General features: G+C 72.0%; 56 protein-coding genes, 1 tRNA gene, 1 pseudogene and 1 riboswitch (1 of these 59 cut by a window edge). Of the genes and pseudogenes, 16 read left to right on the plus strand and 42 right to left on the minus strand.

The genetic code is table 11. From position 1 onward, the window contains the following. Window positions 1–285: 285 nt before the first annotated feature. The gene (locus tag OVA32_RS10250) at window positions 286–507 is read right to left on the minus strand and encodes a hypothetical protein (protein ID WP_267714330.1); all 222 of its coding nucleotides are present in this window, start codon (window positions 505–507) and stop codon (window positions 286–288) included. A gap of 181 nt (window positions 508–688) precedes the next feature. Here OVA32_RS10250 and OVA32_RS10255 point away from each other — a divergent pair, with 181 nt between their 5' ends. The 4 genes from OVA32_RS10255 to OVA32_RS10270 all read left to right on the plus strand — a co-directional run bounded on the left by OVA32_RS10255 (window position 689) and on the right by OVA32_RS10270 (window position 5,170). Beyond that, entirely contained in the window at window positions 689–2,032 is a 1,344-nt protein-coding gene (locus OVA32_RS10255; RefSeq protein ID WP_042752856.1) for an IS256-like element ISMlu11 family transposase, read from the plus strand. 768 nt (window positions 2,033–2,800) lie between these two features. Next, window positions 2,801–3,142: a hypothetical protein gene (locus tag OVA32_RS10260; protein WP_248087099.1), complete on the plus strand. Its 342-nt coding sequence runs from the start codon at window positions 2,801–2,803 to the stop codon at window positions 3,140–3,142. A gap of 92 nt (window positions 3,143–3,234) precedes the next feature. After that, window positions 3,235–4,578 carry a helix-turn-helix domain-containing protein gene (locus OVA32_RS10265; RefSeq protein WP_248087098.1) on the plus strand — a complete coding sequence of 448 codons (1,344 nt, stop codon included), beginning with the start codon at window positions 3,235–3,237 and terminating at the stop codon, window positions 4,576–4,578. A gap of 442 nt (window positions 4,579–5,020) precedes the next feature. Then, on the plus strand, window positions 5,021–5,170 hold the full coding sequence (locus OVA32_RS10270; protein WP_248087095.1) for a hypothetical protein: 150 nt from the start codon (window positions 5,021–5,023) through the stop codon (window positions 5,168–5,170). Window positions 5,171–5,371: 201 nt separating this feature from the next. On the opposite strand, the gene OVA32_RS10275 is transcribed toward OVA32_RS10270, so the two are convergent. The 16 genes from OVA32_RS10275 to OVA32_RS10355 form a co-directional block, all read right to left on the minus strand. Further along, on the minus strand, window positions 5,372–5,968 hold the full coding sequence (locus OVA32_RS10275; RefSeq protein WP_267714333.1) for a hypothetical protein: 597 nt from the start codon (window positions 5,966–5,968) through the stop codon (window positions 5,372–5,374). 133 nt (window positions 5,969–6,101) lie between these two features. After that, window positions 6,102–6,899 carry a hypothetical protein gene (locus OVA32_RS10280; RefSeq protein ID WP_248087090.1) on the minus strand — a complete coding sequence of 266 codons (798 nt, stop codon included), beginning with the start codon at window positions 6,897–6,899 and terminating at the stop codon, window positions 6,102–6,104. A gap of 268 nt (window positions 6,900–7,167) precedes the next feature. Then, complete coding sequence (locus OVA32_RS10285; protein WP_248087087.1) at window positions 7,168–7,548, minus strand: hypothetical protein; 381 nt, start codon at window positions 7,546–7,548, stop codon at window positions 7,168–7,170. A gap of 4 nt (window positions 7,549–7,552) precedes the next feature. Then, the gene (locus OVA32_RS10290) at window positions 7,553–9,457 is read right to left on the minus strand and encodes a TraM recognition domain-containing protein (protein ID WP_248087084.1); all 1,905 of its coding nucleotides are present in this window, start codon (window positions 9,455–9,457) and stop codon (window positions 7,553–7,555) included. Then, window positions 9,457–10,959, minus strand: coding sequence for a conjugal transfer protein TraC (locus OVA32_RS10295; RefSeq protein ID WP_248087082.1), 1,503 nt, complete (start codon window positions 10,957–10,959; stop codon window positions 9,457–9,459). The genes OVA32_RS10290 and OVA32_RS10295 overlap by 1 nt, the downstream gene beginning before the upstream one ends. After that, complete coding sequence (locus OVA32_RS10300; RefSeq protein WP_324287920.1) at window positions 10,959–11,588, minus strand: SCO6880 family protein; 630 nt, start codon at window positions 11,586–11,588, stop codon at window positions 10,959–10,961. The genes OVA32_RS10295 and OVA32_RS10300 overlap by 1 nt, the downstream gene beginning before the upstream one ends. Beyond that, entirely contained in the window at window positions 11,525–12,547 is a 1,023-nt protein-coding gene (locus tag OVA32_RS10305) for a hypothetical protein (protein ID WP_267714340.1), read from the minus strand. Before OVA32_RS10305 ends, OVA32_RS10300 begins: the two co-directional genes overlap by 64 nt. Continuing rightward, entirely contained in the window at window positions 12,547–13,587 is a 1,041-nt protein-coding gene (locus tag OVA32_RS10310) for a hypothetical protein (protein WP_248087075.1), read from the minus strand. The genes OVA32_RS10305 and OVA32_RS10310 overlap by 1 nt, the downstream gene beginning before the upstream one ends. 32 nt (window positions 13,588–13,619) lie before the next feature. After that, window positions 13,620–13,925, minus strand: coding sequence for a hypothetical protein (locus tag OVA32_RS10315; protein WP_248087059.1), 306 nt, complete (start codon window positions 13,923–13,925; stop codon window positions 13,620–13,622). 183 nt (window positions 13,926–14,108) lie between these two features. After that, window positions 14,109–14,771 (minus strand): hypothetical protein, encoded by a 663-nt coding sequence (locus OVA32_RS10320; RefSeq protein WP_230297539.1) that lies wholly within the window; start codon window positions 14,769–14,771, stop codon window positions 14,109–14,111. A gap of 86 nt (window positions 14,772–14,857) precedes the next feature. Beyond that, window positions 14,858–15,157, minus strand: coding sequence for a hypothetical protein (locus tag OVA32_RS10325; RefSeq protein ID WP_248087056.1), 300 nt, complete (start codon window positions 15,155–15,157; stop codon window positions 14,858–14,860). Beyond that, window positions 15,154–15,999 carry an RNA polymerase sigma factor gene (locus OVA32_RS10330; RefSeq protein WP_248087053.1) on the minus strand — a complete coding sequence of 282 codons (846 nt, stop codon included), beginning with the start codon at window positions 15,997–15,999 and terminating at the stop codon, window positions 15,154–15,156. The genes OVA32_RS10325 and OVA32_RS10330 overlap by 4 nt, the downstream gene beginning before the upstream one ends. Further along, window positions 15,999–17,021, minus strand: coding sequence for a helix-turn-helix domain-containing protein (locus OVA32_RS10335; protein ID WP_248087039.1), 1,023 nt, complete (start codon window positions 17,019–17,021; stop codon window positions 15,999–16,001). The genes OVA32_RS10330 and OVA32_RS10335 overlap by 1 nt, the downstream gene beginning before the upstream one ends. Beyond that, on the minus strand, window positions 17,018–18,151 hold the full coding sequence (locus OVA32_RS10340; RefSeq protein ID WP_248087036.1) for a DUF2637 domain-containing protein: 1,134 nt from the start codon (window positions 18,149–18,151) through the stop codon (window positions 17,018–17,020). Before OVA32_RS10340 ends, OVA32_RS10335 begins: the two co-directional genes overlap by 4 nt. Further along, entirely contained in the window at window positions 18,148–18,516 is a 369-nt protein-coding gene (locus tag OVA32_RS10345) for a hypothetical protein (RefSeq protein WP_267715897.1), read from the minus strand. Before OVA32_RS10345 ends, OVA32_RS10340 begins: the two co-directional genes overlap by 4 nt. A 464-nt stretch (window positions 18,517–18,980) precedes the next feature. Further along, a complete protein-coding gene (locus OVA32_RS10355) occupies window positions 18,981–19,223 on the minus strand; it encodes a helix-turn-helix domain-containing protein (protein WP_078025801.1) in 243 nt (80 codons plus the stop codon). 154 nt (window positions 19,224–19,377) lie between these two features. Between OVA32_RS10355 and OVA32_RS11710 the strand changes: the two genes are divergently transcribed. Next, window positions 19,378–19,668, plus strand: a complete 291-nt coding sequence (locus tag OVA32_RS11710; RefSeq protein ID WP_369441070.1) for a helix-turn-helix domain-containing protein — start codon at window positions 19,378–19,380, stop codon at window positions 19,666–19,668. Here the strand turns inward: OVA32_RS11710 and OVA32_RS10360 are convergent. Further along, a tRNA-Asn gene (locus OVA32_RS10360) sits at window positions 19,630–19,701 on the minus strand. The two genes, OVA32_RS11710 and OVA32_RS10360, sit on opposite strands and share 39 nt — an antisense overlap. A gap of 204 nt (window positions 19,702–19,905) precedes the next feature. Here OVA32_RS10360 and OVA32_RS10365 point away from each other — a divergent pair. Next, window positions 19,906–20,571, plus strand: a complete 666-nt coding sequence (locus OVA32_RS10365) for a PepSY domain-containing protein (RefSeq protein ID WP_267714345.1) — start codon at window positions 19,906–19,908, stop codon at window positions 20,569–20,571. 81 nt (window positions 20,572–20,652) lie between these two features. On the opposite strand, the gene dnaG is transcribed toward OVA32_RS10365, so the two are convergent. The 3 genes and pseudogenes from dnaG to OVA32_RS10380 form a co-directional block, all read right to left on the minus strand. Then, window positions 20,653–22,563, minus strand: coding sequence for a DNA primase (dnaG, locus tag OVA32_RS10370; RefSeq protein ID WP_036318091.1), 1,911 nt, complete (start codon window positions 22,561–22,563; stop codon window positions 20,653–20,655). A 30-nt stretch (window positions 22,564–22,593) separates the two neighbouring features. Continuing rightward, complete coding sequence (locus OVA32_RS10375; protein WP_036318097.1) at window positions 22,594–22,839, minus strand: hypothetical protein; 246 nt, start codon at window positions 22,837–22,839, stop codon at window positions 22,594–22,596. 62 nt (window positions 22,840–22,901) lie between these two features. Continuing rightward, a pseudogene (locus OVA32_RS10380) lies at window positions 22,902–23,619 on the minus strand (arsenic resistance protein); the annotation flags it as partial. An 89-nt stretch (window positions 23,620–23,708) separates the two neighbouring features. Between OVA32_RS10380 and OVA32_RS10385 the strand changes: the two are divergent. Beyond that, a complete protein-coding gene (locus OVA32_RS10385; RefSeq protein WP_210079212.1) occupies window positions 23,709–25,292 on the plus strand; it encodes an anthranilate synthase component I family protein in 1,584 nt (527 codons plus the stop codon). A gap of 112 nt (window positions 25,293–25,404) precedes the next feature. Then, window positions 25,405–26,307, plus strand: a complete 903-nt coding sequence (locus OVA32_RS10390) for an SIR2 family NAD-dependent protein deacylase (RefSeq protein ID WP_210079211.1) — start codon at window positions 25,405–25,407, stop codon at window positions 26,305–26,307. Here OVA32_RS10390 and OVA32_RS10395 read toward each other — a convergent pair. From OVA32_RS10395 to OVA32_RS10405, 3 genes are all read right to left on the minus strand, one after another. Continuing rightward, window positions 26,234–27,640, minus strand: a complete 1,407-nt coding sequence (locus OVA32_RS10395) for a deoxyguanosinetriphosphate triphosphohydrolase (protein ID WP_420709530.1) — start codon at window positions 27,638–27,640, stop codon at window positions 26,234–26,236. The genes OVA32_RS10390 and OVA32_RS10395 overlap by 74 nt on opposite strands. Beyond that, entirely contained in the window at window positions 27,633–28,946 is a 1,314-nt protein-coding gene (gene dusB, locus OVA32_RS10400) for a tRNA dihydrouridine synthase DusB (protein WP_230594468.1), read from the minus strand. The genes OVA32_RS10395 and dusB overlap by 8 nt, the downstream gene beginning before the upstream one ends. A gap of 119 nt (window positions 28,947–29,065) precedes the next feature. Further along, window positions 29,066–29,482 (minus strand): ankyrin repeat domain-containing protein, encoded by a 417-nt coding sequence (locus OVA32_RS10405; RefSeq protein WP_002856236.1) that lies wholly within the window; start codon window positions 29,480–29,482, stop codon window positions 29,066–29,068. 139 nt (window positions 29,483–29,621) lie between these two features. Between OVA32_RS10405 and OVA32_RS10410 the strand changes: the two genes are divergently transcribed. From OVA32_RS10410 to OVA32_RS10420, 3 genes are read left to right on the plus strand one after another with little or no spacing between them, the layout of a single operon-like run. Next, window positions 29,622–30,644, plus strand: coding sequence for an LLM class flavin-dependent oxidoreductase (locus OVA32_RS10410; RefSeq protein WP_020628395.1), 1,023 nt, complete (start codon window positions 29,622–29,624; stop codon window positions 30,642–30,644). Next, window positions 30,641–31,105, plus strand: coding sequence for a hypothetical protein (locus tag OVA32_RS10415; RefSeq protein ID WP_230594470.1), 465 nt, complete (start codon window positions 30,641–30,643; stop codon window positions 31,103–31,105). Before OVA32_RS10410 ends, OVA32_RS10415 begins: the two co-directional genes overlap by 4 nt. A gap of 18 nt (window positions 31,106–31,123) precedes the next feature. Beyond that, complete coding sequence (locus OVA32_RS10420) at window positions 31,124–31,954, plus strand: MFS transporter (RefSeq protein WP_267714354.1); 831 nt, start codon at window positions 31,124–31,126, stop codon at window positions 31,952–31,954. A 7-nt stretch (window positions 31,955–31,961) separates the two neighbouring features. On the opposite strand, the gene OVA32_RS10425 is transcribed toward OVA32_RS10420, so the two are convergent. The 3 genes from OVA32_RS10425 to OVA32_RS10435 are packed head-to-tail and all read right to left on the minus strand — an operon-like array spanning window position 31,962 to window position 35,109. Continuing rightward, the gene (locus OVA32_RS10425; protein WP_041103529.1) at window positions 31,962–32,597 is read right to left on the minus strand and encodes a cation transporter; all 636 of its coding nucleotides are present in this window, start codon (window positions 32,595–32,597) and stop codon (window positions 31,962–31,964) included. After that, window positions 32,594–33,730: a GNAT family N-acetyltransferase gene (locus OVA32_RS10430; RefSeq protein WP_041103530.1), complete on the minus strand. Its 1,137-nt coding sequence runs from the start codon at window positions 33,728–33,730 to the stop codon at window positions 32,594–32,596. The genes OVA32_RS10425 and OVA32_RS10430 overlap by 4 nt, the downstream gene beginning before the upstream one ends. Beyond that, window positions 33,727–35,109, minus strand: coding sequence for a glycine--tRNA ligase (locus tag OVA32_RS10435; RefSeq protein WP_041103531.1), 1,383 nt, complete (start codon window positions 35,107–35,109; stop codon window positions 33,727–33,729). Before OVA32_RS10435 ends, OVA32_RS10430 begins: the two co-directional genes overlap by 4 nt. 141 nt (window positions 35,110–35,250) lie before the next feature. On the opposite strand from OVA32_RS10435, the gene OVA32_RS10440 reads away from it, so the two are divergent. Then, window positions 35,251–35,493 (plus strand): RNA-binding S4 domain-containing protein, encoded by a 243-nt coding sequence (locus OVA32_RS10440; RefSeq protein ID WP_041103532.1) that lies wholly within the window; start codon window positions 35,251–35,253, stop codon window positions 35,491–35,493. Window positions 35,494–35,545: 52 nt separating this feature from the next. On the opposite strand, the gene OVA32_RS10445 is transcribed toward OVA32_RS10440, so the two are convergent. Further along, window positions 35,546–36,238, minus strand: coding sequence for an alpha/beta hydrolase (locus OVA32_RS10445; RefSeq protein ID WP_036340883.1), 693 nt, complete (start codon window positions 36,236–36,238; stop codon window positions 35,546–35,548). Window positions 36,239–36,318: 80 nt separating this feature from the next. Between OVA32_RS10445 and OVA32_RS10450 the strand changes: the two genes are divergently transcribed. Next, a complete protein-coding gene (locus tag OVA32_RS10450; RefSeq protein ID WP_041103533.1) occupies window positions 36,319–37,212 on the plus strand; it encodes an SGNH/GDSL hydrolase family protein in 894 nt (297 codons plus the stop codon). A 75-nt stretch (window positions 37,213–37,287) separates the two neighbouring features. Here the strand turns inward: OVA32_RS10450 and metX are convergent, their stop codons facing one another. Together metX and OVA32_RS10460 are read right to left on the minus strand one after the other, a co-directional pair. Further along, the gene (metX, locus tag OVA32_RS10455) at window positions 37,288–38,418 is read right to left on the minus strand and encodes a homoserine O-acetyltransferase MetX (RefSeq protein WP_041103534.1); all 1,131 of its coding nucleotides are present in this window, start codon (window positions 38,416–38,418) and stop codon (window positions 37,288–37,290) included. Beyond that, complete coding sequence (locus OVA32_RS10460) at window positions 38,415–39,782, minus strand: bifunctional o-acetylhomoserine/o-acetylserine sulfhydrylase (RefSeq protein WP_087114695.1); 1,368 nt, start codon at window positions 39,780–39,782, stop codon at window positions 38,415–38,417. Before OVA32_RS10460 ends, metX begins: the two co-directional genes overlap by 4 nt. A gap of 130 nt (window positions 39,783–39,912) precedes the next feature. Beyond that, a riboswitch (SAM riboswitch) is annotated at window positions 39,913–40,028 on the minus strand. Window positions 40,029–40,205: 177 nt separating this feature from the next. Here OVA32_RS10460 and OVA32_RS10465 point away from each other — a divergent pair. Continuing rightward, on the plus strand, window positions 40,206–40,841 hold the full coding sequence (locus tag OVA32_RS10465) for a VOC family protein (protein WP_080772560.1): 636 nt from the start codon (window positions 40,206–40,208) through the stop codon (window positions 40,839–40,841). 18 nt (window positions 40,842–40,859) lie between these two features. Here OVA32_RS10465 and OVA32_RS10470 read toward each other — a convergent pair whose 3' ends face one another. Continuing rightward, window positions 40,860–41,747 (minus strand): type II CAAX prenyl endopeptidase Rce1 family protein, encoded by an 888-nt coding sequence (locus OVA32_RS10470; RefSeq protein ID WP_267714359.1) that lies wholly within the window; start codon window positions 41,745–41,747, stop codon window positions 40,860–40,862. 143 nt (window positions 41,748–41,890) lie between these two features. On the opposite strand from OVA32_RS10470, the gene OVA32_RS10475 reads away from it, so the two are divergent. Further along, the gene (locus OVA32_RS10475; protein ID WP_041103537.1) at window positions 41,891–42,967 is read left to right on the plus strand and encodes a phosphotransferase family protein; all 1,077 of its coding nucleotides are present in this window, start codon (window positions 41,891–41,893) and stop codon (window positions 42,965–42,967) included. Window positions 42,968–42,982: 15 nt separating this feature from the next. Here the strand turns inward: OVA32_RS10475 and gatB are convergent, their stop codons facing one another. The 11 genes from gatB to OVA32_RS10530 form a co-directional block, all read right to left on the minus strand. Continuing rightward, on the minus strand, window positions 42,983–44,488 hold the full coding sequence (gene gatB, locus OVA32_RS10480; protein WP_041103538.1) for an Asp-tRNA(Asn)/Glu-tRNA(Gln) amidotransferase subunit GatB: 1,506 nt from the start codon (window positions 44,486–44,488) through the stop codon (window positions 42,983–42,985). Continuing rightward, a complete protein-coding gene (gene gatA / locus OVA32_RS10485; protein WP_267714364.1) occupies window positions 44,485–46,101 on the minus strand; it encodes an Asp-tRNA(Asn)/Glu-tRNA(Gln) amidotransferase subunit GatA in 1,617 nt (538 codons plus the stop codon). Before gatA ends, gatB begins: the two co-directional genes overlap by 4 nt. 8 nt (window positions 46,102–46,109) lie before the next feature. After that, window positions 46,110–46,406 carry an Asp-tRNA(Asn)/Glu-tRNA(Gln) amidotransferase subunit GatC gene (gatC, locus tag OVA32_RS10490; RefSeq protein ID WP_041103540.1) on the minus strand — a complete coding sequence of 99 codons (297 nt, stop codon included), beginning with the start codon at window positions 46,404–46,406 and terminating at the stop codon, window positions 46,110–46,112. 204 nt (window positions 46,407–46,610) lie between these two features. Further along, a complete protein-coding gene (locus OVA32_RS10495; protein WP_020625518.1) occupies window positions 46,611–47,135 on the minus strand; it encodes a GNAT family N-acetyltransferase in 525 nt (174 codons plus the stop codon). After that, window positions 47,132–47,614 carry a hypothetical protein gene (locus tag OVA32_RS10500; RefSeq protein WP_020625517.1) on the minus strand — a complete coding sequence of 161 codons (483 nt, stop codon included), beginning with the start codon at window positions 47,612–47,614 and terminating at the stop codon, window positions 47,132–47,134. Before OVA32_RS10500 ends, OVA32_RS10495 begins: the two co-directional genes overlap by 4 nt. Next, window positions 47,611–48,528, minus strand: coding sequence for an inositol monophosphatase family protein (locus tag OVA32_RS10505; protein ID WP_078025706.1), 918 nt, complete (start codon window positions 48,526–48,528; stop codon window positions 47,611–47,613). The genes OVA32_RS10500 and OVA32_RS10505 overlap by 4 nt, the downstream gene beginning before the upstream one ends. Then, window positions 48,525–50,918, minus strand: coding sequence for an NAD-dependent DNA ligase LigA (gene ligA / locus OVA32_RS10510; RefSeq protein ID WP_267714369.1), 2,394 nt, complete (start codon window positions 50,916–50,918; stop codon window positions 48,525–48,527). The genes OVA32_RS10505 and ligA overlap by 4 nt, the downstream gene beginning before the upstream one ends. A 40-nt stretch (window positions 50,919–50,958) precedes the next feature. After that, a complete protein-coding gene (locus tag OVA32_RS10515; RefSeq protein WP_020625514.1) occupies window positions 50,959–51,717 on the minus strand; it encodes a PP2C family protein-serine/threonine phosphatase in 759 nt (252 codons plus the stop codon). A gap of 11 nt (window positions 51,718–51,728) precedes the next feature. Next, the gene (locus OVA32_RS10520; RefSeq protein ID WP_170747777.1) at window positions 51,729–52,868 is read right to left on the minus strand and encodes an adenylate/guanylate cyclase domain-containing protein; all 1,140 of its coding nucleotides are present in this window, start codon (window positions 52,866–52,868) and stop codon (window positions 51,729–51,731) included. Beyond that, the gene (locus OVA32_RS10525) at window positions 52,865–53,392 is read right to left on the minus strand and encodes a PH domain-containing protein (protein ID WP_230277913.1); all 528 of its coding nucleotides are present in this window, start codon (window positions 53,390–53,392) and stop codon (window positions 52,865–52,867) included. The genes OVA32_RS10520 and OVA32_RS10525 overlap by 4 nt, the downstream gene beginning before the upstream one ends. 30 nt (window positions 53,393–53,422) lie before the next feature. After that, a complete protein-coding gene (locus tag OVA32_RS10530; protein WP_230277912.1) occupies window positions 53,423–54,259 on the minus strand; it encodes a biotin--[acetyl-CoA-carboxylase] ligase in 837 nt (278 codons plus the stop codon). Window positions 54,260–54,448: 189 nt separating this feature from the next. On the opposite strand from OVA32_RS10530, the gene OVA32_RS10535 reads away from it, so the two are divergent. After that, window positions 54,449–55,496, plus strand: partial view of an acyl-CoA carboxylase subunit beta gene (locus OVA32_RS10535; protein WP_020625510.1) — the 5' portion only. 536 nt of this gene lie beyond the right edge of the window; only the first 1,048 of its 1,584 coding nucleotides appear in the window; the start codon lies at window positions 54,449–54,451; the stop codon falls past the right edge of the window.

Here is a 55,496-nt window from a genome sequence, read left to right on the forward strand (position 1 = left end):
AACGTCCCTCCCCGTTCATCGCAGGCGCTGGTGGTCCAGCCCCGTCCGGCCTCGATCCTAGAGCCGTCCTGGGAGACGGGACTGGTTCCTCAAGGCTCCCTCGAAGCTGAAGTGCTCACGCGGGCGCAGTGGGCCATGTGCGGCCCCCGAGCAACTCCGCATTGTGGACGGCGGTCCGAGGGCTCCGAAAATGGCTGTCTGAAAACGGTCCCGATCCGGTTGTGGCCGCCTCAAGACCGTAGATCGGCTCGTGCCATCGAGCAGGATTGGTCCATGCCAGATCTATCAGTCTTCGCGCTTGGGGTCGCTCTGGTGTCTGCCGTATTCACGGGGATCGCCGCGATCGGAACCGCGCGTCAAGCGAAGTACGTTCGAGACCAGACGAGAATCCAGGCTGACCAGGTTGCCTCTGCCCACGAGCAGACGCGCCTGCAGCGTGAGCAGGCCCGAGCCCTGGCGCAGCCCTACGTCTGGGCCGATATCCAACCCGATCCCCAGGTCGTCCATCGATTACAGCTGGTCGTCAGTAATTCGGGCCCGACGGTTGCCACGAATGTACGTGTGACGTTCGATCCACCGCTGCCTTCGGGCCCGTTTCACGCCGACAGGGTCCTGGTACTGCAGGAGGTGCGGGCGTGTCAGATGGTCTGTGTAAGCCGTACCGAGAGGAACGGTAAGAATCATGACCATGATCGACGAGAAGAACCCAGGCGAGCCCTCGGGCCAGGACCTGGTCGAGCAGCTGAAAGCCTCAGGGCAGCTTGATTCCCTATTCGCGCAGATCGACGCGGGCGGCGTCGAGCTCACCGGTGACGGCGGGTTCGTGCCCGCGCTGGTCAAGGCCGCGCTCGAGCGGGGCCTGCAGGCCGAGCTGACCAGCCATCTGGGCTACGAGAAGGGCTCGAGCGAGGCGCCGAAGCACGCCAACTCCCGCAACGGGACCACCCCGAAGACCGTGGAGTCCGAGGTCGGGCCGATCGAGCTGGACGTCCCGCGAGACCGGGGCGGGTCGTTCACCCCGCGCCTGGTGCCCAAGGGCCAGCGGCGCCTCGGGGGCCTGGATGACATGATCATCAGCCTCTATGCCGGCGGAATGACGATCCGGGACATCCAGCACCACCTGGCCTCCACGATCGGCACGGACCTGTCGCACGAGACGATCTCCAACATCACCGACGCCGTGAGCGAAGAGGTCCTGGCGTGGCAGTCGCGGCCGCTGGAGGAGTTCTATCCGGTGATCTATCTCGACGCAATCCGGATCAAGATCCGAGAGAACAGCCAGGTCCTCAACCGTGCCGCCTACATCGCCGTCGGCGTGGACCTCGAGGGCATCAAGCACGTGCTGGGGATCTGGGTCCAGGACACCGAGGGCTCGGCGTTCTGGGCCCACGTCTGCGCCGATCTCGCCAACCGGGGCGTGCAGGACGTGCTGATCGTGTGCTGCGACGGGCTCAAGGGCCTGCCGGAGGCGATCGAGGCGACGTGGCCGGACTCGATGGTCCAGACCTGCGTGGTTCACCTGATCCGGGCCGCGATGCGGTTCGTGGCCTACCAGGACCGCAAGAAGGTCGCCGCCGCGCTGAAGCCGATCTACACCGCCCCCAACGAAGAGACCGCGAGGAAGGCGCTGGCCGAGTTCGAGGCCTCCGAGCTCGGCACGAAGTACCCGTCTGCAGCCGCGACCTGGGCGAACTCCTGGGAGCGGTTCATCCCGTTCCTGCAGTTCCCACCCATGCTCCGCAAGGTCATCTACACGACCAACAGCATCGAGTCGCTGAACTTCCAGCTACGGAAGGTGACCAAGAACCGCGGCCACTTCCCCTCGACCGAGGCGGCGGTGAAGCTGCTCTGGCTGGCGATCTGCAACATCGAAGACAAACGCGCCGCCGAACGCGCTCGGGACCGGGGCAAACCCGCCGGCCAGCGCAAAGCCCAGGGCCGGCTCGTCGAAGGTCAGGCCGTCACGAACTGGAAGCAGGCCCTCGCCCAGCTCGCCGCGGCCTACCCCGACCGGATCAACCCCTACCTGTGACCACCCCGCTTACACAGACAAGTTGACACGCCCGGAGGTGCTGGAGGCGGGACTCAGCTCGATCGCCCCTCACAGATCGTTCCGGTGGACACTGGGGGTCAGCCACGAGGTCTTCGGCGATGACCCTCTGCCGCCTCTCCTCATCAGGGTGGAGGCCGACGGCCCATTCGGGCCCTTGCCGCCTCTTGAGATCCCGGTGAATTTCAATGATTGGGCGACGGCGCAAAATGCCCCGGATAGCTCTCTCCATCTCGTGCGTCAGGCGATCAAGGAGCTCACGAAAGCAGTCCAGAAGTCCTCTGGATGAGCATGTGGAGGTGGCATTCGAACCCGGGAGAGCTGCGCCCTTGGTACACGCCGAGTTCGGCGCGTATCGGGCGCGATGCACCTCCGCCTGTCGCCGCGGGAAGAGTCCCGGAAGTACCTTCTACCTGTGCTTCGAGCCGTTCTCATCCAGCCGCCTGCCCATGATGACGGTCCCCTCCCTGAGGCCAGGGCCGAGGATCTCCCAGCCCGTACGGCGGTAGAGGGAAGGGGCCGGTGTTCGAAAGGGCACCGTGATCATGGGCACGACCTTGGCAACCGGAGACGGCGGGACGGCAGGCAGATAGGTAGGGCGTGGTAGCCCGAGGCTGATTTAGCGCGTAGACGTAATCGGTCGTTTGTGGTGGCCGGAGCCTCGCCACAACCCTCGCCAACAGGGGGGCGCGCCCGAACGCCTATACCTGACTGGACGCAAGAAGTAGACCCGGATGGCACCATGGCCGCATGGGAACCTTCGACATTCACTCCGACATCCTCGAGCTGCCCGAGCTGGAGGGGCCTGACGGCCTGGCGGCCCACGGATTGTGGTACCGGTGCGGCATGTGGACCGCCACCAACGGGCAAACCGGAGTCATACCCCAAAGCATCGCCCACGAGCTCTTCGGCGGTGACGACGCCACAATTGAGCGTCTGATCCGTGCAGGCCTTTGGGAGGCCACAAATGATGGCTATCGCATGCTCCGCGGACCTTCTTCGGATCCTGATCAGCCCCTGCCGCTGTGGCGCTACAGCGACGACGACCTAGGCGGACGCCCCTTCGCCCGCGATGACACTCCAAATACCTAAACGACCCTCTGCGCGTAGGGCCCCCGCCGAGAGGCTTGCCCGCCCCGGACTGTTCGAGCCGATCCCCAAAGGCCCTCGCTTACGCTGACCCCATGTGGACACGCCTTCATGCCCGCCTCGGGCTGACCGACCCGGAGCTCACGCCTGAGCACCTCGAGATCGCTGTGCGCGAGAACCTCGAGGAGGACGAGCAGCTGGACTGGAAGGTCCAGCTGCCTTTCGCGGGCGAACCGAAAGGTCCAGAGTTGGAGGCCAAGGCCCGGGAGCTGGCCAAGGATGTGGCCGCGATGGCCAACGGGGACGGCGGCGTGATCATCTACGGCGTGCAAGAGCTGCGCTCGGACACGCCGATGGCCATCGTCAGCGTCGGCGAGGTCTCCGAAACCCAGGAGCAACAGATCCGGCGTGCCGTTCTCTCCCACACCTACCCGCCCGTCTCGGGCGTGCAGTTCGAGCACATCCGATGGGATGACGGACGCCAGGTGATGGCCTTGCACGTTCCGGCCAGCCCGGAAGCGCCCCACCTGATCCGTCCCCCCAGAGACAAGTCGGATCAGGGGTGGTTTCAAGCACCGTGGCGCAGTGGCTCCCACACGGCCGCCATGACCGAGCGTCAGATCGAGGAGGCGTACCGCCTCCGCGAGCAGCGTCGACGTGAGCAGCGGGCCAGTGTGAACGAACGATTCAACGACTTCCTGGTGGCCGTCAGAGCCGACGGACTGGATCGGATGACACACACTTTGGCTGTAACGACCACCATCGCGCTGCCGCCCATCTGGATGGTGGCCCTGGCCGTCCCGCTGCAACCACGCCTAGACACTCGACGGTTGAGCCCTATCGGGGCCACCCGATTCCTCGACGCGGCGCAGGCTCACCGGCCCCCACAGAAAACTGAGGGCATCAGCGCGCTCAGATCCGCAGACTACTCACCCCTGCGACGAGGACTGGGCCTGTATCACCGCACCTACCTCCCACTCCCACATCTTTCCCAAGGCGCACGCATCGAAGTACATGGAGACGGCGGGGTGGGACTGGGTGTGACTCGGGACGGGGACTTCGGCCCCAGCAATCTCACCCCGGAGTTCGTCGCCGCCGAAGACGCGGAGACCCTCGCCTGGGACCTGGCCACCGTGCTGATCCGGACCGTCGAGGCAGGAAACGTGAGTGGCGACTTCCTGGTCATGTTCGGACCTTCCCGGAGCGGAGAAGGCATCCGTCAACCCAACAAGTGGGGAAACTCCTACGGACACGTCAGTGACGAAGACCGCGTGCGGGGGCTTCGTACCATCTCCGGCACGGTGGTTACCACGCAAGGCCGGCGCGAACTGGCGCGCAGCGTGTGGCAGCTGCTGGAGGACTTTCTATCCCAGCGTGGGGCTGTACCCAGTTCGACAGCTGATCAGTTCCTCACCGCTCTCACCCTTCACGAAAGCTGACACAGCTCGTCAGGGCGACGGGTCGGTTGGTCCCGTGACCGGATGGACCCGATCCCGGGCCGCCGGAGGGGACTGCTACACGGATAGGTGTCATCTGATCCGGCTTGCCCGCAGGGCGGCCTGGAAGGATGTTGCTGTGCCCGCCCCGTACCCCCAAGAGTTCCGCGACGACGTCGTCCACGTCGCCCGCACCCGTGGAGACGGTGTGACCCTGGCCCGAATCGCCAAGGACTTCGGTATCCACGAGATGACCTTGTCAACGTGGATGCGCCAAGCCGACACCGACAACGGTGAGAAGCCGGCCTCTCGACAACCGAGGCCACAGAGAACCGAGAGCTGAGGAAAAGAATCCGTCTGCTCGAATAGGAGAACGAGGTCCTGCCCCCGGGCGGCGGCCTACCTTTTCTCAGGCGAACCTGTCGGAAAAAGGCTCTACTCGCTCGTGAAAGAGATCGCCGCCGATGGGATTCCCGTCGCGGTGACGTGCCGGGTCTTGAAGCTCTCCCGCCAGCCCTACTACCGCTGGCTGGCCAGCCCTGTCACCACCGGTGAGCTGGCGCAGGCGTACCGGGCGGATGCCCGGTTTCAATAATGATCCGCGCCCTTACGCCGCCCTGCCGCCAGCCCAAGCTGAGTCGATTGACCCCCGATGGAGCCCTAGTTGATAGAGCCCACGCGACGACCGGCGGGGCGTGTGCGAGAAGGCTGCCTGATTCGAGTCTTGCCCAGGACGCCTGGTCTCTCGCTCGACACCCACTTTGAATCAGGGCACCGACCGCAGTGCAGTCGGTCGTTATATCCGATGCTCGCAAACTAGGACGTCGGGCGAGCTCGTAAGGTCGACGGCAGTGATCCTCAATAGCGCCCCTCTGTCGAACACGAACTCCCCGGCCTTCGCTGTGCTCGCCATGCCTTCGATCGGGCGGATGCCAAACGGGTCAGGCTCCGACCCGCTCGGGCAGTAGAGCGGATACCGACCCACGGTGATCTCTAGGAGGACAGAAACCGGTTTGGCCCCGCCATCTTCGGCATATACCCCCTTCTCTGTCCGCTGATCCTCGTGCAGATGGAAAAGCGCGAGGTCGCGACACGGGGTGGCGAAGCCATATCCGAGGTCCACTATCAGCCGCTCACGCAGGAACTGGGACAGCACGTCCTCCGTGACTGTGATCCCTCGGTACGCTGTACTCCCAGCCTTCGCGCCCAGCGCTCCAGAGCGCCATGCCTCGAAGAAGAGGCGGCTGACTGCCTCAACGAACTCCCCCTGGCTACGCCATCCCTCCCAGTCGAGGAATGCCCCGCAGGTACCCGTCAGGGGGTGACCCTTTCGCAACGCCCGATTGATCGCGTAGAAGTCGAACGGCCTTAGCCCATTAACGACCGGGGCCATCACCCCCAGCCCTTTCCCAAGCTGCCCCGACACCCCCGCTGATCGCTCGCCACCACTCATTCTGGATCCCCTCTCGTGCTAGTTCCCTAGGTTGGGATCAGCGTAAGGGTGTCCATAGCGCGAGCCGCGACGCTCACTCCCAGCCTTGCGCATTCACCGATGTTTGCCACTGCACCTCAACTCCTGGATCCGCGCCAGACACCACCACGCGCACGGTGGGGCTCGCCGGCGTGGACGATGTCGTCTCCACTTCCGCCGCCACCTCCGACGGTGCCCGGCGGGCCACCAGACCGATGGGGTTTGAGACCGCCACCTCCTCCCCGTCTGCGTTGACGACACGCGCCCGCAGATACTGCACGCCTTCCTCGGGGCGCTCGAGCACGTCCTCCTCACGGGTGGTCCCCGCCCAAGCCGTGAAGTCGTCCTCGTCGTAGTCCAGCGTGAACGCCGGCCGGTCCCCGTACGCCTCGGGTTCCTTGTGCATCCCGATCTTCGCGCAGCCGGCCTCGTCCACCATGCGACGCAGACGCGCGGTGAGCATCTCCACGTGGGGGTGCCACATCATCATCGGCCCCAGCCCTGGAGCCTGTTCCTCCCAGACCTTGTACTCCATGCACATGGCCGCGTATAGCTCGGCGGTGAGGTCCGAGTGCTTGTACCAGCAGGGCGGAACTACCGAGGTTACCAGCCGGTACTCGGCCACGAACCAGTCCACCCAGCGGCGAAGCGTGTTCCACGCCTCCCACTGGTGCTCGGCCTCGATCTCCCGCCACCGGGTGCCCATCCACACCGGTGGACCCTCGCCCGCGAGTTCCGCGGCGACCTCCGGGTCGACGTAGGGCAGCGGAGTCCCCGTCTGTCCGTCGTCATCGGCGGCTGCCGGCCCCTCCCATTCCGTGGGCTCGTCGTCTTCAATCCAGGGCGATGCCATCAGTTCCGTCCTTCCCTCGTGTACCGGCGTGCTGGCCCGCCCAACAGCCTCTCGAGCCGGGCGAACAGCTCCTCAACGGCCTCGCGCCCGCCTGCCCCGGTCGAGCGCATGTAGCGATGCGCGGCGTCCTCGCATGTACCGCACAACCACACCCCGATTCCGCAGGCGGCACGGCACTCGGCGCGGTCCAGGTGCCGTCCATCGGTGCAGTGCCACCTCGTGGAGACGGTCCGTTGGCAGACATGGCACCGTGCACCCCCGTCGTCGCTCATGCCTGCCTCTGCCGGATCATCCTGGCCATGATCACGATCGTCGCCCGCCTGCGGTCCCATCCAAAGAACTCCTTCTTGCCGTCCATGATCTGATGCAGCCGCTGATGGTGGTCCCGGCACAACGGCATCAAGTCGTTGTGCGCTTCACGGGCCTGCCACCGACCCTCCTCGTCCTGGCCCACGCCCTTGTACGAGACGTGGTGTAGGTCCAGGGTCCCGGCCTGGGTCAGCGTGATCCCGCAGACCTGGCAGGCCGGCTCTTGGCCGGCCTGCCGGCAGTCCGCGAACCACCGCACCCGCCTGTACCCCCACGCCTGGGATCGCAGGTACCGCTTGTACTCGGCCGAGCCGGTGCGGTGCAGCCCGAACCTGCCCATGCCCTCACCGCACAGGGATCGCCGGGGCCGTCGCCGGCACCGGGTCCAACGCCGCCACGGATTCTTCGGCCCGGTCCGCGTCGGTCGGTGTCGACGGGGCCGGGTCCTTGGACTCCAGCTCGGCCAGCAGCGCCTTCGAGTACCGACCCGCGGCCTCCTTGATCTGCTTGCCGTCCTTGCGGTCCCACCAGCGGGTCATCCGCATCAGGATCGGACGCCCGTTGCGATTCAGCAGGATCCCCCACCCGAACGGCAGCCGACGCAGCTCCGCGACCGAGACCACCTCGGTGTCGTGAATCTGCTCGGAGACCGAGGTGTGGTCCTTGCCCCGAGACTTCGAGGTCCGCATGATCTTGCGCTGACCGGCCAACTTGGCGAACTGCTCCAGGTCGGACACGTTCGAGGCACCCCCGAGCTGGACCTTCACCGTGGCCGCGTCGAACAGCGCCTGCGCCTGCTGCTCGCCCCACTCGTTGCGGGCCTGAGCCATCGACTGGAATACCGCGAACGGGCTGATGCCCACACCGCCGCCGTCAGCCATCAGCTGGGTCAACCCCGGCCAGGCACCGGAGATGTTCGCGATCTCATCGAGCACCAGCGACAGCGGCGGGTCCAGCCGGTTCCCGGGCGACTTCGCCGCCAGCTCACGGGCACGCTCGGTGATGGCGTCCATCATCGCGATCAGGAACGGTCCCGCCGACGAGCCGCCGGTCTTGGTGCCCACGATGTAGAGCGTCCCGCACTCGGTGAGGAACTTGTCGATGTCCAGGGTCTCCTCGAACCGGCTGGGTCGCAGCACGTCGCGAACCTCGGGCACCGACAGCCCCTTGACCGCACCCGCCACGCCGAACCACTTGGACTGGAGCAGCTTCGGGTCGCCCTCGATGATGCCCTTGAGCACCAGGTTCCAGTTCAGCGCGGCCTTGGGATGCTCGGTCAGGATTTTCACGGCCTCCTTGGCCTCGGCCGGGTTGTTACCCCACCGCATCAGATCATCCACGGTGCGCTCACCCAGCGCCGCGGCGTGCAGCAGGCACTCCATGATCGTGATCGCCGGGGCCTGCCACTCCGCGTTCGAGCTGGAGGACCCCAGGCCGGAGGCACCGATCAGCGACGCCGCCCGCTGATTCGCCACACGCGGCTCCTCACAGCCCGTGATCGGGGACCACTTCAGCGTGGAGGGCTGACCGGTCAGTCCCTGCGGGTCGAACAGGGCCACCGGCCCCTTCTTCTTGCGCAGCTCGGCCGTGGCCCCCAGGTTGTCCGCACGAGAGCTGGTTGTGATGACCGGGCCGGGCGCGTCGAGAATCGCACCGATCAGCAGGTGCACGCCCTTGCCCGAGCGCGGCGGGCCGATCAGCACCACCGACTCCTCGTAGGACGCGAACACGTCCACGCCCTCGGCCTTGCCCAGACGCATGGCCCCGTCCGTGATGGCCGGCTTCTTGATCGAGGGCCGGACCTTCTTCACCCGGGACAGCACCGACTTGCGGCCCACCGTCTTGGTGATCTCCGCAGACCGGGCCAGGCCCTCGCGCTCGCGCAGCTCCTTGATGAACTTCTTGTCCGACTGCTGGTACCGGCTGCACGCCGTCACCGCCACGCCAATCAGCACGAGGGCCAGCACCCCCAGACCGATCAGCCAGCCGATGACCCCGCCGGTGGTCGCCGTGCACCCCTGGACGGTGGTCCCGAACGCCGCCGGGTCGTGCTCGCCCACGAGGAAGCCCAGCGGCGCGAACAGCGAGTCCGGCTTCGTCGGTGCCCCACAGTGGATACGCCCGGCCAGGAACCCGGCCAGCAGGTACGCCCCGTAGAGCAGCACGGCCGGACCGATGAGCCAGATCAGTGCCGTCTCGGCCGGGTTGTCCCCTTCCAGGACCGAGTTGTTGCCACGTTCACGTCGCATCAGGCCACCGCCTCCTTCGCCTTGTCCATGCGCTCGTCCGTGTCGAACAGCGGCAGCTCGGCCCGCGTGAGCACGTTCTGCACCTCGAACGAGGAATCCCCCAGCCGCCACAGGCCCGTGCCCTTGGGCAGGGACCGCACCAGGGACCGCTCCCGGTCGGACAGTTCCATCTCCGACGTCGTGATCTTCAGCGCGGACCGGTCCTGCCGGTAGATCACCTTCACGTCCGCATCAGCCAGCAGGGACCGGGCCATCGCGGCCATCTTCGAGCTCTGATCACCAGCCATGTCCAGATCAGCGATCTTGTGCAGCACGAGCACGTTGAAGATGCCGTACGCGCGGCTGAGCTTCCACTGCTCGACCATGCGCCGCAGGTCGGCCTCGGAGCTGATGTTGTCCCAGCCCTCTTCGTAGATCACGATCCGCTGCCCGCCATCGCGCGTGGTGACCATCGCTTCAGTCCACGCGCCCGCGCACGCGTTCACCACGCGCACCGCCTCCGGGGAGGCACCCAGCAACGCGGAGGTGTCGATGCTCGTCGCGCACGCCTGCTCATCCAGGACGACCGTGGTCTCCCCGTCGAACATGCCGGCCAGGTCGCCGGAGGACACGCGACCCAACGTCATCATCGTCACCGACGCGGCCTCCGCCTTCATCGCGTCCGAGTCCGCGCGGGCCGCGTCCAGCGCCCGGATCACGTCCGGGATGATCGGCGGACGGCCCTCGGCGTCCGCGACCGCCACGGCCGCGTCCAGGCCCGCCGAGAGCACGTGGTGCTCGGGCGAGGTCATGTCCCGGTCGGTGAGGATCTTCACCAGGGCCACCAAGATGGACATGCGCCGGGTCCGCACCATCGAGTCCCACGCCCGGTCCGTCATCGGCTCTCCCTGCACGTCCGTCGAGGGCCGGGTGCCCGGGTCCAGCGGGTTCAGGCGCGTGTCCAGGCCAGGGCCGACCTGGATCACCGATCCACCCAGGCCCTTGACCACACGGGTCCACTCGCCCTTCTTGTCCGAGGCCACCGAGAGCTTACGCCCGGCCAGCACCTGCCGCACCGCCAGCGACTTGGCCAGCGACGACTTCCCGGTGCCCACCTGACCGAACAGCATCATCGACATGCCCGAGATGATCCCGGCCTCATAGAGCGCCCACGGGTCGAAGCAGAAAGCGCCGCCGCCGTGCATGTCCTTGCCGATCATCAGCCCGCGCGCACCCAGACCGGGGCCAGCCACGAACGGGTACGCCGTCGAGGCCGTGTGCGTCGTCGTGCGGACCGGCCGCGGGGCCAGCGTGCGCAGCCCCCGCAGCTGCCGTGCCCCGCGCGGTCCGGCCTTGCCCCACTGCGGCTGAGGGAACCGCACCTCCCGCGACTCCCGGTTGCGCAGACGCCGCGCCTGCGCCTGCGCCATCTTCATTTTCCGCTGAGCGACCCTGGCCTCACGCAGGGACATCTTGCCCGGCTCGATGATCTGGAACAGGTCGACCTTCGGTTCTTCACGCATCAGAGCTTCATCCTTCCGAACGGCAGGGCACCGGCCACGAACGCCGCGTCCTGCTCCATCCACACCGGGCGCAGCTCGCACTCGGCCGTGATACCGGAGGCCACGACCTCCGCCGCCGCGGACTCCAGTTCGGACCGCGAGGACCCGGTCACCGTGACCAGCACGACAACCTCCACGCCCGTGTGCCGACGCCGCAGCTCGGCCTCCTCGCGCTCCACGTCCTCCAGGGACTGGTCATGTTCCAACGAACCGATGCGACCGAGCTTGGTCATCAGCCGCGAGTTCGTGTGCCAGTCCGTCTTGCGCCGCTGCACGGACCGCACCGCGGCCCCACGCTCGACCGGAGCCAGGAACACCGAGACCGTGTGCCGGAAGTCCCCAGCGAACACCAGCTCGTCCAGGAACCCCAGCCGGGCCAGGTTCTGCGGCAGCTCGGAGACCTTGTAGGTGCGGTGGTAGTTCCCGTCCGTGACCATGTGGCCCGCATGGACCTCCACGGCCATCGGTCCCGCGCTCGAGGGCGCGGTGCCCGCCGTCTTCCCGTCCGCCTTTGTGGTCGAGACCATCACCGAGGCGTCCGGGTCGAACGCCGACCGCGAGAGGCCGGCCAGCGAACGGGGGAGTGCCAAGCGGTCACCTGGGTCCCCGAGCGCGGCAGCGTGCTCTCCACCGTCGTCATCAGCTTGAGCATGTGCTCCATGAGCGCCGGGGTGCCCCCGCCGAGCGCCTTGACCTGCGAGGTGATCTTCGACGGGGAGACCACCAGCGTCAGCCACTGCTCGTGCACCGGCATCGACTGAGCCTCCTTCATCAGCTCACGGAACGCCTGGTCCAGGAACGGGTCGATGCTCGCCCCTGACCGGCCCGCGCCCTCCTGCTTGGACTCGTAGAAGTCCTCCACGGCCGCACCGGAGATGAGCGTCGTCTGATCCGAAGCCTGAATCCGCACCACACCCGGCAGACGCGACAGCGCCGCCAGCGACGATCCCCACGACAGGGACCGTTCCTCCTGAGCGTCGAAGGACTCCAGGTCAAAGCCCCGCGTCGTCATGACCTTCGCGCAGACCACCGCTTCCCGGGCGCGCGGGTCCCAGACGAACCCGGCCCCGTTGGGCATCGCATAGACCATCAGCTCTCCGGCCACACCCGGCAGCCGGAACCGTGCCGGCTCACCCGGCTTGATCCGCCCCTTCGCATCACGCTGGGCCTGCGGCCCTGCCTCGCTCACCGGGGCCTGCGGCTCGCCGTCCACCAGCTCCAGCACGTGTACCGGGGCCATCCCCTGGCGGTACTCGAGCTGATCCGTTGCCCCGCGCCGCAGGTACTGCGCCGCCACCCACACCCAGCCAGGCAGGGACCGGCCCCGGAACCGGGTCGCACCGAACGCGCCGATCACGGCCATCAGCCCGATACCCACGAACATGCCCGGCCCGCCACGCAGGATGAACGCCATGCCGATCAGCACACCGGCCAGAACCACGATCACCTGCTCCAGGGTCAGCCCCAGGATCAGTCCCTGAGTCCGTTCCTGGGGGAATCGGACGTCGTCGTACTCCGAGTCCATCGACTCCTGAATCATCGTTGCCATCAGCGGCCTCCTCGCATCGCCATCGCCCCGGCACGCTGGCGCATCCGGCCAGCCCGCGCCGAAACGCCCCGCATCGAATTCATTGCCCCACGCCCGGCCCGGCTCGCGGCCATCACGCCCGCCTGCTCAGCCTGCCCGGCACCGCCAGCCAGCCACGCGGTGACTGCAAGCATCAAGATCGGCATGGCCGCGGCCACGAACACCAGCACCATGCCAGCCACGGTCTGCACCCAATCCGTGGACAACGCCGCCATCGCCATGCCCATCCGCACGACGACGGCTGCGAGCGGCCCGGCCATGATCAGCCCCAGCATCATCGACAGCCACCGCCCCGCCAGCGCCTTGGCCGGCTCCAGGGCCAGCGAGAAGATCGCCGGGGCCGCGAACGAGGCCAAGATCAGAATCAGCACCAGACGGAAGATCATCATCGCCATCAGCACGAAGCAGGCGAAGAAGATCACCAGCGCGATGATCACCGCGACCACGATCATCCCGTTTTCCGAGTTCTCGCTGGCCATCTCCCACTGCGCGAAGTTCTCGTCCAGCAAGATCTTGTCGTCGGCGGCGTCGTACGTCAGACCGAACAGTCCCAGCACGCCGGCCACTGCCTCGTCCTCGCCATCGGTGCCACCGGAACCGACCCGCAAGACCCACAAGGTCAGCTGTTGGGTCGCCCCCATCGCCATCCACACCAGCCCGACCACCACGTAGGTCGCCGGGATGCTGAACACCGCCGCCAGGAACGCACGCAGCATGCCAGCCGTAGACCCGCGCACCGCCGAGAGCACGACCTGGACGGCCACGAAGATCACTAGCAGCGGGATCATCGCCACCACGATGATGTTCAGCATCCCCGGGTGGTTGATCACCGTGCTCTCGCCACCGGCCACCGACGTAGTAACCTGACCGCCGACGACCGTGACCCACCACTCCGGGGTCAGCGCACCCACGGAGAAAGCCTGCTCGATCAGCCCGGCAGCGGCCTTCGCCAGCCCCAGGATCGAACCCCGCAGGAACTCTTCGAAGTCCTTCTCCCACATCGTTCTCTCCCTCCGTGAGTGCGCTCAGGACCTCAGAACAGCGGAAGGCCGGCGCCCCAGCCGATCAGGCTCGCGGCACCGGCGATCAGGGCCGCAGCCACGATGCCCCAGACCACGAAGCTGATACCCACGTCCTGCGCGCGGCCGCTCGAGGAGAGCTTGCCGAAGATCCAGACCAGCACGCCGATGCCGACGGCGACGATCAGGATGACCAGGAAGGTGCCCAACGCCAGGCCCGTGACGTTCTGGATGGTGGGCATCCAGGGCGCGTTGAAGCTCGGTGCGATGTTCGGGACACCGGCAGCCACCGTGGTGGCCGCGTGAATCAGGTTGCTCATCAGAGGTCCTCCCGTAGGGATGTGATGTGACGACGGCCCGGATGTCTTCCGGCCCGCGCGGGCACCTCCTGCCCGCTGCCAGATGTACGACGCGCCGCACCGCCACGCATGTCACCTGTCCCGCACACGAGAAGGCCCCCACCCACTGCATCCGCAGCAGGTGGGGGCAACTCCCAGATCAGATCAAGAGCAGTTCTGACCCCGCGTCAGCGTCAGGGTCCGCCCGGTCTGAGCACCGTTGGTCAGCGACTGACGCGCCACGTGCACCTCGACCGGCGAGCACTCGGCCGTGGCCTCGTTCTGCGCCGAGCAGTCCGGCTCACCCGACCCGTTCACCTCGCCCGTGGCGTACCACTTCACCGATGTGACGACCGTGTACGAGGATTCCGTGCCGGTAGGCTCCTTGCCCCACTCGTACCCGTCCAGAGCGGGCTGTCCACCGAGCAACGTACTGATCACACGCTCACGCTCTGCCCGATCCGGGGACGGCTCCTCCTTGTCGAAGTCCCGCACCGCCTGCCGGTTGCAGGTCTGCTTCGGGGCGTTCTTCTCGATCGCGACCGACTGTGGCCTGGCCCCGGCGGGCATCAGCTCGCTCGTACCCAGCCCAGCCCCCCAGCTCGTGCCGGCCGTGCCAGCGCCCAGCACCGTCGCCCCCACCGCCGCCAACGCGACCATCGTCCACCCCTTGCGCATCCCGCTAGGTGAGAACAAGGCCCTGCCCCACACCGCCAGCGCCACGCCAGCACCGACCGCCAGGATCAGCACGACCAGCGCCGTCCCGACCACCCATCCACTGATCTGTGACCACCCCGACAGCCCGTCCGGGTTGATTCCGTTCAACATCTCCGACTCCTCGTCGCTCGTCTGGCCCGCTCTTGCTTCATTGCCGTGTCTCGTCCTGGATTCGCGGTCGCCACCGCGAAGGTCTGTCAGCGCGCCATCGCCTGCACCACCACCAGCACCCACACCACGAGCACCGCCAGCGCCACGGCCGCGATCACCCACCGGCCCCGGGCCGAGTCCCACGCGTCCGGTACCCGCTCCTGCCACGACGTCGGCAGTGGCGCGTCCACGGACTCCGCCACCCACCGACGCCCGGCCTCGCCTGCGCGCTGGCGCAGCCGCCGCACGGACGCGAACAGTCCCCGGTCCCGCTCTACGTAGACCACGCGCGGCTCCTGGCCCTCCGGCACGTCATGGCTCTGCTCGAACTCCGTCTGATCGCTCACTTCTCTGCCCTCTCGTTTCGGATCACCGTTGTCGCCACCCTCAGCAGGTGCCGTGTCTCGGCCAGGTACTGCCGACTCGTGGAGTGGCTGAACCCGGTGGCCTGCATGACGTCCTCGACCGTGACCGCTTCCATCCGGCCCCCCGCCTGCGCGCAGGCCAGCGCGACCTGCCGCGCCCAGTCCCCCGCGTCCCCGTCGTCGGGAAGGCAGCTGATCAGCGCGCGCATCGTCACCGCCTGCCCCGAACGGGCCACCTCCTGCGCCGCCCGGACCACCCGGGCACAGCGCACCAGCTCACGCCGGGCCTGACGCAGTGCGGTCACCGAGACGCCCATCGCCTCCGATGCCGCCACGACGTCATCCCCGAACGCCAGCACCACGGCCAGGGCACGGGCCGTCATCTCCGAGGACTCCATGACCGACTCGACCACCCGCATCACCTCCGCGACTTCCCGGTGTGCAGCCAGCGCTTCAACCACAGCCTCGGCCGGGTCCTCCATGACCGTCGACACCGCGGTCTTCTCCCGCGCCACCGCGGAAGCCTCCAGCGCCTCCTGGCTCGCCCGCGAGCGGCCGACCGCCCGCAGATGATCCACCGCTCGGTTCCGGGCGATGGTGCCGACCCAGGTCCGCAGGGAACCCCGGTCCGGATCGAACCGCTCCCGGGAGTGCCACGCGGACTCCCACGTGCTCTGGAGCACGTCCTCCACGACGTCGCCGTTGCCCGAGGGTCCGAGCACGGCCACCACCGTGCCTCGCACCGAGGCCACCGCTTCCGCCAGCTCGTCACCGGTCACCAGCACCATCCCCGCCGGAGCCACCCGGTCCGCCTGCCCGGCCATCAGTCCACCGCCTCCACCAACGCCCGTGGCATCGCCCGACGCTCCAGCCGGCAGTGCGGGCAGTCCGCAAGCACAGCCTGCCCGTACGCCGGGACATGCACGTCCGGGTCCTGACACGGCTCACCGGTCCGCAGCTCACGCACCTGCCCCGAAGCAGCCGGAGCCTGAGCCACGGCGACCGGCCGGGGCCGGGTCACCGCGACCAACTCCTCGAACTCCGAGGCCAACGACCGCGCCACGAACGCCGTGGGCTTGCGCACCGGCCCCGAGGCCCGCGCCAAGACCACGTCCACGATGGACCGCAGCTGCCCGTCTCCGAGGTCCGCAGCCGCCGGCACCCGCTGAACCAAGTCCGCCAGGACCACACCCCGATGGACCAGCCCCACGCCTTCCCCACCGTCGATGGCCTGATCGGTCCGTCGTCCGTCGTCCGTCGTCGTCTCCGCGCGCACTGCACCGGACTGACGGACTGACGGACGGACAGATGAGGGTTCTTGAGGGTTAGTCCGCGCGCGATCCTTATAGTCGGCAAAGTCGCGATTGTCGCCCAACTCCGTCAGGTTGTCGCCCAACTCGGAGTTGGACGACAAATTGTCAGGGCGCGAATCCATGCGGGTCTCGGAGTTGGGCGACAAATTGTCAGGGCGCGAACTCATGCGGGTCTCGGAGTTGGGCGACAAATTGTCAGGGCGCGAACTCATGCGGGTATCTGCACCCCCGCCCACGATCCCTTCCAGGGCTTCGGGATGCAGCTGGTACCGCGATCCGGTCCGCCCCTCGCGTCCCGAACCGCCGTAGACAGCCTTGACCGAGATCAGCCCCAGCTGCTCGAGCTGGTCGATCTGGCGCTGAACCGACCGCACCGACTGTGCCGTCCCACGGGCCAGCAGCTCCTGGCTCGGGAAGCACGACCACGACTCGTCCGCATGGTCACCCAAGAGCATCAGCACGAACGCCTGACCCGTCTTCAGCACACCGGTCTCCGTGACCCGCCGCGCCCAGATGATTGCCTCGATGGTCATGCCTGCTCCTCCTCGGTTCCGAACGCCTCAGCGTGCGTCTCACGGGCATCAGCCAAGCGGCGACGCCCGGTGCGCTCTGAGCACCCGAACTTCTCTGCGACCTCCGCTGCCGAGGGCACCTGGCCCTCCTGCGCGCGGGCCACGATCCATGCAGTGATGTCCGCACCCGATGCCTTCTCCACCGTCTTCGTCTCTGCGACGACCGGCTCTGACGACGCCACGGTCTCGACGACCTCGACCCCCTGGGCGACCTGCGATTCCTCGACCACGGCCTGCTGAACCTCACGGTCCTCGCGCTCGGTCTCGAGTTTCGCCTGACGCTCCATCCGCTCCAGCGCCTGCCGGTGCCGAGCCTCGGCCACCTCGGCCTCCCGCTCGGCCTCGCGCCGCTGGGCCTCGATCTGCCGGCGGCTCGCCGCAAGTTCGGCCTCCAGCTCCGCGCGCTGACGATCCAGCTCCGCCTGAGCCTTCAGCTGCTCTGCTTCCTCCGACACCTGCGATGCGCGCTCGGCCCGCCGCGAGTCCGGGTTCTCCACCGCGACCCGCGCCAGCTGATCCGTGGCCACGAACACCGCCACCGGAACCATCACTGCGATGAGCGCACCCACCACGGACTGCCACACGCTCGCGTTCTCAGCACTCCACGCATGCGCCCCGTTGGCGATCATCGACAGACCCGTGAACGCCCCCAGCGCCCACCACGACGCCCGCGCGGACTCCCCTCGGGACTCGTGCACCAGTACGGAGCCCGCGTAGACCAAGATGGCCAGATCGATGAAGACCGGCACTGCCCAATGCATGAACGGCGGCAGCCCCAGCCACGCCGCGACCTCGTACAGCGCCGCGAACGAGATGGAGAACGCCACCAGCCCAGCCACAGCGGTCCCGGCCACCACGGCCCGAATGAACCGACCATCGTTCGGGTTGACCCGGCGGGGAAGCGACCGAATCCCACTGCCCGTGGGCCGCGCCCCGGTGTTATCCTTCGAGTGCTCGACCAGCGTGCTCTTTGGAATGTGCATCGTCTCGGATTGAGCGTTTTCGGAAGCCCCGACAGCCTGCACGCTGGCCGGGGCTTCCGCCCTTTTCGGCCCAGACGTTCGGGCCTCCCACATCTGCTGCGCGCTCATCGCGTGCCCTCCTCGATCTTCTTCAGCACCTCGTCCAGGTCGTCCACCGCATCCCGCAGCGTCGACCGGATCTCCGCCTGGGACTGACCGTCCACATGGCCCACGGACCGGATCACGTGCGCCAGCGTCCGCACGCACCGCACCGAGTCCCACACGACCCCGTGCAAGTCCTCGTCCTCGACCAGCGCCTTGCCCGTCGCGGGCGACACCAACGAGGCCACCGGGGTAGCCGCCTTGATCAGCGCTGGCACCGCGGCCGCACCCGATCCGTTGAACGCAGTCAGCACACGACGCGCGCGGCCCTTCTGTTCCTCGTCGTGCCGGGCCAAGTCCAGCGGCTCGATCCCGAAGTCCTCGGCCGGCATGTCCAAGACCGCGTCAACGTCACTTTGACCACCTCGGACCCCCATGGAGGGCTCGAGGTTTCCAATGCGAGCGGGCCTCGTGGCCTCGTAGGTCTTCCCGTCGACCCCGACGACGGAGGCCGGTGCACGTCCAGGTGCGTCATTTGACGCACCTGCGTGCTTAAGCTCCCGCCGCACCGTGGCCTCACTGATCTGTGTCGCGGATGCGATCGCCCGAGTACTCATCCCCACCTCACGGAGGGACAGCACGATGTCCTGTCGCTTTTCCAGCGGTGGCCGAAGATGCAAGTTGCCGAACTCGCGAGTCACGTACTCGTCCCAGCTCCGGTACCCCAGAACTTCCCAAGCCCGCCCCCGATACGCAGACCGGATCAGGTGGTACACGGACTCCAGGCCGGTCTTGATCTGGTCTGTGACTTCTCGCGCCGCCTCTGGGGTGTAGGCCAGCTGAAGTGAATAGCCGTTCATGCCTCGGCCAGCTGTTCATCTGCAGCATCGATGCCGGCTACCAACGTCGCGAACGGCACGCCCAGGACACGGGCGAGCTCCAGCAGCTCGCCTAGGCGGAATTCGACCTGCCCGGACATCCGCTTGGAAAGACCGTCCGGGGTGAGGCCGGCCAGTGCCGCTGCGCGGGCCTGGGTTAGGTCTCGTCTACTGATTTCGGCTGCCAGGTTCGACCTGACGCAACGGGTGTGATTGCTCATGGCCCACACTGTATGCGCTGTGCGCATATATGCCCAGCCCTTGCCTTGCGGTCATCGCAACTTTTTTTCTCTGACCTTGTGCGCCGTTCGCCTGAGCCATAGGGTCTTGCCCATGACGAACTCGAACGAGGAGAGCGGCTCGGATTTCAATTCGATGGTCGCCGCAGAGGTGCGTGCTTGGCTCGCCCGCTCCGGCAAACGCCAGGCAGACCTAGCAGCGGCGCTCGGCGTCTCACAGAGCGGCATCTCACACCGGCTCCGCGCGCGGGTGGCCTTTACGTTGGAGGAGCTGGCCACCATCGCGGAGGTCTTCGACATCACGCTCGCGGAACTGCTCGGCCCGGTCATCCTCCAGGCACGAAGAAGCCCCCACACCGACATGGTCGGTGCAGGGGCCTCTGCTCGGCTCCCCCGGTTGGATTCGAACCAACAACCCTTCGATTAACAGTCGAATGCTCTGCCGTTGAGCTACGGGGGAATGTGCCGCGAACCGCCGGAGCCGTTCGGACAACGGATGGAACTCTACCAGAGCCCCTGCCTGCGCGCCACCCGGCCGCGGGGCGCCGTCGTCGTCCTGCCCACGCCCGGGGACCGGGCCCTTGCCAGGCACGGCTCCGGCGGGCCTATGGTGCGAGGACATTCCCAGAACCATCAGGAACGGACCCGAAGGAGAGACGTGTCCATGACCATCACGACCCTCACGCGCAAGACCGCCCTGACCGGCACGGGCGTGCTGGCCGCGCTCGCCCTCGCGGCCTGCGGCACCACCTCCGACAACGGCGACGACGGCTCCGCCTCGCCGGGGGTCGACGCCTCCTCGGCGGTGGCGAGCACCCCCACCACGGACGACGCGTCGGGCTCGGCGTCGTCATCAGCCTCCTCCGCTTCGGCCTCGTCGACGGCCGCCGCGGCCGGCAGCGGCTCGGCCACCGGCCAGGCCGACGAGCCCGCCTACGCGGTGATCGACGCGGTCCTGGAGAAGTACGCCGACGGCATCATCGTCGCGGTGGATGCCAACGACGATGACACGACCTGGGAGGTCGACGTCGTGGTGGGCGAGGAGGTGAAGGAGCTGGACGTCACCGCCGACGGCGACATCACCGAGACCGACCGCGAGTCGGATTCCGAGGACGTCCAGAAGGCGAAGGAGGCCGAGGTCACCGCCAAGCAAGCCCTCGACACCGCCCGGGAGGGCCGTGACGGGGTGACCCTGGACGAGATGGACCTGGACGACGACAACGGCACCCTCCAGTGGGAGGTCGAGTTCGACCGCGAAGACGGCGCGGACGGCCCCGAGGTCGAGATCGACGCCACGTCCGGTGAGGTGCTCACGGTCGACGAGCGCTGACGCCGCGCGGCCGACGGGCCGCCGTTTCCCGAACGACAACGCGCCTGGAGCCGCCGTTTCCCGAACGAAAACGGGTGGGGGTCAGTCGTCGGCGCGGAGGGCCCGGCGGCGCGCCTCCAGTTCCATGAGCTCGCTGTTGAGGCGGGTGAACTCGGCGGGGTCGCCCTCGGGGCCGAGCCGCTGCAGTCGCCCGAGCAGCTCCTCCTTGCGGTGCACGATCTGCAGGGCGAACAGGCGGTTCATGATGTCCCGGCAGTACCGGTCCACATCCTCGGGAGTGCGGGCGGGCAGGTCGCGGACGGCCAGCTCGGACACGACGCCGGCCACCTCCTGGGGCACGGCGTCCCGCACGGCGTCGACCCAGCGCTGCGGCGTCGCCCCCGCCGACCCGGCCATCTTCACGCCCTGGTGGACGGCGGCGTACTGCGGGACCGTGAAGCGGGCGGCGTACAGCGCGGTCCACTGCTCCGCGGAGAGCAGGGTCGGATGCTGCAGCACCACCTCGAGGGACTCCCGCTCGCGGCGGGCGACGGGGTCGCGCGGATCCACCGGCACCACGATCCGCGGCGCCGGGGCGGCAGCCTCCCCGTGGCGGCCCGTGGGCCCGATCGCCTGCCCGTCGTCCGCCGGGGCCGGCCGCGCCTCGGGCTCGGGCCCCCGCCGCGGCGCGCGCCCGGCCGCGGCCACGGCGCGGTGCACGGCGTTCGGGTCGAGGCCGAGCCAGCCGGCCAGCTCCCGCTCGTAACCGGGACGCAGGACGGCGTCCTTGATGCCCGCCACGATCGGAGCGGCATGGCGCAGGGCGCCGGCGCGGCCCTCCACGGTGTCGAGGTCGTAGTCCTTGAGCCCGGCCCGGATCGCGAACTCGAAGAGCGGCCGCCGCGAGGCGATGAGCGCGCGCACCGCCTCGTCGCCCTTCTGCATGCGCAGATCGCACGGGTCCATGCCGCTGGGCTCCACGGCCACGAACGTCTTGGCGAGGAAGCGGTGGTCCTCGTCGAACGCCTTGAGCGCGGCCTTCTGCCCGGCCTCGTCGCCGTCGAAGGTGAAGATCACCTCGCCGCCCGTGCCGTCGTCGGAGATCAGGCGGCGGGCCACCTTGATGTGGTCCGCGCCGAACGCGGTGCCGCACGTGGCCACCGCCGTCCCGACGCCGGCCAGGTGGGCCGCCATCACGTCCGTGTAGCCCTCGACGAGCACCAGCTGACGCTCCTTGGCGATGGTCCGCTTGGCCAGGTCGATCCCGTAGAGCACCTGCGACTTCTTGTAGAGCGGCGTCTCGGGGGTGTTGAGGTACTTGGGCCCGGGGTCGTCGTCGTACAGCTTGCGCGCGCCGAAGCCGATGGTCGCGCCGGTCATGTCCCGGATGGGCCAGAGCAGGCGACCGCGGAACCGGTCGTACAGGCCGCGCTGTCCCTCGGACACCAGCCCGGAGGCGCGCAGCTCCTCGTCCCGGAACCCCTTCTGCCGGAGGTGGTCCAGCAGATGCGACCACCCCTGCGGGGCGTATCCGAGGCCGAACTGCGCCGCGTGCTCCTGTGTGAATCCCCGCTGGGTGAGGAAGTCGCGGGCGGCCTGCGCCTCGGGCGAGCCGAGGGCACGACGGAAGAACTCGTCCGCCACCTTGTTCGCCTCGAACAGGCGACGACGGCGCCCCGTCTCCGCCTTGTCCGGGCCGGTGCCGCCGTCCTCGTAGTGCAGCTCCACCCCCACGCGGGACGCCAGTCGCTCCACGGTCTCCGTGAAGGTGGTGTGCTCGAGTTCCATCAGGAAGCTGATGACGTCCCCGTGCGCGCCGCAGCCAAAGCAGTGGTAGGTGCCCACGCCGGGGCGCACGTGGAACGACGGCGTCCGCTCGTCGTGGAACGGGCACAGCCCCTTGAATGAGCCCACGCCCGCCGGGCGCAGGGTGACGAACTCCTCCACGACGGCCTTCAGATCCGTGCGCTCGCGGACGAGGTCGATGTCCTTGCGCACGATCAGTCCAGCCATGCGGACCATTCTAGGGACGGGGCGGGGCGGTCAGCCCCGAGCGGAACCGGCCTCCGTGGACGGCTCGGCATCCGCTGCGGCCTGTGCAGGACCGGTCCCCGCCGCGCGGGGCGCTTCGGTCCGCGCCGCGCCCGCTGCCTCGGACATGGGGCGTCCGGTCGCGGGGTCGATCACGGGCAACGCGCCGGTGGCCGCCTCGACCAGCGGATGGAACAGCGCGGCCGAAGCCAGGCCACCGTGACGGCGGCGCGCCGAGGACACGAACGAGAGGCTCATGTCGCCCACCATAGCGACGCGCGACCGTGATTCCGGTCACGGTAAGGCAACATTCTGGGCGGTCAGGTCACGGTTCGACCCGCGCCCGCCCCCGCGGACTGCCCGTGCAGCGGCAGCAGCCGGGGCACCAGCCGGACGAGGCTCACCATCGCCCCGAGCTCCACGAGCGTCTGCGTCACCACCACGAGCGGGGCCGGGTCCAGGCTCGCCGGCAGGGCCAACGCCAGCGGCAGCACGACCAGGGAGTTCCGCGTCACGCCCGAGAACACGAGCGCCCGTCCTGCGGGCACGTCGAGACGCGCCCACCGCGCAGCCACCACGCCGAGGGCCACCATCACGGCGGCGAACGCCGCGAACAGGGGCACGACGGCGGCCAGTGCGGGCAACCGCTCCCCCGCCCCGCGGATCTGCGAGGCGACCACCGTGAACAGCGTGACGACCATGAGCGGGACCATCGCCGCCGTGAACCCGCACCCCACCGCGGCCGCGCACCGCACCCCACTGGAGCAGCGCCGCGAGCGCGAGCGGCGCCAGGATCAGCAAGACCAGGGCACGGACGAACGGCCCGGCGTCGACCACGGCCACCGCCGCCTCGCCGGCGACGACGCGCAGCAGCACGGGCAGCACGGGCAGGACGGGCAGCACGACCAGCTGGACGAGCATGAGCAGTGGAGCCGCCGCCAGCAGCCGCTCGGCCGCCCCGCCCGCGAGCGCGGTGAACGCGATGACGTAGTCCACGCACGGGGCCAGCAGCACGAGGAGCACGCCCACGAGCAGCGCGGCGACCAGGGCGCGGCGGGGCGGGGAGGACGGCATGCCGCCAGCGTACGGAGCGATCCGGGCGGGGGCTGACCCCTACGCTGGGGGCCATGCCCACCGCCCCCGCACCGTCCGAGGCCGCTGCCACCCCGTTGCACGTGGCCGTGCGCACGCTCGACGCCGCGGCGCTCGCGGCGGCCGGACACACGGCGGCGACCGCCGTGGCCGCGGTGTACGCGCACGCGGTGGTGCGCGGGGCGGCGTCGTTCTGGCTGGACTCGGCCCTGCCGGACCCGGCCGAGGCGCGCTGGTCCGTGGCGGGCGACGGCCTGGACGTGCTCGGCGAGGAGCAGGGTCGCGTGCCCTCCCCCGGCCCGCGCCTGGTCCGGCACGACGACCCCGCCGATCCGGACCGCGCGTGGGCGGACCTCGCGGCCGCGGCCGCACCCCGGCCGGTGGTCGGCGGCGAGGGACTGCCCCTGCGCGGCGGCCTGGTCGGCTGGCTCGGCTACGAACTCGGCCTGGCGGATCTGGGGGTGTCCCCGCCCTCACCCCGACCCGAGGACCCCGCAGCCCTGCCCGCGCAGTTCTGGGTGCGCCCCTCCCGCTACGCCGTGGCCGACCACGCGGCCGGGGTGCTGCACTGCTGCGTCGTCTCCCTCGACCCGACCGCCGCCGAGGCCGGGGCCGACCGCTGGGCGGCGGACGTGCGCCGTGCCCTCGCCGCGGCCCGCCGCGATCTCGAGACGGCGGCGGGTGACGCCGTCGTGCCGCCCCCGGAGGACGCCGGCCCGGAACCCCGGGCCGATGAGGAGGCGCCGGGCACGTGGCGCGAGGACTGGGCGGCGTACGCCGAGCAGATCGCCCGCTGCCGCGCCGCGCTGCATGCCGGCGACTCCTACGAGCTGTGCCTGACCACCCGCTTCGACGCCGATCCCGGGCTTCGCGTGGACCCGCTGGTCCTGTTCCACGAGCTCGCCGCGCACCAGCCGGCCCCGTACGCGGCGCTGCTGGAGCACGGCACGGGCGCCCGCCGGTGGGCCGTGGTCTCGGCCTCCCCCGAGCGATTCCTCTCCGGTCGGGACGGGCGGTACAGCACCAAGCCGATCAAGGGCACCGCCGCCCGCCTGCCGGACCCGGTCGCGGACGCCGAGGCCGCCCACGCGCTCGCCGCCGACCCCAAGACGCGCGCCGAGAACCTCATGATCGTGGACCTGCTGCGCAACGACCTCTCCCGGGTGTGCGAGCCCGGCTCCGTGCAGGTGCCCTCCCTCATGGCGGTGGAGAGCTACGCGAGCGTCCACCAGCTCGTCTCCACCGTCACGGGCACGGCACGGGCCGGCGTCGAGCCCGTGGACGTGGTGCGGTCGCTGTTCCCCGGCGGGTCGATGACGGGCGCGCCGAAGCGACGCAGCGTCGAGCTGCTGGCCGCGTGGGAGGCGTCCCCGCGCGGGGTCTACTCCGGGACGCTGGGGATGCTGAGCGCGGACGGGACGACGTCGTTGTCCGTCGTGATCCGCACAGCCGTGCTCGCCGGGGGCCGCTGGTCCGTGGGGGCCGGCGGGGCGATCGTCGCGGACTCGGACCCGGCCGCCGAGCACGACGAGGTCCTCCTCAAGGCCCGCGGCCTGCGCCGGGCCCTCGCCCGCGCCGCCGGCACCGGCCTGCCGACGACGGCGCCCGACGTCGCCTGACCCCACACCGTGGTCCGGGGGCGATATTCGGCGGTATTCCGACGGAATAACGCCGCAAACCGCCCCCAAACGAGGGGGGCGCCCACCCGTGCCGCCTGCCTAGGCTGGGGACATGGCCGATCCGCACCCCGTCCTCGCCGCCTCCGCCCCCGACCTCGACCCTGACGCGCTGGACGCCGTCCGCGCGCTCGTGGCCGCCGCCGAGCGTCCCGTGGTGCTCTCCGGGGCGGGGATGAGCGCCGAGTCCGGCATCCCCACGTTCCGCGACGCCCAGACCGGCCTGTGGGAGCGGTTCTCCGCGGAGGAGCTCGCCACGGAGGAGGCGTTCCTCGCGGATCCCGCGCTCGTGTGGTCCTGGTACCGGTGGCGGGCCCGGATGGTGCGGGCCCGTCGGCCGAATCCCGGGCACGACGCCGTCGCCGCCTGGCAGCGGCGCACGCCCGGCCTGGAGGTGGTCACCCAGAACGTGGACGATCTGCACGAGCGCGCCGGCGCCCGGGTCCTCGCGCACCTGCACGGCTCCCTGTTCGAGCACCGCTGCGCCGACTGCGGGGCCCCCGCCGACGTCGACCCGGGCGCGCCCGCGGACGAGGCGACGGCCGGCTCCGAGGCCGACCTCGAGGCGATGCTCCACGAGGCACCGCCGGCCTGCACCGTGTGCGGGGACGGGCTGATCCGCCCGGGGATCGTGTGGTTCGGGGAGATGCTGCCGGCCGAGCCCTGGGACCGCGCGTTCGCCGCGCTCGAGGACTGCGACCTGTGCGTCGTCGTCGGCACCTCGGGCATCGTCCAGCCGGCGGCGTCCCTGCCGTTCGTGGCGCTGGGGGCCGGGGCCGCCGTCGTCGAGGTCAACCCGGTGGAGACCGAGCTGAGCGGCGCGGCCACGCACGTCCTGCGGGGTCCCGCCGGCGCGGTGCTTCCCGCGCTGCTGGACCCGCCGGTCAGAGCCAGACGCGCCGGAACTCCGCGCCCTGCACCAGCGTGTGATGCCACTCGACGGCGGTCGAATCGGTGAGCGAGGCGATCTGGTCGATCACCACGCGCCGCCGGGCGGCGTCGTCGGGGGCCTGCGCCCAGTCGAACGTGAACATCGGCTCGAGGTACCGGTCCCCCGTCGCGTCGAGCAGCGCCACGAGCTCCGCGAGCACCTCGCGCTGCCGCGCGTAGAGCGGCTGGCGCTGCTCGGCGGTCATCACGTAGGCCGCCGCGATGCCCTTCATCACGGCGATCTCGGTCTCCGTCTCCTCGGGCACCACGACGTCGGCGCCGTGGCGGGTGAGCGGCTCGTTGCCGAACACCTGGCGCGTGGCGTCGAAGGCGGCGCTGCAGAACCGGCCGATCAGCTGGCTCGTCATGTCCTTCATCGCCGCGAGTGCCCGCCGGGAGCCGTCCATCTCGGAGACCCACACGTCGGTGGCCTCGAGGCGGGCCAGGGCCGCGTCGACCTCGGCCGGGTCCGTGTGCGGCAGGTACCACTGGCGGGTGGTCTCCACGACGCGCTGCCGATGCTCCGGGATGGCCAGCCACTTGAGCTGGAACACGGCGTTGACCACGCCGTCCTCGACGTCGTGCACGGAGTAGGAGATGTCGTCCGCGAGGTCCATGACCTGGGCCTCCATGGACGTGCGCGTGCCGGACACCCCGGCGCGGAACCAGCGGAACACGGGCAGGTCGTCCTCGTAGACGCCGAACTTGCGCGAACGCGTGCCGTCGGGGCGCAGCGGGGCGTCCTCACGGGTCCACGGGTACTTGCATGCGGCGTCGAGGGCGGCGCGCGTGAGGTTCAGGCCCGCGGAGGAGCCGTCCGCGAAGAGCTTCTTCTGCTCGAGGCGGGCCAGCAGGCGCAGGGTCTGGGCGTTGCCCTCGAAGCCGCCGACGTCCTCGCTGAGCGCGTCGAGCGCCTTCTCCCCGTTGTGCCCGAAGGGCGGGTGGCCGAGGTCGTGGGACAGGCAGGCGGTGTCCACGAGGTCGGGGTCGCAGCCCAGCGACCGGCCGAGCTCACGCCCCACCTGCGCCACCTCGAGCGAGTGCGTCAGGCGGGTGCGGGCGAAGTCGTCCGCGTCCGGGGCGACCACCTGGGTCTTGGCCCCCAGCCGGCGCAGGCCCGCGGAGTGCAGCACGCGGGCACGATCCCGCTCGAAGTCCGAGCGGTACGAGGACTTGGGCGGCTCGGGCAGCCACCGCTCCCGGTCCCACGGCGTGTAGCCGGGGGTCTGCACGGCGCGGCCGGCATACGGGGGCCGGCCCTCGGGGCCGAACAGCACCGGCTGGTGGGCGGCGCCGGTCCAGGGCGACGACGGCGCGGCGGGCACTCCGGCGGCGGGCTCCGGCGTCGTGGGCTCAGCCACCGGAGACGTCCAGCTCGGCGGCCGCGATCATGGCCTGCTGCTCGGCATTGAGCTCGCGGGAGTCGAGCCAGCCGTCCGGCAGGTGCGGGCGCTTGGGGGCGCCGGCCCGGCCGCGCGGGCCCTCGGCGGCCTCGCCCGGGTAGGGCTGGTCCCGGTCCACGCGGGCGAGGATCTCGCGCAGCGTGGCCAGGTCCGGGACGGTCGCCAGGGCGGTGCGGATCTCCGAGCCCACGGGGTAGCCCTTGAAGTACCAGGCCACGTGCTTGCGGATGTCCCGTAGCGCCTTGAGCTCGTCGCCGCCGAAGGTGTCCACGAGCAGCTCGGCGTGGCGGTACAGCGTGTCCGCGACCATGCCCAGGGTCGGGTGGAACCGGTCCTGGCGGCCCTCGAACGCGGCCTGCAGATCCCCGAACAGCCAGGGCCTTCCCTGGCAGCCGCGGCCGATCACGACGCCGTCCACGCCCGTGCGCTCGACCATCGCGATGGCGTCCTCCGCGGACCAGATGTCGCCGTTGCCGAGCACGGGGATGTCCGGCAGGGCCTCGCGCAGCCGGGCGATGTCGTCCCACACGGCGGTCCCCGAGTAGAACTGGCGGGTGGTGCGGCCGTGGAGGGCGACGGCGGCGACGCCGAGGTCGCGGGCCGTGCGGCCGGCGTCGAGGAAGGTCAGGTGGTCCTCGTCGATGCCGCGACGCATCTTCACGGTCACCGGGATGTCCTTCTTGGCCGCCTCGGTGACGGCGGCCTTCACGATCGAGGCGAACAGCTCCGACTTCCACGGCAGGGCCGAGCCGCCGCCGCGGCGGGTCACCTTGGGCACGGGGCAGCCGAAGTTCATGTCGATGTGGTCGCAGCGGTCCTCCTCGACCAGCATCCGCACCGCCGCGCCGGTGGTGACCGGGTCCACGGAGTAGAGCTGCACGGAGCGGGGCACCTCGTCCGGGTCGTGCTGGATGATCCGCATCGACTCGGGCTTCCGCTCGACCAGCGCGCGGGCCGTGACCATCTCGTTGACGTAGAGGCCGCCACCGTACTCGCGGCACAGGCGGCGGAACGCCGTGTTGGTGATGCCGGCCATCGGGGCGAGCACCACGGGGACGTCGATGGTCAGCGGCCCCAGCCGCAGCGGGGGCAGGGCCAGGCGGTCCGTCGTCGGGGCGGGGTGGCGGGCCTCGTGGAGCTGATCGTCGTCGGTGATGCGGCGGCCCGCACCGGCGGACTTGGCGTAGTGCGCTGCGTGGGGGTCGACGACGTCGGGGGCGCCGTCGACCGCCGCCGCGGCGGGGAGGGTGTGGGAAGAAGTCATGTCGGACCCCATTCTTCCATTCCGCCCGGCACCCGCGTCACCGTGCCCCACGACGAGGCCCGCTGGGAGGCGATCGCAGAGGCACCCCGCCGGGACGGGCAGACCGTCCTCCCGGCGGGTCAGGCCTCCGACGCCGGCGCCGCGTCCCCGCCGTCGAGCACCGCCAGCAGGTCAGCACCGGCGAACATCTGAGCGGTCTGACGCGCCGAGGGGGTGCCCGCGTCCGGGTCCGCACCGGCCGCGAGCAGATGCCGCATCGAGGCGACATCCCGTTTGAACGTGGCGCAGGTCAGGGCGCGCTGGCCGCGATCGTTGGCGTGCTCGATCTCGGCGCCGGCCTCGATCAGCATCGCCACCGTGTCCGGGTGCTCGTGATAGGCGGCGAGCGTGAGGAAGGAGTCGCCCGCGTGGTTGCGCAGGCGCGTGCTCACCCCGGCGTCCAGGTACGCCTTCAGCTGGGCCGTGTCCCCGTCACGCGCCATGTCGAAGAGCCGGTTCGCCAGCTCGATGTCCTTCTCGCTCCACTGCTCACTCATGCCCGCCAGTATGGCGGACGCCGCGACGATCGACCGCTCCGCAGCGACATCTCCGCGGGTCTGCCCGCAGGTGATGTCGCCGGCCGGCGGTCAGACGAGCACCGGGAACAGCCCCGCCCGCCCCGCGGTTGCACCCGGCATGACCCGCAAGCACCTCGGCTTCCTCAACTTCGGCCACTGGATCCACCGTCCCGGCGCCGAACCGGACGCGCGGCAGGCCCTCGACGACGTCGTCGCCATGGCCGTGGCCGCCGAGGACGCCGGGCTCGACGGCGCCTGGCTGCGCGTCCACCACTTCCAGCGGATGTTCTCCTCGCCGTTCCCGATCCTCGCCGCGATGGCCGCCCGCACCGAGCGGATCAGCCTCGGCACCGGCGTGATCGACCTGCGGTATGAGAACCCCCTGTACATGGCCGAGGCCGCGGCCACCACGGACCTCATCTCCGGCGGCCGGCTCGAGCTCGGCGTCTCCCGCGGCTCACCCGAGGCCGCCCTCGACGGCCAGGCGCAGTTCGGCTACGCCCTCGACGAGGGGCAGACCTGGGCCGACGTGACCCGAGAGCGCGGACGCCGGTTCCTCTCGGCCGTGCGCGGCGAGGGCATCGCGACGCCGGACCTCACCTCCGGCTGGGCGCACAGCTCGCAGCCGCTGCGGATCGAGCCGCACTCCCCCGGGCTCGCGGACCGCATCTGGTGGGGGTCCGGCTCCGTGGGCTCGGTGGCCGGCGCCGCCACGGACGGCTACAACATGCTCTCCTCCACCCTGCTCCTGCAGGACGACGGCCGCCCCTTCCACGTCCAGCAGGCCGACCAGATCGCGCGCTACCGGGAGGCCTTCGCCGCGGCCGGCCACGCCGGTCCGGGCCGCACGGCGGTCACGCGCTCCGCGTTCGTCATCCAGGACCGGGAGGACGAGCTGTACTTCGGCCGGGAGCGGGCCTCGCGCGACTCCTCCGGCATGCTCGAGGGCGGCGCCGCCCGCTCCGGCCCGACCTATGCCGGGTCCGCCGAGGAGGTCGCGGAGAAGCTCGCCGCCGACGACGCCGTCGCCGCCGCCGACTGGGTCCTGTTCGCCAACCCCAACCAGCTCGGGGTCGAGTACAACGCGAAGATCTTCGCCGGCTGGGCGGAGGTCTGGCGCCTGCTCGGCTGGGATGCATGAGCGAGGCCCCGCCGCACGTTCCGGCCGCCGACGGGTTCACCCGAGCCCGTCGCGCGCGCTGGGCCGTCACCGCCGCCTTCGCGACGAACGGCGCCCTGCTCGGCGCGCTCATCCCGCACTACCCGGAGGCCAAGGCCGCGTTCGGCCTGGACCCGGCCGCGTTCGGCCTGCTCGTCATCGCGCTCGCCGTGGACGGCACGCTCGCCGGGCCCCTGCCCGCCCCGATCCTGCGCCGGTTCGGCGCCCGCCGCGTCATGCTCGCCGGCAGCGTGGCCATCGCCCTGCTCACGACGGCGGCCGGTCTCGTCCTCGACGCCGCCGGGGCGGGCGCGGGGGCCGGGCACGGTGCGGGCACGGCCGCGGCCTGGCTGCTGTGGGTCTTCGCGGGCCTCGTCGTGGCCTCGGGCGTGCTCGACGCCGTCGTGGACACCGCCCAGAACGCGCAGGGCCTGCAGGTGTAGACCCGGCTGGCCCGGCCCGTGCTCACGACCATGCACGCCGGCTGGAGCCTCGGAGCGGCCGCTGGTGCCGGGCTCGGTGCGGCGGTCATCACCGTGGGCGGCCCCGCGGCCCTGCACCTGGGGCTCAACGGCGCCGTGTGCGTCGCGGTACTGCTGGGGGTCCGGCGCCTGTTCCTGGCGGAGGCTCCCGTGGACTCGGCGTCCGCCCGCGGCGCCGCGGATCAGTCACCCGCACCGTCGGAGACGTCCACGCCGCCTGCCCCGGCCGCCCAAGCCCTCCCCCGCCGCGCCGCCGTGGCCGTGCTCGTCCCCGCCGTGGTGATCGCGATGGCCGGGTTCGGCGTGGAGGAGTTCGGCAACGCGTGGGCCACCCTGTTCCTGATCACGGAGCGCGGCCTGGATCCGGCCGCGGCGGTGCTCGGCGCGTCGACGCTGCTGGGCGCGCAGTTCGTCGGACGCCTCGCGGGCGACCGAACCCTCACCGCCCTGGGACGCCGCGGGGCGCTGACGGCGGGGCTGGGCGCCATCGTCGTGGGGCTGGGGCTGGCCCTGGCGCCGCTGCCCGAGCCGGTGGCCGTGCCTGCCGCGTTCGCGGGGCTGGCCCTGGCGGGGCTCGGCTGCGCCGTGGTGGTGCCCGTGGCCTATGCGCTCGGCGACGAGGCGCCCGGGCTCCGGCCGCAGACCGGGCTGGCGGTGACGAGCTGGTGCATGCGGCTGGCCGGGGTTGGGCTCAGCCCGGCGGTCGGGGCGCTGGCCGGCGCCGTCGGTCTTGCACCGGCGCTGACGGTGTTCCTGGGCCTGGCCGCCGTCGGGGCGGTGCTCGCCGCCCGGCTGCCCGCCGCCCCGTAGGAACCGCTCAGTCGTCGTCGACCTCGCCGGCGAGGGCCTGGGCCGCCAGGTGCTCCTCGGTCGCGGCCTCCCAGATCTCCTTGGCGGCGGAGCCGTTGAGCAGCACGAGAAGCACGCCCACGATGATGTCCGCCCAGCCCGACGCCGTCAGCACCGTGATCCCGGACAGGGCGATCAGCACGACGCCGGCCACGAGGTCGTTGCGCGCCGCGAGCCAGGCCGCCCGGGTGAGGGAGCCGCCGTCGACGCGGACGCGGGCCAGCAGGACCACGCACACGATGTTCACGAGGAGCGAGCCGACGGCCGCCCCCAGCAGCACGCCCGCGGCCGGCGGCTCGGGGTCGCCGATCTTCGTGGCCGCCATGACGAGCGCCGCCACGGCCGGCAGCACGATGATCCCGGCCATGACCTTGCCGATGACCGCCTGCCGGGCCGCCGTCCACCCGAGCGCCACGAAGATCAGCAGGTTGACGGCGAAGTCCTCGAAGAAGTCGACGGAGTCCGCCACGAGGGCCACCGAGCCGATCCCCACCGCCAGGATGATCTCGACCACCAGGTAGGCGCCGTTGAGCAGGGCCACCGCCAGGACGGTGCCCCGCAGGGTGCGGGTGCGCCGGCGGTCCGCTACGGCCGCCCGGTTCACGCGCCCGGCGCGTCGTCCACGAACACGTACGTGTCCACCAGCGTCCGCGCCGCGTTGCCGCCGATGAGCCCGTCCACGATCCGCTCCAGCGGGGCCATCGCCTCGTCCACCTCGATCTGCACGGGGTACTGGGCCACGAGCAGGGCGAGCAGGTCGGCCACGGCCTGCAGCGCGTCCTCCTCCCCCAGCTCCGGATCCCAGCCCACGAGCACATCGGCCGGCGCGTCCTGGCGCTCCGGGGTGTAGGACACCGCGAACGCGCGGATGCGCCCGCCCTCGGCCTTCGGCGCGTCGCGGAGCACGACGGCGCCCGCGGCCCCGGTGGCCGGGCCCAGCAGCAGCTGCTGGGCGGCCCCGACGCTCAGGGTCGACGGGTCCCACGCGTGCACGGCGTCATAGAACGCGGCGACCGCCTGCGTCAGCTCGACGGAGCCGGTCGAGGCCTCCTCGAGGACCACGCCGTCCGGGTGCTCCTCCCCGCGCACATCCGGCAGGCCGATGGCCCCCGGGGCGATCGCGACGCGGCGGGAGCGCTGCACGGGGGTGAAGCCCTGGGCCACGAGGAACGCCTCGGTGCCGGCGGCCAGTGCGGCGGTCTGGGACCGCACGGCCTCCGTGTCCACGGGCGGGCGGCCCGTCGCACCGTCGGCCTCGGTCTGCGGGTCGGCGCCGGCCACGCCGGGCACCAGGGCGTCCTTGGCGAACCGGGCCTTCAGGGCCGTCGTCGGGATGGTGCCGGCGGCATGCGCCTCCGCGGCGAGCCCCCGCAGGGCCGCCACGAGCGCCCGGCCGATGCCCCGGCGCCGCTCGGCGGCCGCGGTCTCGACGTACAGCCACAGCCGCCGCGGGTGCACGGACGAGGCGTAGACGACGCCGGCCGCCACCGGCACGCCGGCGTCCTCGGCCACGAGCGCGCGGCGCCAGGGCCGTTCCGCGTCCTCGGCGAGCATCGCCCGGTCCTGGTGCTGCTGCGCGTTGGCCGGGTCGCCCCACACCTCGAGCAGGGCCAGGTCGTCCCCGGGCCGCCAGGGACGCAGCACGATCTCCCCGTCGGCGACCGCGGCGGAGTCGAACAGCGCGCCGCCGTCGTCATGCCCCGCGGCCCCGGCCGCTCCCGTCACGTCCCCGCTCACTTGACCAGGCGCTCCAGCAGGTAGGACTTCACCTGGGACAGCGCCACGCGCTCCTGGGCCATGGTGTCCCGCTCGCGGATGGTCACGGCCTGGTCCTCGAGGGTGTCGAAGTCCACGGTGATGCAGAACGGGGTGCCGATCTCGTCCTGGCGGCGGTAGCGACGGCCGATCGCGCCGGAGTCGTCCGTCTCGATGTTCCAGAGGGTGCGCAGCTCCGCCGCGAGGGACTGGGTGGCCGGCTGCAGCTCGGGCTTCTTCGACAGCGGGAGCACGGCGGCCTTGACCGGGGCCAGGCGCGGGTCCAGCTTGAGCACGGTGCGCACGTCCACGCCGCCCTTGGCGTTCGGGGCCTCGTCCTCGGCATAGGCGTCCACGAGGAACGCCATCATGGCGCGGGTCAGGCCGAAGGACGGCTCGATCACGTACGGGGTGTAGTGCTCGTTGTTCGCCTGGTCGAAGTACTGCATCTTCGTGCCGGAGTGCGTCGTGTGCTGGCCCAGGTCGTAGTCGGTGCGGTTCGCGATGCCCATCAGCTCGCCCCAGCCGTCGCCGCCGGTGAAGCCGAAGTCGTACTCGAGGTCGATGGTGCCGTCCGAATAGTGCGCACGGTCCTCCGCGGGCACGTCGAGGCGGCGCAGGTGCGCGGGGTCGATGCCGAGGTCGATGAACCAGTCCCAGCAGTCCTCGACCCAGCGGTCGAAGTGCTGCTTCGCCTCGGCCGGCGGCACGAAGTACTCGATCTCCATCTGCTCGAACTCGCGGGTGCGGAAGATGAAGTTGCCCGGGGTGATCTCGTTGCGGAACGCCTTGCCGATCTGGCCGATGCCGAACGGCGGCTTCTTCCGGGCCGCGCCCAGCACGTTGAGGAAGTTCACGAAGATGCCCTGCGCCGTCTCCGGGCGCATGTAGTGCAGGCCCTCCTCGTTGTCCACGGGGCCGAGGTAGGTCTTGACCAGGCCCGAGAACAGCTGCGGCTCGGTCCAGGCGCCCTGGGTGCCGCAGTCCGGGCACACGATCTCGGCCATGCCCTCGGCCGGCCGGCCCTTCTTGGCCTCGAACGCCTCGAGCAGGTGGTCCTGGCGGTGGCGCCTGTGGCACTGGGTGCACTCCACGAGCGGGTCGGTGAAGGTCTCGACGTGGCCGGAGGCCTCCCACACCGCGCGCGGCAGGATGATGGAGGAGTCCAGGCCCACCATGTCCTCACGGGAGCGCACGAAGGTCTTCCACCACTCGGCCTTGATGTTCTCCTTCAGCTCCACGCCCAGGGGCCCGTAGTCCCACGCGGAGCGCGAACCGCCGTAGATCTCACCGGCCTGGAACACGAAGCCTCGGCGCTTGGCGAGGTTGATGACGTTGTCCAGCGGGGACTTGGCAGCCATGGGGGCATCACTTCCGTACTCATCGGCGGGGCGGGAGGGGATCACGACGACGACGGCACCCGGCCGCCTTCGACGCGGCGGGCCCGTTCCGGCGCGGCGCGCCGGTCGATCCCGTCCAGCCTACCGGCCATGATGGACACCATGACCGAGACGAACGCACCCGACGCCCAGCCCCTGCCCATCCGTGACGAGTCCATCCGCCTCGGCCAGGCGCTCAAGCTCGCCTCCCTCGTGGACGACGGGGCCATGGCCCGCGACGTCGTCACCGACGGGCTCGTCACCGTCAACGGCGCGGTGGAGACGCGCCGCGGCGCCCAGCTGCACGACGGGGACGTCGTCGAGTTCGCCGGCGAGGCGTTCGTCGTCCAGGCCGGGCAGGCCTGAGCCGACGCCCCGTCGGGCGGCCGCGGCGCCGTCGTCGAGCGTGTCCGGTGCGTCAGCCGCGGGGCGGCACCATGTGGGCGAGGTACTCCTTCACGTGGCCCAGCTCCTGCTCGTTGATCGCGTGGCCGAGCCCGGCATAGACGATCTTCATGAGGTCCACGTGGGCGTTCAGCCAGGCATGGGTCTCCTCGACCCGGGGCTCGGAGATGATCGGGTCCTCCTGGCCGCGGCCCCAGAAGACCTTCGGTCGGACGCGGGCGACGTCGTCGTCGCGGGTGAACAGCTCGCGCAGCCGCGGCTCGGTGAGCTCCGGGTCCACCACGAAGCCGGACAGCGCCACGGTGCACGCGTAGGCCTCCGGGTCCAGGCGCAGCAGCGACGTGGCCATCGCCATGCCCTGCGAGAAGCCGAGCAGGGAGACGGTGCGGAAGTCCCCGCGCACCGCCTGCACCCAGGCGTGCAGGGCCTCGACGGCCTCGCGGACCGGCTCGGCGGTGGAGCCCAGCTCGCCCGTGACGGGGTCCTGGGAGAGCGGGAACCAGGCGTGGGAGCCCGGCTGCAGGGGCAGGGGCGCGCGCACGGCGGCCACCGTGACGTGCTCGGGCAGGTGCGGGACGAGGCCGAACAGGTCGTCCTCGTTCGCGCCGTAGCCGTGCAGGACGATCAGCAGGTCCTCGGTGCGCTCGCCCTCGGGGCGGGACCAGCGGACGACGGGCTCGACGGCGGGGGTGGGGTTCGCGTTCACGTCCGCCAGCCTAGCGAGCGGCGCGGTCGGCCCCTCCCGGAGGTTGACCCCTCCCGCGCGATGCGGGCAGAATCCTACCCGTGGGTAACCCATCCTCCTCCCAGCCTCCGCACGCCTCCGACGCGACCCCGGTCGACGACCCCGCCGCCCATCCGTGGCGCCGCTACGTCGCCATCGGGGACTCGTTCTCCGAGGGCATCGGCGACCCGGACCCGGACCGTCCCGGCTACCACCGCGGCTGGGCCGACCGCCTGGCCGAGGAGCTCTCCCGCCTGACGCCGCCCGGCGAGGACCTGGCCTACGCCAACCTGGCGGTCCGCGGGAAGCTGCTGGACCAGATCGCCGAGGACCAGGTGGAGCCGGCGCTCGCCCTGCGGCCGGACCTCATCAGCGTCTGCGCAGGCGGCAACGACATCCTGCGCGGCGCGGACCCGGACGAGATCGCGGTCCGGTTGGACGCCGTCGTCGAGCGTCTGGCCTCCGACGGCGCCACCGTGCTGCTGTTCAACGCGACCGACGTGAAGGGCACGCCCGTCATCGGCCGCATCCGCGGCACCGTGGCGATCTACAACGAGAACGTGCGCACCATCGCGCTGCGGCACGACGCGCTGGTGCCGGACATGTGGTCGCTCAAGGACCTCGCCCGGCGGGAGATGTGGGCCGAGGACCGCCTGCACTTCTCTGCGCTCGGCCACCACACGATCGCCGCGATGGTGCTGGACACCCTCGGCGTGGAGCACGGCCTCGAGCACCTGCGCCTCTCCCCGCCGGCGCCGCGCACGTGGCGCGCGGCCCGCGCGTCGGACGCCGCATGGGTGCGCACGCACCTGGCGCCGTGGGTGGTCCGCCGCCTCCGCGGCGTCTCCTCCGGCGACGGCGTCACGGCCAAGCGCCCCGTCCCCGAGCCGCTCTTCGGCGCGCCGATGCCGCAGGGCTCGGACCACACCGAGCCGCTGGACATCGTCGAGCCCTGAGCCCGGCCGGCGGGGACCGGTGGCCGTTTCCCGAACGACAGTGCCGCGACACGCCGCCGTTTCCCGAACGAAAGTTCAGAGGGCGAGGGTGCGCTTGAGCGTGTCGGCCACCTGGCCGTATTCGGTGAGGAAGCCGTCGTGGCCGATGGGCGAGGCGATCGTGTGCACCGGCGGCCGCGCGGGCAGCGCCGCCGCGAGCGCCTCGGACTCGGCCGGCAGGTAGAGCCGGTCCGAGTCGACGGCGGCCACGAACGCCCGGCCCCGGTAGTCCGCGAGCGCCGCCGCCACGCCGCCGCGCCCGCGCCCGACGTCGTGGCCCATGAGGGCCTCGGTGACCACGAGGTAGGAGTTCGCGTCGAACCGGTCGGTGAGCTTGGCCGCCTGGTGGTCCAGGTAGGACTCCACGGCGTAGCGCCCGCGCCCGCCCGGCACCCCGACGACGGCGCCGAACGGGTCCTCGATGCCCTGCGGTTCCCGGCCGAACCGCTGGCCGAGCTCGCCCGCCGTGCGGTAGGTGGTGTGGGCGATGCGCCGGGCGATGCCCAGGCCGGCCACGGGGCCGGGGCCGGGGTAGTAGTCGCCGCCCTGGAAGTCCGGGTCGAGGCGGATGGCCGCGGTCTGCGCCTGGCCCCACGCGATCTGGTCGGCGGAGGAGGCCGCGGTGGCGGCCAGCACGCCCACCCCGGCGACGCGCGCGGGGTGGGTCGCGGCCCACTCGAGGGCGCGGGCCCCGCCCATCGATCCGCCGATCACGGCACGCCAGGCGCCGATCCCGAGGTGGTCGGCCAGGCGCCGCTCGGCCTCGACCGCGTCCCGCAGCGTGAGGAACGGGAACCGGGAGCCCCAGGGCCGCCCGTCGGGCGCGGGCGTCGAGGGCCCGGTGGAGCCGTGGCAGCCGCCGATCATGGCGGGGGCGACCACGAACCACCGGTCCGTGTCCACGGCGCGGCCCGGGCCGACGAGGGCGTCCCACCAGCCCGGCGTCGGGTCCTCCTCGTGCGCGGCCACGTGCGCGTCGCCGGTGAGGGCGTGCAGCACGAGCACGGCGTTGGCGCCGTCGGCGGCGAGGGTGCCCCAGGTCTCGTAGGCCAGCTCGACGTCGGGCAGCAGCCCGCCGGTCTCGGTGCGCAGCTCGCCGACCCGCAGACGGTGGCGGCCGCCGCGGGGCAGCGCGGTGCGCGACGGACGCGTGGCGACGGCGGTCATGCCCGCTCCCCCGCGTCGTCGTCGCCGCGGCGGGCGGCGGCCGCGAAGCCGCGTTCGAGGTCGGCGAGGATGTCCTCGATGTCCTCCACGCCGAGCGAGAGCCGCACCAGGCCGGGGGTGACGCCGGCGGCGCGCTGCTCGTCGTCGGTGAGCTGGGAGTGGGTGGTGGAGGCCGGGTGCACCACGAGCGAGCGGACGTCGCCGATGTTGGCCACGTGGTGGTGCAGGGTGAGCCCGTCCACGAACGCGGCCCCGGCCTCGCGGCCGCCCGCGATCTCGAAGGAGACGAACGCGCCCGCGCCCTTCGGCAGGTAGCGCTGGGCCCGCTCGTGCCACGGGCTGGACTCCAGGCCGGCGTAGACCACGTGCTCGACGTCGTCGCGGCCCTCCAGCCAGCGCGCCACCGCGGCCGCGTTGGCCACCTGCCGCTCCATGCGCAGGGACAGGGTCTCCAGGCCGAGGTTCACCAGGAACGCGTTGAACGGGGAGATGGCCGAGCCGTAGTCGCGCAGCAGCTGCACGCGCGCCTTGAGGATGAAGGCCAGGTTGGCGCCGAGCGGCGAGCCCACCCCGAGGTCCCGCGCGTAGACGAGGCCGTGGTACGACTCGTCCGGCTCGTTGAAGCCGGGGTACCGCTCGGCGTGCTGCGCGTAGTCGAACGTGCCGGCGTCGACGATCACGCCCGCGATGGCCGCGGCGTGCCCGCCGAGGTACTTCGTGGCGGAGTGGGTGACGACGTCGGCGCCGTGCTCGATGGGCCGCAGCAGGTACGGGGTGGCCAGCGTGTTGTCCACGATCAGCGGCACGCCGGCCTCGTGGGCGGCGTCGGCGACGGCGCGCACGTCCAGGACGTCCCCGCGCGGGTTGCCGAGGGTCTCGCCGAAGAACGCCGTGGTGTTCGGCCGGACGGCGGCGCGCCAGGACTCGAGGTCGTCCGGGTCGGTCACGAACGTCGTCTCGACGCCGACCTTGGCGAGGGTGTGCTTGAACAGGTTCTGCGTGCCGCCGTAGAGGCTGGCCGAGGCGACCACGTGGTCGCCGGCGCCGGCGAGGTTGAGGATCGCGAACGTCGTCGCCGCCTGACCGGAGGCCAGCAGCAGCGCGCCCACACCGCCCTCGAGCGCGGCGATCTTCTCCTCCACCGGGCCCTGCGTCGGGTTGCCGATGCGGGTGTAGAGCGGGTCGAGGTCCTTGAGCGCGAACCGGTCCGCGGCCACCTGGGCGGACGGGAAGTCGTACGAGGTGGTCTGGAAGATCGGCAGGGCGGTCGCACCGAAGGCGTGCTGGCCGACGGCGACGCCCGCGTGGACCTGCGCGGTGGAGAAGCCCCAGGCGTCGGGGGTCGGGGTGGTCTGGTCGGTCATGGCGGACCCTCCTGAGGGGTTCAGGGGCCGGACCCGGCCGCCCCGCCCGCCGGCCGACGTGCCGATCCGGGAACCGGCGTCGTCGAGGTGCCGGAGATGACCCGGCGCCGTCGAGAGGGGCCGTGGGATCGGCCCGCGCTTGCCGGCGTCCGTTGTGGGGCCGGCCTGGTCGTCACCCGGGGCACCCCACCGCGGAAGGAGGGTTGCCGGTCAGCATGCCGGGGCCTGTTGCTGACTCTCGTGACCGTGCCTCCGAGTGTAGCCCGCCGCCCCGCCACGATTTCGTCACGCGTGTCACCCGCGGATACGCTCTCCGCACGGGGCGCCCGACCCGTCAAGGGCTCGACGCCCCGCGACTCGCACCAGGTCAACCCCCGGGGCAGCCCGGGAACGGAGAGGAACAGCGCAGTGCACACCTGTCGCATGGACCACGTGTCCTACGCCGCCGGCCCCGAGGGCCTGGACGCCACGGTCGCCCGCATCGCCGAGACGCTGGGCATCGAGCGGATCAAGGGCGGTGTCCACCCCCGCTTCGGCACGCAGAACGCCCTGTTCCCCATGGCGGGCAGGCAGTATCTGGAGGTCGTCGAGGCCCTGGACCACCCGGCCTCCCTCAGCGCGCCGTTCGGCCAGCTCGTGCGCGCCCGCACCGAGCAGGGCGGCGGCTGGATGAGCTGGGCGGTGGCCACCCCGGACATCGGCCGGTTCGAGCGCCGCCTCGGCCGTGAGGCCGTCCCCGGCAACCGTCGCTTCCCGGACGGCCGGGAGCTGTCCTGGCGGCAGATCGGCGTCAAGGGAACCCTCGCGGACCCGCAGCTGCCGTTCATCCTGCGCTGGGCCGACGGTCAGGAGGACATGCACCCCTCGCAGGCGGCCGAGCCGCAGGCCACCATCGAGCGCCTGAACATCGCCGGCTCCCCCGAGCGCCTCGCCGAGTGGCTCGGCGACGACGAGGACGGCCAGGTCCAGGACGTGAACATCGAGTACGTCGCGCCCTCCGGCACCCCGGGCATCGTCTCGGTCACCTTCCGCACCCCGAAGGGCGAGGTCACGCTCTGAGCGCGGGGGCGGGGCCGCTCAGCCGAGCAGCCCCGCCCGCGCCAGCAGCGGGTAGCCGACGAACCCGACGGCGTCCAGCAGCGCGTGCGCGATGACCAGCGGCATCACCCGGCGCACCCGCAGGAACACGAGCACGAACACCACGCCCATCAGGGCGTTGCCCACGCCCGGCCCGATCCCCTGGTACAGGTGGTACGCCCCGCGCAGCAGCGCGAGGGCGAGCACGACGACCGCCACGCGGGTCGGCAGGTACAGCCCCTCGGCGCTCACCCACGACGACGGCACGGCCGGCGCCGGATCGTGCGCCAGGCCCGCGGCGCGCAGCCGCTGCAGATACCCGAGCCGGTCGACGAGCCAGGCGCCCACGATGACCTCCTCCAGCAGTCCGTGCCGCAGCGCGGAGAGCAGCAGGACCGGCACCTGGTACCAGCTCTCCCCGAGCGCCGAGCCGACGATCGCCGTCGTGATCCCCAGGGCCCGGCCGGCGGCGTAGACGCCGAGCGTGCCCAGCCCGATGGCCGCGAACAGGCCCAGGCCCCAGGCCAGGTCGCGGCCGGGGCGGCGCAGGTCGAGGCCGAGCACCCGGAACGGGTTCCGGCCGCGCAGGTGCATCAGGTGCAGCACGAGGGCCACCGGCACCAGCGCGAACCCGATGCCGAGCAGCTGGTAGGTCAGGTCGAAGGCCCAGCGGTCGGCCAGGGCCGGGTTGAGGACGGTGGTCTGCTCGCCGAGCGGGGCCTGGGTGGCCTTGTCGATGAGCTGGACGATCGCGTAGACCGCCGACTTCCCCAGGGAGAGGCCGAGGACGATCGCGATCTCCCACCGCACCGTGCGCGCCGAGGGGGCGGGCAGCGCGGGGGCGGGTCGGACGGCCGGGGAGCGGGACGTGCGCGGGGTGGCGGGCATGCCCTCCAGTATCCGCCGCCCCCTCTGCCCCCGGGCGCTTTCGAACGTGAGGTGGGGCCTATCTCCCGTTCGAAAGTCCCCATTCCCCCGATATCGCGTTCGAAAGTCCGGGAGGAGGGCGGAGGGAGGGTTAGCGTGGTCGTGTGGTCTCCCCGCCTGCCCCCAGCGAGCTCGAGCTGGTCCACCGCGCCCTGCAGCACCTCCGCCCCGGCCTCGACCCCGCCCTCGCCCGCCGGCTCCGCACAGCCGACTGGCCCGCGGCGTCCGTGGAGGAGGGCGGGCAGTTCCACCGGGTGCTCGTCCTCGAGGACGTCGGCGTCCTCCGGATGACGCGGGCCCACGAGGTCGGCGCCGTCCCCGCCGCGCGGTGGGCGCCCGAGCGGGACCCCGCGGCGCACCTGCCCCGGCGCCTGGCCCTCCTCGACGGGCTCGCCTCGGCCCTGGCCGAGCGCGACGTGCCGTGGACCGTCCCGGTCGCCCTCTCGGACCCCGTCCCCGCGGGCCCGGGCGCCGCGGTGCTGCAGCGCTTCCTCCCGGGCGGCCCGCACCCGCCGCACGAGGGCGACCCGGCCGTGCTGCGCGGCGTCCTCGACGACCTCGCCGCCGTGGACGTCACCGACCCGCGGATCGCCCCGCACCTCGGCCGCCCGTTCGCCTTCCGCGGCCCGTGGACGTCGGAGCGCGCCCGGCACGTCGCGGCGCTGCCGGGGGCGGTCGCCGCGCGCCTGGAGGCGTGGGAGGGCCACGACGTCGACGCACGGCTGGGCGCCGAGGCGTGGCCGGACGCGGTGGCCGCCCTCACGGACGCGGTGACGACGTGGACCGCCGCGCCGCCCGTGCCGCCGTCGCTCGTGCACGGCGACCTGGCCGGGCACAACATGCGCTGGCGTGCCGTGCCCGAGGACGAGGACCCGCGCGCCCCGCTGCGCTGGGCGCTGGCCGGTGTGCTCGACTGGGACCTCGCGTGCGCGTGGGACCCGGCCCTCAACGTCGCCTACCTGGCGTTGTGGCACGGCGAGCAGAAGGTGCCCGACCTGGCCCGGGACGCGGCCGAGGCGCGGCGGGCCCGCGTGTGGCTCGGGGCGATGGCCCTGGAGACGCTCGACGACGCGGCGGCCCGGGACGCGATCGTCGGCGGGCTGGCCGCGGGGTCCTGGCGGCGTCTGCTGCGCAAGACCCTGCCCCGCGTGGCGCGGGCCCTCACCGCCCTGGACGGCTGAGGGCCCGCGCGGTCGTCAGGACACGCCCAGGCGCTCCAGCACGATCTCGCGGACGCGGCCGGCGTCGGCCTGCCCGCGGGTGGCCTTCATGACCGGGCCGATCAGGGCGCCGACGGCGGCCATCTTGCCGCCCTTGATCTTCTCGGCCACGTCCGGGTTGGCGGCGATCGCGGCGTCGACGGCCTCGGTGAGCGCGCCGTCGTCGGACACCACGGCCAGGCCCTTCGCCGCGACGACCTCCTTCGGGGCGCCCTCGCCGTCGGCCACCAGACCGAGCACCTGCTTGGCGATCTTGTCGTTGATCGTCTTCGCGGCGATCAGCTCCTCGACCTCCACCACGTGCGCCGGGGTGATCCCCAGCTCGGCGACGGCGACCTCGCGGACGTTCGCCAGGCGGGCGATCTCGCCCATCCACCACTTGCGGGCGGCCGCCGCGGAGGCGCCGGCCTCCACGGTCGCGACGATCTCGTCCAGGACGCCGGCGTTGACGACGTCGCGGAACTCCTCGTCCGAGAAGCCCCACTCGGCCTTGAGCCGCTTGTTCCGCACGGCCGGAAGCTCGGGCATGGCCGCGCGCACGCGCTCGACCCACCCGGCGTCCACGTGCACGGGCACGAGGTCCGGCTCCGGGAAGTACCGGTAGTCGTCCGCGTCCGACTTCGGGCGGCCCGAGGTAGTGCTGCGGGTGTCCTCGTGCCAGTGGCGGGTCTCCTGCGTCACGGTGCCGCCCGCGGCGAGCACCGCGGCCTGGCGCTGGATCTCGTGGGTGACCGCGTGCTGCACGGCGCGCGTGGAGTTCACGTTCTTCGTCTCGGTGCGGGTGCCGAACTCGGTGGCGCCCTTGGGCATCAGCGAGACGTTCGCGTCGCAACGGACGTTGCCGCGCTCCATCCGCGCGTCGGAGATGTCGATGGCCTGCACGATGTCCCGGATCGCGGTGACGTAGGCGCGGGCCAGCTCGGGGGCCCGCGCACCGGCGCCGACGATCGGCTTGGTGACGATCTCGATGAGCGGCACGCCCGCACGGTTGTAGTCGACGAGGGACGCGGAGGCGCCCTGGATCCGCCCGGAGCCGCCCACGTGGGTGAGCTTGCCGGCGTCGTCCTCGAGGTGCGCGCGCTCGATCTCCACGCGGAAGACCTCACCGTCCTCCAACTCGACGTCCAGGTGGCCGTCGAAGACGATCGGCTCGTCGTACTGGGAGGTCTGGAAGTTCTTCGGCGTGTCCGGGTAGAAGTAGTTCTTCCGCGCGAACCGGCAGGTCTCGGCGACCTGCGCGTCCAGGGCCACGCCCAGGCGGATCGCGTACTCCACGACCTTGCGGTTGAGCACCGGCAGGGTGCCCGGCAGGCCGAGGTCGAGCGGGGTCACGTTCGTGTTCGGCTCGTCGCCGAACGCGTTGGGCGCCGAGGAGAAGATCTTCGTGGCGGTGTTCAGCTCCACGTGCACCTCGAAGCCCAGCACGGGGTCGAAGCGCTCCATCGCCTCCGCGAAGTCCATGGTCTGCTCTGCGTGGCTCATGCCCGGCCTCCTGCCGTGGTCGCAATGGTGGCGCGCTGCGCGCCCTTCTCCAGCTCGGGGGCCTCGGCCCACACCAGCCCGCCCCGGCGCTGGGCCACGAGGCGTTCGAGCGCGGCGCCGGCCTCGTACAGGCGCGCGTCCTCGCGCGCCGGTGCCATCAGCTGCAGGCCGTAGGGCAGCCCGTCGACGACGCCACCCGGCACGGACATGCCCGGGATGCCGGCGAGGTTGGCCGGGATGGTTGCGAGGTCGTTGACGTACATGGTCATCGGGTCGTCCGTCTTCGCGCCCAGCTCGAACGCCGGGGTCGGCGCGGTGGGCGTGAGGATGACGTCCACCTGCTCGAAGGCGCGGGCGAAGTCCTCCTGCACGAGCGTGCGGACCTTCTGCGCGGAGCCGTAGTAGGCGTCGTAGTAGCCGGCGGACAGCGCGTAGGTGCCCAGGATGATGCGGCGCTTGACCTCGGCGCCGAAGCCGGCGGCGCGGGTGGCGCCCATGACCTGCTCGATCGTGCCGCCGCCGTCGGGCACCACGCGGTGGCCGTAGCGGACGCCGTCGAAGCGGGCCAGGTTGGAGGAGGCCTCCGAGGGCATGATCAGGTAGTACGCGCCGAGGGCGGCGTCGAAGCTGGGGCAGGAGACCTCCACGATCTCCGCGCCGGCCTCACGCAGGGCCGCGACGTGCTCGTCGAAACCGGCCCGGATGCCCGGGTGGAACGCCTCCGCCGGCAGGTCCGTCACGACGCCGATGCGCAGCCCCGCCAGGTCACGGCCGCGGGCCGCGGCGGTCAGGTCCGCCGGCGCGTCGGCCAGGGACGTGGAGTCCTGCGGGTCGTGGCCGCCGATGACCTGCTGCAGCGCCGCGGCGTCCGCCACGGTGCGGGCGGCGGGGCCGATCTGGTCCAGCGAGGAGGCCATGGCGATCAGGCCGTACCGGGACACGGCGCCGTAGGTGGGCTTCACGCCGACCGTGCCGGTGAACGCGGCGGGCTCACGGACGGATCCGCCCGTGTCCGAGCCGAGGGCGAAGGGGGCCAGGAAGGCGGCGACGGCGGCCGCCGACCCGCCGCCCGAGCCGCCGGGCACGCGGTCCCCGTCCCACGGGTTGCGGGTGATGCCGAACGCGGAGTGCTCGGTGGAGCCGCCCATCGCGAACTCGTCGAGGTTGGTCTTGCCGAGGATCGGCAGGCGGGCCTCGCGGAGGCGGGCCACCACCGTGGCGTCGTACGGGCTGAGCCAGCCCTCGAGCATGCGGGAGGCGGCCGTGGTCGGCTGCCCGCGGGTGACGATGTTGTCCTTCACGGCCACGGGCACGCCGGCCAGCGGGTGCAGGGCGTCGGCCTCGGGGCCGCCGGCGGCGCGGATCGCGTCCACCTCGGCGGCGACGGCGAGGGCCTCGTCCGTGTTCACGTGGAGGTAGGCGCGCACGCCGCGGTCGCCGTCGGCGTCGGCGCGCACGTCGCCGTCGTGGGCCGCGATGCGGTCCAGGTGGGCCTGGACGAGCTCCACGGAGGTGGTGGTGCCGGCGCGCAGGCGCTCGGCCATCTGCAGCGCGGTGAGCCGGACGAGCTCGTCGGCGCCGAGGGTCGCGTTCACGTCGAACGTCTCGGTCATGGGGGTGATCACTCTCCGTCCAGGATGGCGGGGACCTTGAACTGGCCGTCCTCGGAGTCCGGCGCCTGGTCGAGGGCCTCCTCCTGCGTGAGCATGCCGGCGGGCACATCCTCGCGGAACACGTTCTGCAACGCGATGGGGTGGGACGTCGGCGTCACGTCGTCGCCCGCGGCGGCCTGGACCGCGGAGACGTGCTCCAGGATCTTCTCCAGGTCGCCGGACATCGTGTCCAGCTCCTTGTCGGTCATCCGGATGTGGGCCAGGCGAGCCAGATGCTCCACCTGATCCCGGGTGATCTCAGGCATGGATCTCCTCGTGTGACGGGTCGGGGCGGGGTGGACGACGCCGGCGCGGCGGCGGCCACATCGGAATCGAGTCTAGTGCCGGGGCCTGCCCGGCCGCCGCCACCGCTTCGAGGCGGGAGATCCACCCCACCGCGGCGCTCCGGGCCCGCATGACAGGGATTTCCCGCCCCGAATGGGGTCCCGGTGCCGATGTCCCGCCCGGGGTCAGTCCAGCGCGAGCCGGTAGACGAGGAACGGGCCGGTCTCGTCGGCCGGATCGAGGTCCGGCACCACGTCCGCGAGGAACCAGTCGCGCTGCGGGACGCGCACGAAGCCGGCGCGCTCGTACATCCGGTGCGCGCCGGTCATGGAGGGCATGGTGGTCAGCACGACGGCGTCCACGCCCTCCTCGGCGCGGGCCCGCGCCACGATCTCGGCCAGCAGGGCGCCGCCCACCCCGCGGCGGTGGAACCGCGGGTGCACGGCGAGCATGCGGAACTCGTACTCCCCGTCGCCGGAGGTCTCGGCCAGGGGCGAGCCGGGCGGGGTGAGCACCACTGACCCGGCCACCTCGCCGTCGACCTCGGCCACGAGCACCTCCGCGCGGCCGGCCCGGTCGGCCACGTCCATGAGGGTCTTCACGTAGGCGTCGTCGGGGGCGATGTGGCCGCCGTCGACATAGGACGCCAGGGTGAGCTCGGCGACCGCCTCGTGGTCCTCGGGGCGCAGCGGGCGGACGAGGGCGCTCATGCGTCACCTCCGGCGCGCTGGCGCAGCGTGTCCTTCAGGCGGGCGCGGGTCGCGTCCGTGGCCACGACGTAGTCGCGCCGACGCAGCCAGGCGGTGGGCACGGCCTGGTGGGGGTGGCCGTCGCGCGCCTCGTGCAGCCCTTCGAGGAACGTCGCGGCCGCCGGCTCCTGCCAGATGTTCACCCAGTAGGCGCGCTCCCGCTCCTGCGCCGTCAGTTCCTTGACCAGCCGCCTCGTGAACGAACAGCCCGGCCGCCAGAACACGACGACGCCGCCGCGCTCGACGTGCGCCTGCGCGCCGGCGAACGGCCGCGAGCGGACCCGGACCGCCCACCGGTACGTGACCGCGTAGCCGGCCAGGACGAGCCCGGCCACGATCATGCCGACCTGCTGCAGGCGCGTCCCCGCGATCATGAACGTCAGTCCGCCGGCCACGAACAGGACCGGGTAGAACCACGGGTCTCCGACGATCCGCCTCATGCCCTCTCCCCCGTCATGGCGGCCAGGGCGGACCCGTCCACGTCGCCGGCCACCATCCAGTCAGGATGTGCCGTGCCGTCCGCCGAGGCGGGCCGCGTCACCGCGACGCCGGCCTCCTCCGCCACCAACGCGCCGGCGGCCCAGTCGTACTCCTGCGTGCCGAACTCGGCGTACGCGTCCAGGGTGCCGTCGGCGACCATGCACAGGTCCAGCGCCGCCGAGCCGATCCGTCGCACGTCCCCGAACGCGGGCAGCAGGGCCGCGAGCGCCCGCACCTGCAGGGCCCGGCGGGCGGGGTCGTAGCCGAAGCCGGTGGCGAGCAGTCGCCCCGAGCGTCCGGGCAGGGGACCGGTGAGCCGCACGGGGGCGGCATCGCGGTCGGGCAGGTCCACGCCCGCCGTCGTCGCGTCCGCGGTGCTGAAGGCGCCCCGGCCCGCGCTCGCGTACCAGGTGCGCCCCAGCGCGGGCGCCGCCACGACGCCGGCCAGCCAGCGTTCGGTGCCCTCGGCCACCCCCAGCAGGTCGGCGGTCTCGGCGTCCACCGGGCCGGTGACGGCCACCGAGGTGCAGAACTGCGGAAGCCCGCGCACGAAGTTCGTGGTGCCATCCAGCGGGTCGATGGACCAGCGGTACCCGGACGGCTCGGCCGGACGGGTGGCGCCGTACTCCTCGCCGGTGATCTCGTCCGAGGGGCGGTAGCCGGCGACGACCTCCCGGACGGCCTGCTCGGCGCGGCGGTCGTAGTCGGTGACCCAGTCGGAGCCGGAGGACTTCGTCTGCGCGCCGATCTCCTCGATGCCCAGCGGGACGGCCGGGTGGTGACCGGTCCAGCGCCGGGCCAGGACGTCCGCGCCGGCGCGCGCGGCGGCCTTGGCGACCACGAGCAGGCCCGGGACCGTGGTGCGCGCGCTCATGCCGAGGCCTCCCCCTCTGCGGCGTCGTCGGTGGCGTCGTCCGTGCCCGCCGGGCGCACGGCGTCCGGGCCACCGGCCAGCAGCGCCGTGAACCCGGCCTCGTCCAGCACGGGCACGCCGAGGGACTGCGCCTTGTCCAGCTTGGAGCCGGCGGCCTCGCCGGCCACCAGGAAGTCGGTCTTCTTGGACACGGACCCGGAGGCCCTGCCGCCGCGCACGAGGATCGCCTCCTTCGCGGAGTCGCGGGAGAAGCCCTCGAGCGAGCCGGTGACCACCACGGTCAGGCCCTCGAGCGTGCGCGGGGTGGACTCGTCCTGCTCGTCCTCCATGGCCACACCCGCCGCGGCCCAGCGGTCCACGATCTCCCGGTGCCAGTCCTCGGCGAACCACTCGATGAGCGCGTCCGCGATGATCGGACCGACGCCGTCGATCTCGGCCAGCCGGTCCCGGTCGCCGGCCTCGGCCGCCGCGCGCAGCGCCGCCATCGAACCGAACGCCGTGGCCAGCGAGCGGGCCGCCGTCGGGCCCACGTGCCGGATGGACAGCGCCACGAGGGTGCGCCACAGCGGCTGGGACTTGGCCTTCTCGAGCTCGTCGAACAGGCGGAGCGTGTTGGCCGTGGGCGCGGACGGCTTCTTCGCGGTGCCGGCGGTGAAGAAGTACGGCTTGAGCGTGAACACGCCCGAGGGCACCATGCGGCCGTCCACCTTCGTACGGCCCTCGCGCCACACGCGGACCTCGCCGAGGGAGCGCTGCAGGTCCGTCAGCCCGTCCTCGCCGCGGGGGCCCGTGATCTCCTCCGGCGTGCCGGAGGCGAGGTCGAAGATCTGCGCCTCCGCCGTGATGGGGCCGGGACCCTCGGGGCGCACCTGCCCCTCGTGCTCGGCCGGGTCCTCGCCGGGGCCCTGGACGAGCCAGCGGGCGGCCTCCTCGCCGAGCGCCTCCACGTCGAAGGCGCCGCGGCTGGCCAGGTGCTCGACGCGGCCGGCCAGCTGGGCCGGGCAGGAGCGGGCGTTGGGGCAGCGCAGGTCCACGTCCCCCTCCTTGGCCGGGGCCAGCGGCGTGCCGCACGAGGGGCAGTGCGCGGGCATGACGAACTCGCGCAGCTCCCGGCCCGCCTCGATCGCCTTCTCGCGCAGCGGCAGCACGGGGCCCACGACCTCGGGGATCACGTCCCCGGCCTTGCGCACCACCACGGTGTCCCCGATCAGCACGCCCTTGGCCTTGACCACGTCCTGGTTGTGCAGGGTGGCCAGAGAGACGGTGGACCCGGCCACGGTGACCGGCTCCAACACCGCGAACGGGGTCACCCGACCGGTGCGGCCCACCGAGACCGCGATGTCCCGCAGCAGCGTGTGCACCTCCTCCGGCGGGTACTTGTACGCCGCCGCCCAGCGGGGCACGCGGGAGGTGTGGCCGAGGTAGCGCTGGTCCGCGAACGCGTCCGCCTTCACCACGATGCCGTCGATCTCGTGGATCAGCTCGTGCCGGCGCCGGCCGTACTCCTCGATCACCGCGACGACGGCGGCCAACGCCTCCTCGTCCGCACCCTCCACCACGCGGGTGTAGGGGCTCACGGGCAGGCCCCAGCCCGCGAGCGCGTCGTACACCTCGTGCTGGGACTCCACCCCGAACGCCTCGACCGAGCCGATGCCGTGCACGAACATGGCCAGCGGGCGCTGCGCGGTGACCGCCGGGTCCTTCTGACGCAGGGCGCCGGCGGCGGCGTTGCGCGGGTTCGCGAACGGCGTCTGGCCCTCCTCCGCACGGCGCGCGTTGAGCTCGGCGAAGGCGGCGGAGGACATGAACACCTCGCCGCGCACCTCGAACTCGGCGGGCCAGCCCTCGCCGGAGAGCTCGTGCGGGATGTCCCCGATGGTGCGCACGTTGGCGGTGACGTCCTCGCCCGTGACGCCGTCACCGCGGGTGGCGGCCTGCACGAGCCGCCCGTCCCGGTAGCGCAGCGCGACGGCGAGCCCGTCGATCTTCACCTCCACGAGCCAGCGGGGCGCCACGCCCGGCCGCACCTGCGTCAGGGCCTGCGCCGCACGGCGGAACCAGACCTCGAGCTCCTCGACGGAGAACAGGTCCTCGAGCGAGTACATGCGGGCCCCGTGCCGGACGGGGGCGAACGCCTCCGAGACCTCGCCGCCGACCTCCTGGGTGGGCGAGTCGTTGGCCACGAGCTCGGGGTGCAGGGCCTCGAGGTCCTCGAGGCGGCGGTACAGCGCGTCGTACTCGGCGTCCGAGATCTCCGGGGCGTCCCGCTGGTAGTAGGCGGTCCGGGCGGCGCGGACCCGCTCCACGAGGTCCTCGTACTCCTCCCGCAGGTCCGCGGCGGGGATGTCCTGCGGATCGGGCTGGGCGGCGGATTCCTTGGGGGTGCTCACCCGGCCCAGCGTAGTCGGCGTCCCGGACGGCGCACCCGGGTCAGGGGATGCGCACGAGCACCGCCGTGATGTTGTCCCGGCCGCCGCGCCACAGGGCGGCGCCGATGAGCTTCTCGAGGGCGTCCTCGAGGGTGTCGGCGTCGTCGATCAGCGCGCGGATCTCCTCGTCCAGCAGCTCGCCGGTCAGGCCGTCGCTGCACAGCAGGACGAGGTCCCCGGAGGCGAGGGGGACCTCGGCCACGTCCACCGTGAGCGCCTCGCGCGAGCCGAGCGCGCGGGTGATGACGTTGCGGCGCGGGTGGACGCGGGCTTCGGCGGGGGTGAGCTCCCCCGCGTCGACGAGCATCTGGACCGCCGAGTGGTCCACCGTGAGCTGCTGGAGCACCGGCGAGCCGACGGGCCGCAGGTACACCCGTGAGTCGCCGACGTTCGCCACGGCCCAGCGGCCGCGCTCCGTGTCCAGGCAGGCCAGGACGGTCAGGGTGGTGCCGGAGCGCCCCAGCCCGGCCTCGACGACGGCGGCGTCCGCCTCGTGGATCAGGTGGCCGAGCTCCTGGGGCGTGTGGGCCGTGCCCGGGGCGAGCACCTCGGGGGCGCGGCGGCGCAGGGTCTCGATCGCGGCGGCCGAGGCCACCTCGCCGGCCTCGTGCCCGCCCATGCCGTCGGCCACGGCGGCGAGCACCAGCGGCTCCCCGACGAGGGTCCACGCGTCCTCGTTCAGGTCGCGGACGGCGCCCACGTGGGTGGCGCCCGCGGCCTGGGGCCGCGGCGCGGACGGGGTCTCGGGGCGGGGGTCCACGGGGTCCTCGATCAGTCGGCGAGCAGGGTCTGGGCCGACCCGTCCAAGAGCAGGGAGGGGCGGACCTCTCCGAACCCGCGGACGATCCTGGGCGGCTGCGGGACGAGCACGAAGCGCTCGTCCCGGGACAGGGCCGCAGCGGTCATGGCGTCCACGAGCACGGTACCCGGATCGGCCAGGGACGTCAGCCGCGCGGCGAGGTTCACGGTGGGCCCGTAGATGTCCCCCATGCGGGAGAGCACCCGTCCCCATGTCAGGGCGACGCGCGCCGAGGGCAGCTCCTCGTCCGCGGCGATGGTCTCGGCCAGGGAGAGCGCGATCGCGGCGCCGGCCTCGGGGGTCTCGGCGTTGAACATGACCTCGTCGCCGATGGTCTTCACGAGCCAGCCGCCGCCGGCCGAGATGGTCTCCGCGGCGAGGGACTCGAAGCGCAGCACCATGCGGGCCAGCGTCCGGTCGTCCATGGTCCGGGAGAGCGTCGTGTAGGAGACCATGTCCGCGAAGCCGACGGCGCGGGCCAGCGGCAGCGGCGCGTCCGACTCGGAGCCGTCGCGGCCCCGGGCGCTGGCCGCCAGCCCGGCCTCCACGCGCACGGTCAGGCGCTGCACGGCGCGGTTGAGCTGGCGCCGGTAGACGATCCGCATGGCCTTCTCGAGCGGTCCGACCATGTCCGGGAGCATGTCGACGACGGCCCGCCGCGCCTCCGGGTCCGTCAGGTCCTCGGAGGCGATCTTGTCCTCCACGAGCGCCTCGATCTGCCACACCACCATGCGGTCCGTCATCTGCCCGATCGAGCGCGCCAGCGAGATGGCGGTGTCCTCGTTCAGCGTCCCCGAGCGCACGAGCGTGAGCACGGACTCGAACGCCTCGATGTCCGCCTCGGTGAAGGCCTTGTGCCCCTCCGGCGACGTCGGATAGCCCAGCGCACGCCAGATCTTCCGGGCGGAGGCCATCGAGACGCCGAGGCGCTGCGCCACCTCCCGTGAGGTGTAGGCGCGCGGGCCCACCACCAGGCCGGCGTCGAGCGTGCGCATCGCGCTCGTCCAGCCGGCGGGCTGGGCGGACCGCTCCTGGGCGTCGCGGGCGGTCTCGTCCTCGGCCGGCGGGACGATCGGCAGCGGTGCGGTGTCCGGTGTCTCCGGACGGCTCATCGGAGGTCTCCTGTCGGGGCGGGGGCGGGCCAGGTTGCGGTGCGGGCCTGGCGGGTGAGGTGGGCCAGGGCCTCCTCGAAGCGCGCGGCCTCGGGGACGTCGCGCAGCCGCCAGTGGACCTGGCGGGCGGGCTCCTGGAAGAGGATGTGCAGGTCTCCGGCGCCCGAGCCGCGGCGGCGCCGCTGCACGTCGGCGATGGACACGAGCGGCATGGCGGCCCCGGAGCCGCCGACGCCGGCGCGCTGGAGGATGCGGCGGTCGGTGACCACGGTGCGCCGGACGACCCAGCGCCACAGCGGACGGACGGTGCCGGGGAGCAGGACGAGCGCCGCGACCACCCACGCGGCCGCCTCGAGCACAGCGCGGTTCGCGGCGACGATCCCGGGCAGGTCGGGGCGTGCGAGCACGCCGACGGCCAGGCCGAGCAGGAACGCGACGGCCACGAGGACCGCGGCGGGGCGCAGCAGCGCGCGCGGGTGGGTGCGGGTGCGCACCATCACCTGCTCACCGGGCTCGAGTCGCACGGCGGTCACCTCCTGACCGGGACGGGTGTGTCATGCGCCGCGATGGACGTCTCCGCGCAGATGGGCCACGTCCCCCGCACTGACCTCGGTCTCGATTGTGCCACGATCCGGTGTGACGTGCCTCACGCACAGGGTGCCGCCGGGACCGAGGCCCACGGCCGTGCCCTCCAGCACGCCGCCGCCGGGCAGCTCGGCGCGCACCGCGCGGCCCAGCGTGGAGAGCCGGTCCGCCACGGCCGCCACGGCGGGGTGATGCCCGTCCACGGCCGCCGTCTGCCCCGCCACGCCCGCCGCGAAGCGGTCCACGGCCGCCACGACGGCGTCGCGCAGCTCGACCGCGAGGTCCCGGGGCGCGGGCACGGCGTCCGCGCCGATCCACTCCGCCAGATCCGTGGCGGTGTCCACCGGGGCGGCCCCGCGGTGGTCCAGGTTCACGCCCATCCCGACGACGACGCCGGGCCCCTTGCCGTCCGAGGACAGCGCCACCGTGGCCAGCACGCCGCACAGCTTGCGCCCGTCCGTGGCGAGCACATCGTTCGGCCACTTCACGTGCGTCGGGACGCCCCGGGCCGCGAGGCGCTCGGCGACCGTGGCGGAGGCGACGAGCGAGAGCCAGCTCAGGTGGGCCGGGGAGATCGGCACCCCGCCGGACTCGGGACGCAGGTACACGGACAGGGCGAGCGCCGCCCCCGGGGCAGCGCTCCACACGCGGGAGTGCCGACCCCGGCCGGCCCGCTGGTCCGCGGTGGCCACGGCCGCACCGTGCCGGTGCCCCTCGCGGTCCAGCCGCGCGAGGAGCTCATCCTGCGTGGAGCCGGCGGAGTCCAGCCAGGTCAGGTCCGGTGTGGGGGCGTCGTCGGGGTGCATGCCCCTAGATATACACGGCGTCCCCGGGGGCGGGCTGAGCGGGCCGATCCGCCGCCGGGACGCGCGGACGGGCGGTCCGGGCCGACGTCCTCGCCGTTTGTGGGCTTCCTCCAACGGAGGGCGTCCGCGGCGGCCCGTACACTGGCCGACTGAGCCTCCGCATCTGGCGGACCACCACAAGGAGGACGTGTGACCGATCCCGATCTGACCACCACGGCCGGCCGGCTGGCCGACCTGCATCGGCGGCTCGAGGCGACGGCCGCGCCCGGCGGCCCGGACGCCGTCGAGCGCCAGCACGCTCGCGGCAAGCACACCGCGCGCGAGCGGATCGACCTCCTCCTGGACGAGGGCTCCTTCGTGGAGCTGGACGCGCTGGCCGTGCACCGCACCACCGCGTTCGGCATGGACGCCAAGCACCCGGCCGGCGACGGCCTGGTGTCCGGCTTCGGCACCGTGGACGGGCGCCAGGTGGCCGTCTACTCCCAGGACTTCACCGTGTTCGGCGGCTCGCTGTCCGAGCGCAACGGCCAGAAGATCGTGAAGGTCCAGGAGTTCGCCGCGCGCAACGGCTGCCCCGTGATCGGCATCCTCGACGGCGGCGGCGCGCGCATCCAGGAGGGCGTGGCCTCCCTCGCCCAGTTCGCGGACATCTTCCGGAACAACGTCCTGGCCTCGGGCATGATCCCGCAGATCTCGCTGATCATGGGCCCCTCCGCCGGCGGCGCGGCCTATTCTCCGGCGCTGACGGACGTCGTGGTGATGGTGGACCGGACCTCGCACATGTTCATCACCGGCCCGGACGTGATCAAGACCGTCACGGGCGAGGACGTGGACATGGAGACCCTCGGCGGCGCCCGCTCGCACAACGCCACCTCCGGCACCGCCCACTACATGGCCTCCTCGGAGGAGGACGCGATCGCCTACGTGCAGGAGCTGCTCGAGCTGCTGCCCTCCAACAACCTCGCAGAGGCCCCGACCTTCGAGGCCGCGGACCCGGAGCCCACGGACGAGGACCTCGCCCTGGACGAGATCATCCCGGACTCCGCCAACCAGCCCTACGACATGCTCGAGGTCATCGCCTCGATCGTGGACGAGGGCCACCTGCTGCAGCTGCAGGAGCTGTACGCGCCCAACGTGATCACCGGACTGGCCCGCCTGGACGGCATGAGCGTGGGCGTCGTCGCGAACCAGCCGCTGCAGTTCGCCGGCACCCTGGACATCGCCGCCTCGGAGAAGG

This window comes from Micrococcus sp. SL257, assembly GCF_026625585.1.
In the GTDB taxonomy this organism is placed as follows: domain Bacteria; phylum Actinomycetota; class Actinomycetes; order Actinomycetales; family Micrococcaceae; genus Micrococcus; species Micrococcus luteus.

Coding starts and splice junctions, on each gene's coding strand:
- OVA32_RS10255 (WP_042752856.1), top strand. CDS start 689: ATGATCGACGAGAAGAACCCAGGCGAGCCCTCGGGCCAGGACCTGGTC.
- OVA32_RS10265 (WP_248087098.1), top strand. CDS start 3,235: ATGTGGACACGCCTTCATGCCCGCCTCGGGCTGACCGACCCGGAGCTC.
- gatB (WP_041103538.1), bottom strand. CDS start 44,488: ATGAGCCACGCAGAGCAGACCATGGACTTCGCGGAGGCGATGGAGCGC.
- OVA32_RS10275 (WP_267714333.1), bottom strand. CDS start 5,968: ATGGCCCCGGTCGTTAATGGGCTAAGGCCGTTCGACTTCTACGCGATC.
- OVA32_RS10415 (WP_230594470.1), top strand. CDS start 30,641: ATGAGCGAGGCCCCGCCGCACGTTCCGGCCGCCGACGGGTTCACCCGA.
- OVA32_RS10285 (WP_248087087.1), bottom strand. CDS start 7,548: ATGGGCAGGTTCGGGCTGCACCGCACCGGCTCGGCCGAGTACAAGCGG.
- OVA32_RS10310 (WP_248087075.1), bottom strand. CDS start 13,587: ATGTGGGAGAAGGACTTCGAAGAGTTCCTGCGGGGTTCGATCCTGGGG.
- OVA32_RS10500 (WP_020625517.1), bottom strand. CDS start 47,614: ATGAGGCGGATCGTCGGAGACCCGTGGTTCTACCCGGTCCTGTTCGTG.
- OVA32_RS10280 (WP_248087090.1), bottom strand. CDS start 6,899: ATGGCATCGCCCTGGATTGAAGACGACGAGCCCACGGAATGGGAGGGG.
- OVA32_RS10390 (WP_210079211.1), top strand. CDS start 25,405: ATGGCCGATCCGCACCCCGTCCTCGCCGCCTCCGCCCCCGACCTCGAC.
- OVA32_RS10295 (WP_248087082.1), bottom strand. CDS start 10,959: ATGCGTGAAGAACCGAAGGTCGACCTGTTCCAGATCATCGAGCCGGGC.
- dusB (WP_230594468.1), bottom strand. CDS start 28,946: ATGACTTCTTCCCACACCCTCCCCGCCGCGGCGGCGGTCGACGGCGCC.
- OVA32_RS10520 (WP_170747777.1), bottom strand. CDS start 52,868: ATGAGCCGTCCGGAGACACCGGACACCGCACCGCTGCCGATCGTCCCG.
- dnaG (WP_036318091.1), bottom strand. CDS start 22,563: ATGGCTGGACTGATCGTGCGCAAGGACATCGACCTCGTCCGCGAGCGC.
- gatA (WP_267714364.1), bottom strand. CDS start 46,101: ATGACCGAGACGTTCGACGTGAACGCGACCCTCGGCGCCGACGAGCTC.
- OVA32_RS10465 (WP_080772560.1), top strand. CDS start 40,206: ATGGACCACGTGTCCTACGCCGCCGGCCCCGAGGGCCTGGACGCCACG.
- OVA32_RS10250 (WP_267714330.1), bottom strand. CDS start 507: ATGGACGACCTGGGGATCGGGTTGGATATCGGCCCAGACGTAGGGCTG.
- OVA32_RS10375 (WP_036318097.1), bottom strand. CDS start 22,839: ATGAGCCTCTCGTTCGTGTCCTCGGCGCGCCGCCGTCACGGTGGCCTG.
- metX (WP_041103534.1), bottom strand. CDS start 38,418: ATGACCGCCGTCGCCACGCGTCCGTCGCGCACCGCGCTGCCCCGCGGC.
- OVA32_RS10345 (WP_267715897.1), bottom strand. CDS start 18,516: ATGCCGGCCGAGGACTTCGGGATCGAGCCGCTGGACTTGGCCCGGCAC.
- OVA32_RS10495 (WP_020625518.1), bottom strand. CDS start 47,135: ATGAGCGCCCTCGTCCGCCCGCTGCGCCCCGAGGACCACGAGGCGGTC.
- OVA32_RS10335 (WP_248087039.1), bottom strand. CDS start 17,021: ATGACCATCGAGGCAATCATCTGGGCGCGGCGGGTCACGGAGACCGGT.
- OVA32_RS10305 (WP_267714340.1), bottom strand. CDS start 12,547: ATGGCAACGATGATTCAGGAGTCGATGGACTCGGAGTACGACGACGTC.
- gatC (WP_041103540.1), bottom strand. CDS start 46,406: ATGCCTGAGATCACCCGGGATCAGGTGGAGCATCTGGCTCGCCTGGCC.
- OVA32_RS10505 (WP_078025706.1), bottom strand. CDS start 48,528: ATGAGCGCGCGCACCACGGTCCCGGGCCTGCTCGTGGTCGCCAAGGCC.
- OVA32_RS10440 (WP_041103532.1), top strand. CDS start 35,251: ATGACCGAGACGAACGCACCCGACGCCCAGCCCCTGCCCATCCGTGAC.
- OVA32_RS10435 (WP_041103531.1), bottom strand. CDS start 35,109: ATGGCTGCCAAGTCCCCGCTGGACAACGTCATCAACCTCGCCAAGCGC.
- OVA32_RS10460 (WP_087114695.1), bottom strand. CDS start 39,782: ATGACCGACCAGACCACCCCGACCCCCGACGCCTGGGGCTTCTCCACC.
- OVA32_RS10320 (WP_230297539.1), bottom strand. CDS start 14,771: ATGTTGAACGGAATCAACCCGGACGGGCTGTCGGGGTGGTCACAGATC.
- OVA32_RS10405 (WP_002856236.1), bottom strand. CDS start 29,482: ATGAGTGAGCAGTGGAGCGAGAAGGACATCGAGCTGGCGAACCGGCTC.
- OVA32_RS11710 (WP_369441070.1), top strand. CDS start 19,378: ATGGTCGCCGCAGAGGTGCGTGCTTGGCTCGCCCGCTCCGGCAAACGC.
- OVA32_RS10330 (WP_248087053.1), bottom strand. CDS start 15,999: ATGGCCGGGCAGGCGGACCGGGTGGCTCCGGCGGGGATGGTGCTGGTG.
- OVA32_RS10470 (WP_267714359.1), bottom strand. CDS start 41,747: ATGCCCGCCACCCCGCGCACGTCCCGCTCCCCGGCCGTCCGACCCGCC.
- OVA32_RS10315 (WP_248087059.1), bottom strand. CDS start 13,925: ATGAGCAACCTGATTCACGCGGCCACCACGGTGGCTGCCGGTGTCCCG.
- OVA32_RS10365 (WP_267714345.1), top strand. CDS start 19,906: ATGACCATCACGACCCTCACGCGCAAGACCGCCCTGACCGGCACGGGC.
- OVA32_RS10340 (WP_248087036.1), bottom strand. CDS start 18,151: ATGAGCGCGCAGCAGATGTGGGAGGCCCGAACGTCTGGGCCGAAAAGG.
- OVA32_RS10530 (WP_230277912.1), bottom strand. CDS start 54,259: ATGCACCCCGACGACGCCCCCACACCGGACCTGACCTGGCTGGACTCC.
- OVA32_RS10355 (WP_078025801.1), bottom strand. CDS start 19,223: ATGAGCAATCACACCCGTTGCGTCAGGTCGAACCTGGCAGCCGAAATC.
- OVA32_RS10385 (WP_210079212.1), top strand. CDS start 23,709: ATGCCCACCGCCCCCGCACCGTCCGAGGCCGCTGCCACCCCGTTGCAC.
- OVA32_RS10290 (WP_248087084.1), bottom strand. CDS start 9,457: ATGCGACGTGAACGTGGCAACAACTCGGTCCTGGAAGGGGACAACCCG.
- OVA32_RS10410 (WP_020628395.1), top strand. CDS start 29,622: ATGACCCGCAAGCACCTCGGCTTCCTCAACTTCGGCCACTGGATCCAC.
- OVA32_RS10260 (WP_248087099.1), top strand. CDS start 2,801: ATGGGAACCTTCGACATTCACTCCGACATCCTCGAGCTGCCCGAGCTG.